Origin of the sequence: Vibrio satsumensis (assembly GCF_050337435.1) — a bacterium.
GTDB classification, from domain to species: Bacteria; Pseudomonadota; Gammaproteobacteria; order Enterobacterales; family Vibrionaceae; genus Vibrio; species Vibrio satsumensis.
The window spans coordinates 1-57,671 of sequence record NZ_JAKJSX010000011.1 but is presented as its reverse complement, the minus strand read 5'-3'; the positions used below and the strand labels follow the sequence as shown (position 1 = coordinate 57,671).

Genomic DNA, 57,671 nt, shown 5'->3' with positions numbered 1-57,671 from the left:
GAGAATCGCGCCTTTAATCACATCAAGGCCAGTTTTCAGACCACCATCGACTTGTAGACGGATCTTATGACGAAGCCCGTTAGCAACCAATGCTTGCTGGGTTTCCGCGAGCCCTAGCTCCCAAGGACAGCCAGCGTATTTCACCGAAGTCAGTGGGCTTGCCGCGGTACCGCCGTCGTAACCTGAAATGGTGATCAGATCCGCATAGGCTTTTGCCACACCTGTTGCAATCGTGCCGACACCCGGTTCGGATACTAACTTCACTGAAACTAAGGCTTTAGGATTCACTTGTTTAAGGTCGAAAATCAGCTGTGCCAAATCTTCGATGGAATAGATATCGTGATGTGGAGGAGGGGAAATCAGCGTGACCCCTTGAACAGAGTATCTCAGTTTGGCGATTTCTGCCGTGACTTTATGACCTGGCAGCTGACCACCTTCACCGGGTTTCGCACCTTGCGCGACCTTGATTTGCAGAACATCTGCATTGGTTAAGTAATGCGGTGTTACGCCAAATCGACCAGACGCAATCTGCTTGATGCGCGAGTTGCGGTCAGTCCCAAAGCGTCGTGGGTCTTCACCACCTTCACCAGAGTTGGAGTAGCCTCCTAATCGGTTCATCGCCATAGCCAGTGCTTCATGAGCTTCTGGGCTCAAAGCTCCAATCGACATCGCAGCCGAGTCAAAGCGCTTAAACAGATCGCTACTTGGCTCTACTTGCTCAAGTGTTAGTGGTTTATCGGCTTTTTTCAGGCTCATTAAGTCACGTAACATTGCCGCAGGGCGAGCATTTACCTGTTTAGCAAAAGATAGGTAATCCGAAGTTTCGCCAGTTTTAACTGCGGTTTGCAGTGTGCCAACTACATCTGGGTTGTAGGCGTGATATTCACCGCCATGGACGTATTTCAGTAAACCGCCGTGTTCGATCGGTTTGCGCTTAGTCCACGCTTTACGAGATAAGTTATAGATATCTTGTTGGAAATCGCTAAAGCTTGCGCCTTGGATTCGTGTGGTAACTCCGCGGAAACAGAGCTTAACAACATCGGAATGTAGGCCAACGGCTTCGAAAAGTTGCGAACAACGATATGAAGCAATCGTAGAAATACCCATCTTCGACATGATCTTATACAGACCTTTGTTGATGCCGTTTTGGTAGTTCTGCATCGCGGTACGATAGTCTTTATCTAAAGAACCATCATCCAACATTTTACCTAACGCTTCATAAGCAAGGTATGGATAAACCGCGGTCGCACCGAAGCCAAGTAGAACTGCGAACTGATGTGGGTCACGAGCAGTGGCTGTCTCAACCACGATGTTGGCATCACAACGCAGGTTAGTATCAGCAAGCCTTGTTTGAACCGCGCCAACCACCATGGCTGCAGGGATCGGTAGTTTGCCTTTTTCTAAACCTTTGTCCGATAGCACAACTAAAACCGCACCCTCACGGACTTCTTGTTCCGCGCTATCACATACCGCTTTGATCGCTTGTTCGAGATCTTGATGATTCGGGTCGTAGTGCATGCTGAGAATGACATGACGGTAATGTTTCTGACTTAACTGCAGAAGCTGTTGCATGTCTGAGTAAAGCAGTACTGGTGAATCAAACGTCACACGATAGGCGTGACCGTCTGTTTCACAGAACACGTTCATCTCTTTACCGATACTGGTCGCCAAAGACATCACGTGTTTTTCACGCAATGGATCAATCGGAGGGTTGGTGACCTGTGCAAACTTCTGACGGAAGTAATCAGTAACCAGACGCTCTTTTGAAGAGAGAACAGCCATCGGAGTATCATCGCCCATTGAGCCTACTGCTTCTTGCCCCATATCACCAAGTACACGCAGTACTTGGTCGGACTCCTCGTTGCTCATCGCAAACTGTTTTTGGTAGGTCTTGAGCGTGTCATCGTCAAAGCTACGCTTACCAACTTGGTCATCTTGCAACGCAGAAAATGGCGTTAATTTGTGAACATTCTTTTCCATCCACTCTTTATATGGGTGGCGGCTTTTGAGGTCATTATCGATTTCATTAGATTGCCACAGTTTGCCGCGGCGAGTATCTATCACCAGTAACTCACCTGGACCAACACGACCTTTTTCTGCAACTTCATCCGGTGCGTAGTTCCAGATACCGACCTCAGATGCCAGTGTGATTAGATTGTCTTTGGTAATCACATAACGCGCTGGTCGCAGGCCATTTCTATCAAGGTTACATGCGGCGTAACGACCATCAGAAAGTACGATGCCAGCAGGGCCATCCCACGGTTCCATGTGCTTGGAGTTGAAGTCGTAAAAGGCACGCAGATCTGGGTCCATGTCTGGGTGATTTTGCCAAGCGGGCGGCACAAGCATGCGCATCGCTCGGAACACATCCATACCACCGGCAAGGAACAGGTCGAGCATGTTATCTAGGCTTGATGAATCTGAGCCTGTCTCATTCACAAAGGGTGCAGCCGTTTGTAAGTCGGGCAGCAACGGTGAAGAGAATTTATAGGCACGAGCCTTGGCCCATTGGCGGTTACCTTCGATGGTATTGATCTCACCATTGTGCGCCAAATAGCGGAATGGTTGAGCCAGTGGCCAGCGTGGTTGTGTGTTAGTTGAGAAACGCTGGTGGAACAGACATATTGCCGATTCCATACGTAAGTCTGCAAGATCGAGGTAAAATCGCGGAAGATCGGCGGGCATACACAGACCTTTGTAGACCATTACCTGTGTTGAAAGGCTACAAATATAGAAATCTTTGTCTTCGGTGATCTGCTTTTCAATTCTGCGACGAGCAATGTATAGGCGGCGTTCGATATCACGCTCACGCCAACCGGCAGGAGCAGAGATAAACACTTGCTGAATATTAGGAACCGAGTCTTTTGCGATTGGACCCAAAACGTCGGTGTTAGTCGGCACGACACGCCAACCTGCAACGGTGAGTGTCTCTTGAGCGAGCTCTTTATTGACGATGTCTTGCGCGGATTGCGCTTTGATTGGGTCTTGGCTGAAGAAAATCATGCCGACAGCGTATTGCTTGCCGAGGTTGAAGTTATTCTCTTCTGCGATAATTCTGAGGTACGAGTCTGGCTTCTGTAGTAATAAGCCACAGCCATCTCCGGTTTTACCATCCGCAGCGATACCACCACGGTGTGTCATGCGATCTAGGGCTGAAATAGCAGTTCTTACCAACTTATGACTAGGTTGGCCTTCCATTTGCGCTATTAAACCAAATCCACAGTTGTCTTTTTCAAGACTAGGATCATATAGAGCCATTGCAATTCTCCCTTTTGCTTCTCTGTCATCCAGACAGTAAATGACTAACTATTCATGTACTTGTTGTTTTTTATAAACTGATAGTTTGCTTTAGCCAGTTAAAACGTTATTGGTTGTGTTAACAAAACCGATTGATTTTATTTTCATCAGCTTTACAACGTATAGCTAATTGTGTTTAAGGTCAAGTTCATGGTTAATTATCATGCATAAACGCGATTAGCCACTTAATAATCTAAAATAGTCGATGGATATCAATGAGATATGCAAGGTGAATGTTAATGATATTTAACATATACAACAGGGTGTTTTTGAAAACGCCGAAGGCCAGATAGAAAAAAGGCTAGCATCGAGTGCTAGCCAAATATAAAAGTTAGGAAGGGTGTTGCTTTTCCTCTAGGCTAACGTCATTGACGCTAGCCCGAGAAATATTATGCGGAAAGCATGAGTGAATCAGCTTTCGCTTCTAAGTTTGAGTTACCCATTAAGAAGTCATCAATAGCAATTGCACATTCACGACCTTCATTAATACAACGTACCACTAGAGACTGACCTGTACGCATATCACCAGCAGCGAAAACGCCTTTCTGGTTAGTTGCGTAACCTTCAGAAGCGACGTTACCGCGCTCGTCCAGTTTAATGTCTAGTTGAGCTAGCACACCTGTTGGCTCTGGGTGTAAGAAACCCATCGCTAGGAATGCCATATCACAAGGGATAACACGTTCAGTGTTCGCCACTTCATCAAAGCTTGGGCGCTCACCAGGTTTCGCATCTTGCCAAACGATGTCAGCAATACGTAGACCAGTTACTTGACCTTGCTCGTTACCGATGAACTCTTTGGTTAAGATGTTCCAGTGACGTTCACAACCTTCTTCGTGAGAAGTTGTTGTTTTCATGATCATTGGGTATTGAGGCCAAGGCATATTTGCAGGGCGCTTCTCAGGTGGGATCGGCATGATCTCTACCTGAGTAATGCTTGCTGCTTTATGACGATTTGATGTGCCCACACAGTCAGAACCCGTATCACCACCACCGATAACCACAATGTGCTTATCTTGAGCGTGAATCTCTTCTGTTTTTAGGTCTAAGTCGTTGGCACGACGGTTGTTTTGACCAAGGAATTCCATCGCAAAATGAACGCCTTTTAGCTCACGACCAGGAATTGGTAGGTCACGAGGAACCGTAGAACCACCCGTTAGCAGTACCACATCAAACTCTTGGCGTAGTTGTTGAGCGTTAACATCAACACCGATGTGCTGGTTCACTTTAAACTCAACGCCCGCTTCAGCCATTAGATTGATCTTACGATCGATCACGTCCATACCCAGTTTGAAATCTGGGATACCGAAACGCAGTAGGCCGCCAACTTTCTCGTCACGTTCAAATACAGTTACTGAGTGACCAGCACTGTTTAGTTGCTCAGCAGCGGCTAGGCCAGCAGGACCTGAACCGATAACAGCTACTGTTTTACCTGTGCGAGAACGAGGTGTTTTAGGTTTTGCGTACCCTTCACGGTACGCAGTTTCTACAATTGTTTTCTCGATATTACAGATAGTGATTGGGTCTTGGTTGATCCCCAGTACACAAGCACTCTCACAAGGAGAAGGGCACACACGGCCTGTAAATTCAGGGAAGTTATTGGTTGAGCTTAGGATGTTCCAAGCCTCTTCCCAGCTGTCACGGTAAACCGCGTCATTGAATTCTGGGATGATGTTACCAATCGGACAACCGCTGTGACAGAAAGGTACGCCACAATCCATACAACGAGATGCTTGAGTATTGATCTTGTCACCAAACTCTTCGTTAAGTACGAACTCTTTGTTGTCTTCGATACGAACTGACGGGTCGAGCTTCTTTGGAAGCTCACGACCGTGTTCTAAAAATCCAGTAGGCTTACCCATTATACTGCCTCCACTTCTTCCGTTTGTGCTTGTTGTGCTTCAGCTTTACGCTTCTCAAGAACTGCTTTGTAGTCGCGTGGCATTACTTTAATTAGTGATGCAACACTTGCTTCAAAGTTGTCTAGGAAAGACTGAGCAACTTCACTTCCTGTGAATTCAACGTGCTTGGTTAGCATATCTAGTAGAAGATCTTTATCTTCTTGTTCAATTGGATCTAGGTCTACAAGTTCAGAGTTAAGCTTGGTTTCGAAGTCGCCCGCTTTATCCCAAACATAAGCGACACCGCCACTCATACCCGCAGCAAAGTTACGACCTGTTGAACCAAGGATAATAGCAACACCGCCAGTCATGTATTCACAACCGTGGTCACCAACGCCCTCAACAACAACCTTCGCACCTGAGTTACGAACACAGAAACGTTCACCAGCCATACCGCGAATGAAAGATTCACCTGAGGTTGCGCCGTAGAAACATACGTTACCAACCACGATGTTATCTTCAGCAACGATAGAAGATTTCGCATCTGGGTACAGCACCAAAGTACCGCCAGACAGACCTTTACCCCAGTAATCGTTCGCGTCGCCTTCTACTTCGAACTTAACGCCTTTCGCAAGGAACGCACCGAAAGATTGACCAGCACTACCGTGGAACTTAACGTTCATTGGTTGTGGTAAACCTTGGTCTTTGTAAACCTTCGAGATTTCGTTCGACAGCATGGTACCTGCAGAGCGGTCTGTGTTGATGATAGGGAAGGTTGCATTTACGGCTTCACCTTTCTCAAGTGCAGGAATCGCAGCTTGAATCAACTTACGGTCGAGAACATCTTCTAGGTTGTGGTTTTGTTGTGTCTGGTTGTAGATACCATCTTCTTCACGAGCCTGCTCAATGTGCAGTACAGGTGTTAGATCTAGGTTCTTGTACTTCCAGTGGCCGATGTCGTCACGAACTTTAAGTTTGTGCGATTGCCCCACCATCTCATCGATAGAGCGGAAGCCAAGTTCAGCCATTACTTCACGTAGGCCTTCAGCCATGTATTGGAAGAAAGTCACTACGTCTTCTACGCGGCCGTCGAAACGCTCACGTAGAGTCTTATTCTGTGTTGCGATACCAACAGGACATGTATTCTTGTGACACTTACGCATCATGATGCAGCCTTCAACAACCAATGCTGCTGTTGCTACGCCCCATTCTTCTGCACCAAGTAGTGTTGCTACTGCAAGGTCACGTGGTGTTTTCATCTGACCATCAGACTGAACAACGATACGGTTACGTAGGCCGTTTTTCAGTAGTGTTTGGTGCGTTTCTGCTAAACCCAGTTCCCAAGGCAGACCAGTGTGACGGATAGAAGACATCGGAGATGCACCCGTACCACCATCAAAACCTGCGATAAGTACTACGTCAGCTTTTGCTTTTGCTACACCCGACGCAATCGTACCTACGCCTGCTTCCGATACTAGCTTCACGTTTACACGGCCGTTACGGTTCGCGTTTTTCAGATCGTAGATTAGCTGAGCCAAATCTTCGATTGAGTAGATATCGTGGTGTGGCGGTGGCGAGATAAGACCTACGCCCGGAGTCGAGTGACGCGTCGCGCCGATCCAGTCATCAACCTTATCACCAGGTAGTTGACCACCCTCACCAGGTTTCGCACCTTGAGCCATCTTGATTTGCAGCTCATCAGCGTTAGATAGGTAGTAAGACGTTACACCAAAGCGACCAGAAGCCACCTGTTTGATTGCTGATCGTTCCCAGTCACCGTTTTCTTTACGTTCGAAACGTGCTGGGTCTTCACCACCTTCACCTGAGTTTGATTTCGCGCCAATGCGGTTCATCGCAACAGCGAGTGTTGAGTGAGCCTCATGCGAGATTGAACCAAAGCTCATTGCGCCAGTAGCGAAACGCTTAAGGATGTTCTCGATTGGTTCTACTTCTTCTAGAGGAATAGAGCCTGCAGGGTTCTTGATGAAATCAAGTTGGCTACGTAGCGTTGCTGCGTTGTCGCCTTGGTCATCGACTGCTTTTGCGTACTTCTTGAACTGGCCGTAATCTTTGTTACGCGTCGACTCTTGAAGTAGAGAAATCGTTTCTGGGTTGAATAAGTGTTTCTCACCACGTTGTTTCCACTGGTAAACACCACCAACATCAAGGATTTGAGCTGGGATTTCACGAGCTGGGTAACCAACACGGTGACGAACAAGCACTTCACGTGCGATATCGTCGATCGTTAGACCTTGGATACGAGAAACAGTACCAGTGAAGTATTTTTCAACCACTGATTTGCTTACACCAAGTGCTTCAAAGATTTGTGCACCGTGGTAAGACTGCAGCGTAGAGATCCCCATCTTAGAGAAGATCTTCAGTAGACCGCCGTTGACACCTTTACGGTAGTTATCGAAGAACTCACGTGGGTGTACGTTTGGATCTAGCTTCTTAGTACGTTGCAGTTCAACAATCGTTTCAATCACTAGGTATGGGTTAACTGCGTTCGCACCGTAACCGATAAGCGTTGCAAAGTGGTGTGTTTCACGAGCATCACCCGTTTCAACAACGATGTCACACTTAGCACGTAGGCCTTTACGGATTAGGTGGTGGTGAACCGCGCCAACTGCCAGCATTGCTGGAATAGCAGCGTGGTTAGAGTTAACCGCACGGTCTGTTAGTAGGATGATAGAGTAGCCATCAATCACGGCGTCTTCTGCGTATTGGCAGATACGCTTAAGTGCGCGCTCTAACTTACCTTGGTCGCCGTTTGCTTGGAATACGATATCTAGCGTCTTCGCTTGAAGGTGCTCGTTATCGATTGCACGCAGCTTTTCTAGCTCAGAGTTAGAAAGTACTGGAGACTCAAGCTCTACCTTTTGACAGTGCTCAGGTGTTTCAGCAAGTAGGTTCTGATCTTTACCTAGGTAAGTGTTTAGAGACATAACCATACGCTCACGAATCGGGTCGATCGGTGGGTTAGTTACTTGTGCAAACAGCTGCTTGAAGTAGTTTGAAAGGTGCTGCGATTGGTGAGAAAGAATCGCTAGCGGCCAGTCAGCCCCCATTGCAGAAAGCGGCTCATAGCCTGTTTTCGCAAGAGGTAGAATAATTTCGTTCACTTCTTCAGAACTCACGCCAAACGATTGCTGTTTGTGGAGAAGTTTCTCTGGAGAAGGTTGGCTAAATTCGTTGCTCGCATCTGGTAGCTTTTTCAAGCTCAGAAGGTTCTCTTCAACCCACTTTTCGTAAGGTTGTGCTTTAGCAATGCTGTCTTTCACTTCTTCATCAGAAATGATGCGGCCTTGCTCAAGGTCAGCAACAAAAATACGACCTGGCTGTAGACGACCACGGTACTCAACGTTTTCAGGTGCGATCTCAACAACACCAGACTCAGACGCCATTACTAGGAAGTCGTCTTTTGTCACTGTGTAGCGAGAAGGACGCAGACCGTTACGGTCAAGTGTTGCACCTACTTGAACACCATCGGTGAAACATACAGATGCTGGGCCATCCCATGGTTCCATAACGTTCGCGTGGTACTGGTAGAACGCGCGACGAGTTGGATCCATGTTTTTGTTTTCTTGCCATGCTTCCGGGATCATCATCATCAACGCGTGTGGCAGAGTACGACCTGAAAGAACAAGTAGCTCAAGCGCCATATCGAAGTTTGATGAATCCGAACTACCTTCCTGACAGATAGGCAGTAGCATGTCGATTTCAGCTTGTGTAAACAGATCCGATTCAAGGATCGCTTCACGTGCTTTCATCCAGTTCAGGTTGCCGCGAACCGTATTGATTTCGCCATTATGCGCGATGTAACGGAAAGGCTGAGCTAGACGCCAACGTGGGAATGTATTGGTAGAGAAGCGAGAGTGTACCAGTGCTAGAGCTGTCACCATGGTTGGATTTTGCAGGTCTAGGAAGTACTGAGGAACTTGTTCAGTTGTTAGCTGACCTTTGTACACCAATGTCTTGTAAGACATAGAGTTGATGTAGAAGTCATCACCGATATTTGAAACGCTTTCTAGGCATACACGAACTGTGTAGTTACGTAGAACATACAGTTTACGCTCAAGCTCTTCTGGTGTGATACCAGGGCCGCCAGAAATAAATACGTGTTCAAATTGAGGTTCAGTGCTTAGTGGGTCAGCACCAATCATTGAATTGTCAGTTGGAAGTTCTCGGTAACCGATAACTTCTAACTCAAGGCGTTGTGCATTGCGTTCTAGAATGTCACGACACTGTGCACGTTTGTGTTCATCTTTAGGGAAAAGTACAACACCAACACCATATTTTTCAAAAGATGGCAGCTTAATTCCAAGCTTTACGGCTTCTTCTAGTAAGAATTCGTGCGGCTTCTGTAGCAGGATACCTGCACCATCACCAGAACACGGATCGCAGCCTTGGCCGCCACGGTGTTCCATACGTGCAAGCATATCGAGTGCTTGAGTTACTACATCATGAGATTTGCGATTCTTTAGATGCGCAACAAAACCGATACCACAAGCGTCATGCTCCAATTCAGGAGTATACAGACCCTGTGAGTTCTGCTCTTGATCTACCATAGATACATCCTTCCAGTTAAATCTAGGCGCAACTTCTTTGTATAAAGTCAGCCTTGTCCTTTTATATTTATGGGTCTAAACCTGCCTATGCTGGCGGTTTGAATCCTTTCCGTATCTCGCAGGAAAAGTATTGCGAGAAAAACAATCCTTAGTGATATCCGTTTATTTTTAACCACAAACTAGTGGTTTATATAGGTGGGATATGGATATCACCGACTTATTAGCAAGTTTTAGTTGTAAGTAAATACTCAAAAATAGCCAATATGTGTAAGTATCCTACAATTTTGTTTAGGCGAATTGCAATGAAAGTTGAACCATGTAGACCATTTTTTTCGTTTTATTTTGAATTTAATGTCTAACAAATGTGCAACATTAGGTAAATAGAGCAGATTTTTTGCATGTTTATTGATATTTGTTAGGTTGCTCGCAAAAAGCCTTGAGTAAACTAATTGGTCGAATTTTGCAGGGATGTAATTTTTTTTCAAAAAAAGACTGATATTCATTCTTATTTACTTGAGTGCTTTGAAAATATGCAATTACATGAGTTAGTTAATACTATCGGCCAAGATCTTCAACGCCGTTATGGCGAGAAAGTCCACAAGCTGACGCTTCACGGTGGTTTCAGCTGCCCAAACCGAGACGGGACAATTGGCCGTGGAGGTTGCACGTTTTGTAACGTGGCTTCCTTTGCTGATGAACAAACTCAAATTCAAAGTATTGCTGACCAGCTAAAAGATCGTGCGGGTGAGATTGCTCGTGCCAAGAAGTATTTGGCTTACTTTCAGGCGTACACCAGCACTTATGCTGAGGTGCAAGTGCTCAAGAATATGTATGAAGAGGCGCTAAAAGCACCCGGTGCAGAGATCGTTGGTCTTTGTGTTGGCACGCGACCAGACTGTGTGCCTGATGCGGTGTTGGATCTGTTAGCGGACTACGTTAAACAAGGCTATGAGATTTGGCTCGAGCTTGGCCTGCAAACCGCCAATGATAAAACCCTCAAGCGAATTAACCGCGGCCACGATTTTGCAGTGTATGAAACGATCACCCAACGCGCACGCGCTTTAGGTATCAAGGTGTGTACTCATCTGATTGTTGGCCTACCAAAAGAAACCAAAGCGGATAACCTTGAAACCTTAGACAAGGTATTAGCCGTTGGCACCGATGGTATTAAGCTGCACGGCCTTCATATAGTAGAGGGCAGCACCATGGCTAAGGCGTGGAAGGCAGGAAAGCTAGAAGCCCCAAGCCTTGAAGAGTACATCGATATCGCGAGTGATATCATTCAACGCACGCCTGCGGACGTGGTTTATCACCGTGTTTCTTCAGCGGCGAGACGCCCAACGTTACTTTCTCCTTTATGGTGTGAGAACCGATGGTTAGCGATGACTGAAATAGGCCGTTCGCTCGATAAAACCGGTGCTCAAGGCATCAAAACTGGCTCTGCATTCGAGTACACGTTGCCTGTTTTAAACGCAGCCAATTAATAGAAATGGGTGACTGTAGGTAACAGCAGATAAAACCAACAAATAGTGGTAACATTTCCCTCACAGATTTTATGGTATAGATTGAGAGTAAATGGAACTGGTAATGACTTGGTTGTGGGACAGGGCGTATGGCTACGGTATTTATATCGTTGTTGTATTGCTGATTGCTCTCATCTGCTGGCATCTCTATTCTCGTTATCAGTCGCATATCGAAACGCTTCTACTTGCTACCCCGTCGCCACTCTACTTTGTTGATGTTCGAAGTGGCGAAATACTCTATGCCAATCGCCAAGCCATGCAGTTGCTTGGTATCCGCCAAATCGGTGTTAATTTTCGCTTTCCTACTGTGGAAAGTGAGAACAGCTTTCGTCACTACTTAACCAATCACATTAACTCTCGAGCCTTCGAGCAGGTCTCCCTGTGGGCGCTTTCTGAATTTGAGTCGTTCAAGATCAACTTGGTCGGTCGTAAGATCCATTTTAGAAATAAGCAGGCTTGGATGATTCACGCCTCACCTTATAAAAACACTAACGAAGAACTGTCCCAAGAAGTTCGAGAACTGAATGTTGCTCGTACCGCGTTGGATTCTTTGTCTGAGCTGATCTACGTGAAAGATAAAAAGGGTGAGTTGGTCGCGAGTAATCGCTCGTTTAAAAAATTTTGGCACGGTCGCCCGGAAGAGGGCACCTTGAGTGTTTCTGGTGGTGCATTAAAAGGCCGTGTTAGTGAGCGTTCGTGGACAACCGATCAGGACGGCAAAGGGTGTTTGCTCGAAACTTATCAAAGTGTATTGCTCTCGCAAGATGGAGAAACCATCGGCACGCTCTCTATTAGTCATGATGTGACCGATTGGCATGACATGCAGCAGAAATTGCGTGGCGAAATGGAGAAGCGTAAAGATACCGAAGTGGCACTTGCGCAACGTGACACCATATTGCAAAACATCTTGGAAGCGAGCCCAGACTCGATTGGTATCTTCAACGAAAACATGGTTTATCAAGCGTGTAATAAACCGTTTGTGGCGGCGCTTGGTATCTCTGCGGTCAGTGACCTAGTGGGTAAGCGCCTGCAAGATGTGGTGCCGAATAGTATGTATATGCGTATCTCAGACACAGATCATCAAGTGCTTCATCATGGTAAATCACTGCGCTACATCGATAAGGTGGTGTCTAGTGATGGTGAATACACTTGGTATGATGTGGTGAAATCACCGTTTAGAGATCCAGCCTCAAGCACCAATGGCGTGCTGATCATGGCGCGTGATATCACTGAGCGTTACCTTGCGGAGCAAAAACTTGAAGAAGCGAACCTTGAGCTTGAGCGCCTCAGCTTTATGGACAGTTTGACTCAGGTGTCTAACCGACGCCGTTTTGATGAGCAGCTGTCGACACTGTGGCATTACCATGTGCGTGAGAAGCTGCCATTGACGATTATGCTGTGTGATATCGACTTCTTTAAAGGCTATAACGACTATTACGGACACCAGCAAGGTGATGATGCGTTGATTCAAGTCTCTCAGGCGTTTAAAAAGGTACTCAATCGCTCGTCAGATTGTGTGGCTCGTTACGGTGGTGAAGAGTTCGGCTTTATTCTGCCAAATACGACGGCTGATGGTGCGCAGCTGGTGGCGGAGCGCATTCATAGTGAAGTCGTTAAACTGGGGCTAATACACGAGAAGTCGGCAGTCTCCGAATTCATCACGGTGAGCATCGGTATCATCTCTTACATTCCGACACCTGACGATGAGATGGAATCTGCGGTTGCCTTGGCTGATAGCGCGCTGTACCAAGCAAAATCGGACGGACGAAACCGTTCAATTGTGCATCCATCGTCGATTCGCTAAACAAACCTATCACTGACTCAACCAGTATTTACTCGGGTTATCTGTTTTAAACAATATAACCCTAGCTCTCTTGCTGCATGTGATGTAGCTAGCTTACCTCCTATCTTCAAACAGGGTAGAATGTTGCTAGTCTTATCGCATGGAGCGCTAAATGAAACCCATGAAAAATCTCGCCCAGTATTACGTGGATCTACTCGTAAAACTGGGGATTGTCCGCTTTTCTATCTTACTCGCCCTAGCGCTTGTTGCCCTCGCTGTTGTTGTGCAAGTCGGCATAACCCTCGCACTCAAGGGTAATGTTGATGATATCGACATTGTCCGTTCAGTTTTCTTCGGTTTAGTGATCACACCTTGGGCGGTTTACTTCCTGTCAGTGGTGGTTGATCAGCTGGAAGAGTCTCGTCAAAGATTGGCGAAGTTAGTCTCTAAGCTTGGTGACATGCGTGAGCGAGACCAAGAGCTGAATAATAAGTTACAGCTCAATATCGAGAAGCTGAATCAAGAAATCGAAGAGCGTGAAAAAGCTGAAGAAGCACGCGCTGAAGCGATGCACGATCTCGAAAATGAAGTCTTTCAACGTGAGCGAACTCAGCTTGAACTGGCAGAGCGAACGGCACTATTGCGCTCGTTTATCGATGCTTCTCCTGACCTTATTTACTACCGTAATGAAGATGGTGTGTTTTCTGGTTGTAACCGAGCGGTGGAAGAGCTCACCGGAAAAACAGAAAAAGAACTGGTTGGCTTAACGCCTTGGGATGTCTACAGCAAAGAGGTTGCCCAGCAAGTTGTTGAAACCGACAAGAGAGTATTTGCCGACAACCAAGCGCTGACCTATGACCAGTGGCTTGAATACCCTGACGGACGTAAGAGTTACTTCGAACTGCGTAAAGTGCCTTTCTACAGTAAAGATGGCCGTCACTTGGGCTTAGTGGGTTTTGGTCGAGATATTACCGAGCGTAAAGAGCACCAAGAGTCGCTAGAGAAAGCCAGTCGCGATAAGACCACCTTTATCTCAACCATTAGTCATGAGCTAAGAACACCGCTTAACGGCATCATTGGTCTGAGCCGAATGTTGCTCGATAGCCAACTGACCACTGAACAGCGCAAGCAGATGCAAACCATCAAGGTGAGCGCAGTGACACTGGGTAATATCTTTAACGATATTATCGATATGGATAAGTTCGACCGTCGTAAGCTTGAGCTATTCCCAACCCCAATCAACTTTGAAGATTTCGTTGTTGAGATTGAAAGTATCTCTGCATTGATGGCCGAACAAAAAGGATTGAGATTCGATCTAGAACGATTGTCTGATCTTCCTGCTGCCGTTGAAGTGGATGGTACTCGTCTTAGACAGGTTCTGTGGAACCTTGTAAGTAACGCGATGAAGTTCACCAAAGATGGTGGTGTAGTGATGACAGTCAGCGCCGACATTGATGGCGACTTTGCTAACATCACGATGGAAGTAGAAGACACCGGGATTGGTATCCCTGAAAGTGAAATCGAGAAAATCTTCGCGATGTACTATCAGGTGAAATCGGGAACGGACAATCTACACGCCGTTGGTACCGGTATTGGTCTTGCTGTATCTCAACAACTGATCAATATGATGGATGGCCACATTGAAGTGACCAGTGAAGAGGGTTTTGGTAGTACCTTTACGGTTTCGATTCGTGTGCCTGTTAATCACGATACTCAAGCATTGATTAAGACACCAAGAAAGCAATCAAATCTAAAGATCTTTATGGTCGAAGACATTGAGCTCAATATTACGGTGGCTCGTTCTCTACTTGAAAGCTTAGGCCATGAAGTGACAGTAGTGATGACGGGTAAAGAGGCGCAAATAGCTTTCAACCCTGAAGACTATGACTTGGTATTACTGGACATCCAACTGCCAGATATGACAGGTTTCGACATTGCCCAATACTACCGCGAGAAATACAGCCAGCTGCCGCCTTTGGTTGCATTAACGGCGAACGTATTGAATAACAAGCAAGAGTACTTCCAGAAAGGCATGGACGAAGCGATCAGTAAACCATTGTCGGTTCGTGCAATCCAAGATGTCATCAGCGAGCTGATCGAAGATGCGCCAGAGGTAATTGAGACAGTAGCGGGTACGGAGAAGGTTGAGAGCATTGATAAAGTCGACGTGAGTAAGCCTGTTCTTTCACCGGTTGATACCACTTTACTTGATATTGATATGCTAGAGTCTTATGTTGATATTGTTGGGCCGAAACCGGTTTTGGATAGTATCGTGATGTTTGAAGATATGATGCCGGAGTATATGGAAATATTGAACTCCAACATGGTCGCGAAAGATCAAGCCAGTATCGTTTCTGAGGCGCATAAGATTAAAGGTGCAGCAGGCTCCATTGGCTTAAAGCGCATACAGCAAGTTGCTCAGAAAGCTCAATCTCCAGATATGCCTGCGTGGTGGGAGAACATTTCAGATTGGGTTGATGAAATAAATAACGAATACCAAAACGATATTGAAGTTTTAAAAAGTTGGTTAAATCAAAGGTAGAAGAATAATGAAGAAATTAGCATTCGCCGCATGCGTTGTGGCATTAGCCGGCTGTTCTGCACCACAAGTAGAATGGCAGCAAGATAACCAAGTTGAAGTCTCTACATCTACAGTCACAATGAAAAGTAATCTTTGGCACAACAAGATGCCAACGATTGGAGAAGCTCAAGATAAGACACTACACGGTTCTATCTACCTAGAGTCAGACTCACAGCTACCAGCAACACTTGCGGTGGAGAGCGTGACCGTTAAGCAAGGTGCAGATACCTTGCTAGTAACGGCTGACGACCTTGATCTAAGAACACATAGCGAGACTCAGTGGGAAGTGGCGTTTGTATGGCAGTTAGAGTTCGATAGCGAAAAGCCTGTTGATGTTGCGGTTGAGCTGAGAGACGGTGAAACTGTGAAGTGGCTGGTGGAGAAAGACGTTAAGGTTGATACGGTTTACTAAAGCCTTATCAATTAAGAAGAATAAAAAAGGGAGAATGCGTTGGCATTCTCCCTTTTTAATAACTATTGATTGCGCTTCTACTGTTAAAAACACCGAGTGTTAAACGACCAGAAACGCCAATCGAATTAGTCTTCTAGGTCACCACAGAAGCGGTAGCCTTCACCGTGAATCGTTGCAATGATTTCTGGCGTACCAGAAACAGATTCAAAGTGCTTACGAATACGACGGATTGTTACGTCTACAGTACGATCGTGTGGCTTAAGCTCACGGCCAGTCATCTTCTTAAGAAGGTCTGCACGTGTTTGGATCTTACCTGGGTTCTCACAGAAGTGAAGTAGAGCACGGAACTCTGAACGAGGTAGCTTGTAGCCTTCGCCATCTGGGCTAACCAGAGAGCGGCTGTTGATATCTAGTACCCAACCGTTGAACTCGTACTTCTCAACGCTGCGCTTTTCTTCTTGAACAGAGCTTGTGCTCATTGAACGGTTCAGAAGGTTGCGTGCACGGATAGTCAGTTCACGAGGGTTGAAAGGCTTAGTGATGTAGTCATCAGCGCCGATCTCTAGGCCAAGGATCTTATCAACTTCATTATCACGACCAGTTAAGAACATAAGCGCTACGTTTGCTTGCTCACGTAGTTCACGCGCAAGTAGTAGACCATTCTTACCTGGAAGGTTGATGTCCATAATTACAAGGTTAACTTGGTTGTCAGATAGCACTTGGTGCATCTCTTCACCGTCGCTAGCCTCAAAAACAGCATATCCCTCTGCTTCAAAAATACTCTTTAGAGTGTTACGAGTTACTTGCTCATCTTCAACGATAAGAATCTGCGGGGTTTGCATTTGGCGGTACCTAAATTTGTGACGAAACTGTGCTAATAGAATAAATTCTAGGCAAAAACATAACATACAGGTAATGTATTTTTGATGATAACTTAAAGTTTTCAAAAAAACACTTACTTCCAGCTATCTGCCTTCCTTGAAGTATTGCCCAATAACGTAGATCCAGTACGCCTTTCAATCATTCTTTTAGTGATTGCAGAGGATTCTATAATGTTAACAGCATGCTAACAACGCGAGAATGTTAATTCCATTCAGTTTGTTGATTTACATCAATTGCCGTATCGCAACAAACTTTAATAGTATGGCTACAACTTAACCAATGTTATGGTGACTATTTAGTACCAAAACAAGAATGATTATTCGAGATGCTTCGGACATCTCGGATGCTAAAGACCGGATTATTAACCAAGGAAGCTGAAAGCTTTCCTAAGAGTCTAGTAGATAAATATGCTCAATCAACTTTTATTGAGTAATAAATTGAGCATAGAACAATGAAAACAAAGGATTAATTTTAATAACATATAAAAGCATAGAGGCTCACCTGACTTAACAGGTAGCGCCTTACTCACGGAGGATATATGCACGATATAACACCTGACTTGTGTGATGAGTTTGAAAGCAAAGTCACCCTACTGAATATGCCATTACAGAACTTCGGTCAACGTGGTGCGTTCTTTGGAAAAATTGTAACAGTTCGTTGTTATCACGATAATTCCAAGGTTCGCGAGGTTTTAGAGACAGACGGCTGTGGCAAAGTGCTTGTTGTTGATGGGAATGGTTCATGCCAAAAGGCGCTGCTTGGTGATCAACTCGCGATTCTCGCAATAGAAAATGGCTGGGAAGGCGTGATTGTAAACGGTGCTGTGCGTGATGTTGGCATGATGTCGCAAATGGATCTTGGTGTTCAGGCATTGGGTGCATCGCCATTCAAGACGGAGAAGCGCGGCGTAGGCCAAGTGAATGTCACGCTATCTATACACAATCAACTGATTCAGCCTGGGGATTACATTTATGCCGATTGGAATGGTGTGTTAATTTCATCTGAGCTATTGCTTGAATCATAACTGGTACGTAACTAATAAAAGAGGCTGAATACGTAACATATTCATCGCTATCAAGTTAATTGGATTAGAAGCGAAATCCTAATCCCACTTCAACACCTTGCTGCCACTCTTCATAATCAAGAGTGGCATGCAAATCTAAATTGTCGGTCAGCTGTACTCGGCTAGAAACTTCTGCGGCCACCGATTTCTCATTGTCTTCGGTTTCATCTTTATAGGTGTGTAGAGAACTGTTGAAAGAGACTCTTTCTGAGAACTGATAACTGACACCACTCAAGAATCCGCTTTCCTGTTTCAGTGCAGCACTATTGATACGTGTACCGACATAAAGATCCACATCCGAAAACAAACTATATGAATAGCCACTGTCTATTTTCCAAGTATCGAAGCTTTCATTCGATGCGTTTTGGGTGGAGATAAAAAATTTATGAGAAGAGCGATCGATTTGACCGGGAAGCAGAGGCAAACTATTTAGAAGAGGTAAACTGTTCGCTGAACAAACAACAGGCATAGCCAAGGCTATAAGAATAAGTAATCTCTTCACTTCCCACTCCTGATGTCATTATTATTGTTTTTCGAACGTTATCGTTCAATTAAAGCACAGAATTTGTACGCTCGCCGCACAATCGATATAGCATTTTGTTATTAGAATATGCAATTAGCTACTTATATTTGCTCGGTGAGTGAATTCAGTATCTTAATTGAAGGTTAATACAGGGTGTTTTATCCCTAAAATGATGGTTTGCTCTGAAAAATGGTGCGAATGTAAAAAAAACGCAACTTTTCATTGACGTCTAGTGGTAAAAATTGATACACGTAGAGTAAAGCACAAGCAGAGAATTTGATATGCAGCACGTAAGCCACCTAGTAATGACCACAACCATTATTATTACCGACATTAACATTGTTGGGGCAGGCTGCTAAGTAACGGATTTTAAAAAAAAGGCCTGTATCCAACAAGATACAGGCCTTTTTTTGTACCATTTTTATGACTTATGGAGAAAGGGATGCGCGTTTTAAAGTTTGGAGGTTCATCATTAGCTGATGCAGATCGTTTTTTACGAGCGGCGGATATCATCGCTAATAATGCCCAGCAAGAAGAGCTAGCCGTTGTACTATCGGCTCCAGGAAAAACAACCAATAAGTTGGTCGCTGTTATTGAAGCTGCACTGAAAAATGGTGAAGCAGACGCACAGATTACAGAGATCGAATCTTCATTCGCTGCGCTGTTTGCAGAGATTAAAGCGGTTGTACCTTCGATTGATGGTACTGCGTTCCAAGAGCAGGTTGATACCTCTCTTGCTCAGCTAAAGCAGTTCGTGAACGGCATCAACCTACTTGGTATGTGCCCGAACCACGTCAATGCTCGCATCATCAGTAAAGGTGAGCGAATCTCTATCCAGTTAATGAAAGCGGTACTTGAAGCAAAAGGCCAACCAGCAAGCCTGATTGACCCAGTTCAATACCTATACGCTAAAGGTGATCACCTTGAAGCTATGGTTGATGTGGATGTGTCTACTCAGAACTTCCGTCAATCGCCACTTCCACAAGGTCACGTTAACATCATGCCGGGCTTCACTGCCGGTAATGATAAAGGCGAATTGGTCACTCTTGGCCGTAATGGCTCTGACTACTCAGCAGCAGTGCTAGCTGCATGTCTGCGTGCTGATTGCTGTGAAATCTGGACAGATGTAGACGGCGTTTACAACTGTGACCCACGTTTAGTCGATGATGCTCGTCTTCTTAAGTCATTAAGCTACCAAGAAGCGATGGAGCTTTCTTACTTCGGTGCTTCGGTTCTACACCCGAAGACTATCGCACCTATCGCGCAATTCCATATTCCTTGTCTGATCAAAAATAGCTTTAATCCACAGGGTGCGGGTACTTTGATTGGTCAAGACACTGGCGAAGATAACCTAGCAATCAAAGGTATTACTACGCTAAGTGACCTAACAATGGTTAACGTATCAGGCCCTGGTATGAAAGGCATGGTAGGCATGGCAAGCCGCGTATTCGGCGCGATGTCTTCGGCTGGCGTTTCTATTGTCCTTATTACTCAATCTTCTTCTGAGTACAGCATCAGCTTCTGTATTGAATCGGCTGACAAAGTGAAAGCGAAACAAGTGTTGTCAGACGCGTTTGAACTTGAACTTAAAGATGGCCTACTAGAGCCCGTTGAGTTCATGGACGACGTAGCGATTGTAACGCTGGTGGGTGACGGTATGCGTACTTCACGCGGTGTCGCTTCTCAGTTCTTCTCTTCTTTAGCTGAAGTGAACGTGAACATCGTTGCGATTGCTCAAGGTTCTTCAGAGCGTGCTATCTCTGCGGTTATCCCTGAAGACAAGATTTCTGAAGCTATCAAGGCGTGTCACGAGAACCTATTCAACTCTAAGCACTTCCTTGACGTATTCGTTGTGGGTGTTGGCGGTGTTGGTGGCGAGCTTGTTGACCAGATCCAACGTCAACAAGGCAAACTGGCTGAAAAAGGCATCGTGATTCGCGTATGTGGTTTAGCAAACAGCAAAGGTTTGTTGCTAGACAGTGAAGGCTTGCCTCTAGAGCAGTGGCGCGATCGCATGTCGAGCGCGACAGAAGAATTCAGCCTTGCGCGTTTAGCGGCTCTGGTTCAACGTAACCATATTATCAACCCAGTATTGGTTGACTGTACGTCTAGTGAAGATATTGCTGCGCAGTACGCTGATTTCCTAGCGGCTGGTTTCCACGTGGTAACACCAAACAAGAAAGCAAACACAGCAAGCATGGCATACTACCATCAGCTGCGTGAAGTTGCGCGTAACTCACGTCGTAAGCTGATGTACGAAACAACCGTAGGTGCAGGTCTACCGGTAATCGAAAACCTTCAGAACCTTATCTCTGCAGGTGATGAGCTTGAGAAGTTCAACGGCATTCTTTCTGGTTCACTGTCTTACATCTTCGGTAAGCTTGATGAGGGTATGACACTCAGCCAAGCAACCAACATTGCTAAAGACAACGGCTTCACTGAACCGGATCCACGTGATGACTTATCAGGCATGGATGTGGCGCGTAAGCTACTTATCCTAGCTCGTGAAGCAGGCATGGCACTTGAACTTGAAGATGTTGAAGTAGACCAAGCACTACCACCAGGTTTTGACGATTCAGGTACGGTTGAAGAGTTCATGGCTCGCTTGCCAGAAGCAGATGCTTACTTCCAAGAGCAGTCAGCTATCGCAGCAGAAGAAGGCAAAGTACTTCGTTATGTTGGTGAGATTGCTGATGGTAAATGTAAGGTTCGTATCGCAGCTGTTGATGGCGACGACCCAATGTTCAAGATTAAAGATGGCGAGAACGCGCTGGCATTCTACAGCCGTTACTACCAACCAATCCCGCTAGTACTTCGTGGCTACGGTGCCGGTACTGAAGTAACAGCAGCAGGCGTATTCTCTGATGTGATGCGTACTCTTGGTTGGAAATTAGGAGTTTAGGAATGAGTTCAAGTGATATGGATGTTGTCGTTTATGCTCCTGCATCAATCGGTAATGTCAGTGTAGGGTTTGATGTGCTGGGGGCCGCTGTGTCTCCAGTGGATGGCACACTGCTGGGTGACCGAGTTATGGTTAAAGCCGGTGATGAACCATTCTCACTTAAAACAGCAGGCAGCTTTGTATCTAAGCTGCCAACTGAAGCCAAAGAAAACATCGTCTACGACTGCTGGGTGGTGTTCTCTAGAGAGCTTGATAAAAAAGGCGTAGCGCTAAAGCCTTTGGAAATGACACTCGAAAAGAACATGCCTATTGGTTCTGGTTTAGGTTCAAGTGCATGCTCAATCGTAGCGGCACTTGATGCGCTAAACCGTTTTCACGGTCAACCACTGAATGAAACGGAACTGCTTGCTCTGATGGGCGAAATGGAAGGTAAGATTTCAGGCGGTATCCATTATGATAACGTTGCACCATGTTATCTTGGTGGTGTGCAGTTAATGCTTGAAGAGCTAGGCATCATTAGCCAAGAAGTCCCATGTTTTGATGATTGGTACTGGGTGATGGCTTATCCGGGCATTAAGGTTTCAACGGCAGAAGCGAGAGAGATCCTACCATCTCAGTACCGTCGTCAGGATATCATTGCTCATGGTCGCCACTTAGCGGGCTTTATCCACGCGTGTCATTCAGGTCAACCTGAACTGGCGGCGAAGATGATCAAAGACGTGATCGCTGAACCATATCGTGAGAAACTGCTTCCAGGGTTTGCTGACGCTCGTAAATACGCGCTGTCGGCAGGTGCATTGGCTACTGGTATTTCTGGTAGTGGCCCAACTCTATTTAGCATTTGCAAAGAACAAGATGTCGCCGAGCGTGTTGCACGCTGGTTAGAACAAAATTACGTACAAAATGAAGAAGGATTCGTTCACGTTTGTCGCCTAGATAAGCAAGGTTCGATCGTTACAGGAAGTGAGTTATGAAGCTGTACAACATCAAAGAAAATGACGAGCAAGTCTCTTTTGGCCAAGCCGTTCGTCAAGGCTTAGGTCGTAATCAAGGTCTATTTTTTCCATCTGAGCTGCCAAAGTTTGATGATATCGATGCGCTGCTAGCAGAGGACTTTGTCCCTCGTAGCTCAAAGATTCTGTCAGCATTAATTGGCGATGAACTACCAAAAGAACAGATCGACCAAATGGTGGATGCAGCGTTCCAATTCCCTGCTCCAATCAACCAAGTAAAAGATGGCGTTTACGCGCTTGAGCTTTTCCACGGTCCAACACTGGCGTTTAAAGATTTCGGCGGCCGCTTTATGGCTCAGTCTTTAGCAGCCGTTTCAGATGGTGGTCAAATCACTATCTTAACAGCAACATCAGGTGATACTGGTGCGGCGGTTGCGCATGCTTTCTACGGCATGGAAGACATCAATGTCGTGATTCTTTACCCGAAAGGCAAGATCAGCCCATTGCAAGAGAAGCTTTTCTGTACGCTGGGTAAGAACATTCACACTGTCGCTATTGATGGTGACTTTGATGCGTGTCAGGCTCTGGTTAAAGACTCATTTGATGACGCTGAACTGCGTAAAGAGATTGGTCTTAACTCGGCAAACTCTATTAACATCAGTCGTCTAATGGCTCAGATCTGTTACTACTTTGAAGCGGCTTCTCAGCTGACTAAAGAGCAGCGTGAAAACCTCGTTATCTCTGTACCAAGTGGTAACTTTGGTAACCTAACGGCTGGTCTATTGGCTAAAGCACTCGGTTTACCTGTTAAGCGTTTCATCGCAGCAACCAATGAAAATGACACGGTTCCTCGCTACCTAGAAACAGGTCAATGGGATCCAAAACCGACCGTTGCGACAACATCGAACGCGATGGACGTAAGCCAACCAAATAACTGGCCTCGTATTGAAGAGCTTTGCCAACTGAAAGGTTGGGGCTTAGATACATTAGGCAAAGGTAAAGTATCTGACGAGCAGAGCGCTGAGTCAGTACGTGACCTAAAAGCACAAGGTTACCTATGTGAACCACATGGTGCTATCGCTTACCGTCTATTAGATGAACAGTTGCAAGAGGGTGAAACAGGCTTGTTCTTATGTACAGCTCACCCAGCTAAGTTCAAAGAAGTGGTCGACGATATCCTAGGTTCAGATATTGAATTACCAGGCCCGCTAGCAAAACATGCTGCGATGGAGCTATTGTCTGAAGATTTAGATAACGATTTTGAAGCGCTAAAAGCAGTACTTCGTCGTGTTCAACCTGCGTAATCTGTTATAGATAAAAGCAATAGAATTTAGACCATAACAAGAAAGGTGAATGAGCGATCATTCACCTTTTTTATTGCCCGATAGCTTATAAAGTTAACTTTATTTAGGTCATCTCTTAAGGTTAAATGGTTTATCTGGTTAACAGATTTAATCCAAGCTCAACGGAAAGGGATAGTATGAATTTTTTGATTTTCCTTGGCTCTGTACGTGAGAGTACACCGCCAAGACCTGCTCGGTTAGGGATGAGAGTCAGTAAGGCGTGTGCAAAACTACTTACGGATAAACACTCTGAGCATACGGTTGAGATCATCGACCCACTGGATTACGACTTTGGCGAGGTGTTTAAACCTGAATTTTCTTACCATCGCTCCAAAGTACCTGCACACCTTGCTGAGTTAGCGGAGAAGATTGCCAAAGCTGATGGCTACGTGATGGTAAGCCCGGAATACAATCATTCAATGAGCCCGGCGTTGGCCAATATTCTTAATCATTTTGGTAGCTCGCTATTTTCGTATAAGCCGAGTGCGATTGTGACGTATTCTGCGGGGCAGTGGGGCGGGGCAAGAGCGTCGGTTTCGATGCGCACCTTCTTATCTGAACTCGGTTGTTTACCGGTTTCTGCGATGATTCATCTACCTAAAGCGCAAGAAGTCTTTGATGAAGAGGGGGGCGTTGTCCAAGAGTCAGAGCAAGCTCAATGGGATGAGTACATGAACCGAACCTTTCATCAGTTGATGTGGTGGGCACAAGGTGCAGCGATACAGAGAGATAAAGTGGATCCAACGACGTTAGCAAAAGCTTTCACTAAAGATCCTTCTCAACGAAATGCGCCATAGCCAGTCTATAGGTAATTATTAGCAGTATAAAAACGAAAAAAGCTTGGCCATTTCTGACCAAGCTTTTTAAATCTTTAACACTCTAGTTTCTGAGATTATAGAGACTCAGTGAACGTACGTGCGATAACGTCACGTTGCTGTTCAGTTGTTAGAGAGTTGAAACGTACAGCGTAACCCGATACACGGATTGTTAGCTGTGGGTAGTTCTCTGGGTGAGCAACTGCATCTTCTAGCGTTTCACGTTTAAGAACGTTAACGTTTAGGTGTTGACCACCTTCGATGCGTGGTGCTGCTTCGATTGCAACTTCACGGCTTTCGTACTCGCCTAGGTCTGCAGCTGAGATAACTTGGTCAGCTTCGAAACCTGCAGTAGCAACAACACAACGAGCTTCATTCTTCTCGCTATCTAGTAGCCAGATTGAGTTTAGTAGGTCATCGTTTGCTGCTTTAGTAATTTGAATACCTTGGATCATAACTATCTCCTAGTCCACTGAATGTGGTTTGATTATGGTGTTAACTTTCGATTTTTATTGAGCTGGGTAATATATACCTAATACCCGTGAGGTTATCATTGATTTAAGTCAAAAAACAACCAAAAACCATATTTTTACAAAGGTAATTATATTGAGGCAAATCAATAAAACCTTTGAAAACAAAGTAATTACAAAATATTTTAAAGTATAAAAAATATTTAACAGTCATATTTGTTGTAAATTTACTACATTTGTTGTGTTTTTATTGACCTGCAACCGATACGACCCTTTATTTATTAAGCATTCTGAAAGTGTAAAGTGATTTAATGACAAACAATAATTCATCCTCAAAACCGGAAACAAATATGAAGTTTATTGGCGCTCATGTGTCGGCTGCTGGTGGTGTCGATCAGGCGCCTATGCGTGCTCGTGAGATTGGCGCTAATGCGTTCGCACTGTTTACCAAAAACCAGAGACAATGGGCTGCAAAACCATTGGAAGCTAAAACAATCAGCGCCTTTAAGGCCAATTGCAAAATGTTAGGTTTTAGCGCTGAACACATTCTTCCTCATGACTCCTACCTTATTAACTTAGGAGCACCAGAAGAAGAGAAGCTAGAGAAATCACGTGCGGCTTTTATTGATGAAATGGAGCGTTGTAATCAACTTGGCTTAACGCTTTTGAATTTTCATCCTGGGAGTCATTTAAAGAAAATCTCAGAAAGCGAATGCTTGGCAAAGATCGCTGAATCGATCAATCTCGCTCATCAAGCGGTTCCTGATGTGATCGCGGTGATCGAGAATACGTCAGGGCAGGGCACTAACCTTGGTTGGAAGTTTGAGCACCTAGCAGAGATTATCGATCAGGTAGAAGATAAGTCACGTGTTGGTGTGTGCTTAGACACTTGCCATACCTTTACTGCTGGTTACGACCTACGTACAAAAGCGGCGTGTGAGCATACTTTTGCAGAGTTCGACCGCATTGTGGGTATGCACTATCTAAGAGCAATGCACATCAATGATTCAAAAGCTGAGTTCGCGAGTCGAGTCGATCGACACCATTCTTTAGGAAAAGGCGAAATTGGCTGGGACTGTTTTGAGTATATTGCTTCGGATTCTCGCTTTAATGGTATCCCTCTCATCTTAGAAACCATTGATTCGACGATCTGGAAAGAGGAAATTCAACAACTTAGAATGTTTCATCGCTCAGCAATGGAAGTGAGTGAAGAAGCGTAATATATAGAGGAAAAAATAATTTTCTTCTACTCCTAAAATTGGCATCTTTCTTTCATAGTGTTTAGTTGAATATGTAGTTCACTGTAACAATAGAGGAGGGTGCCATTATGTATTCTATAACTTATACCCCAAGTGCTTCTTCAACAGTCCATGCTGCAGCGCGTCTGCCAGCACCGAACCGTCACATCCATAGTCATGGTCACCATCGTACTCCCCAGAAGAGTGGCTAACCGAGATAAACTTAAATTGAACCCATTAATATGATTCATCAACAAGCGAACCCTGCACATCATGTTTATTGATAGCTGTATGAGGTATAACTAGAGCCTTATTTAGGACAGTTAGCCGATACCGCTATTTTTTTGTCTGGCGAAAGCCCCTAGAAACCTTGATGATTGGGAAGTAAAACGATGAGCACACCAAAGACTTGGGAATCCATTATTAATGATGAACGTGACAAAGAGTACTTTGAGAGTATCCTCGCGTTTGTTGAACAGCAACGTAATAGTGGGAAAACAGTCTACCCGCCACAAGATCAGGTATTCAGTGCCTTTGACATGACGCCTTTTGAATCTGTACGAGTGGTTATCTTAGGGCAAGATCCTTATCACGGTGCTAACCAAGCTCATGGCTTAGCATTCTCAGTGCTTCCTGGCGTGAAAATCCCACCTTCTCTACGCAATATGTACAAAGAGCTTGCTCAAGATATAGAGGGCTTTGAGATTCCTAGTCATGGTTATCTCGATTCTTGGGCATCGCAAGGGGTGTTGATGTTGAACACGGTCCTTACAGTAGAAGAAGCAAAAGCACACTCACATGCGAAGTGTGGCTGGGAAATCTTTACCGACGCCGTCATTGCTGAGCTCAATCAGCGCTCTGAACCTATCATCTTCTTATTATGGGGTGCACACGCCCAGAAGAAAGGACAAGCGATCGATGTAGGTAAGCACCATGTGTTGATTGCGCCTCATCCATCGCCATTATCCGCCCGTCGTGGCTTTTTTGGTTGTCAGCATTTCTCAACAACTAACAAGTTACTTTCTTATATGGATCAACAACCTATTGACTGGCGTTTACCAACAGAAGTGTAGGTTGGTGATTTTCTGAGCAGAGTCAAATCATAAATGAGCATCTTCGTATACACTTATAAACAGTAGGTGTAATGGAGTGCAATACTATGATGATTGAAAGGATAAGACGAGAGCATGGCTATATGGCTCGTTTGCTCGCGATACTCAACAATAAGTTAGAGCTTCTAAAACAAGAGCGAGAAATAAACTATAGCTTGATCGCTGAGGTGGTTGATTACCTGATGAATCATTCCGAGAAGGTCCATCACCCAAAAGAAGACGTTATTTATCGCTACTACCTTAAACAGTATGGCGGTGACCAAGTGATTGAAGACTTGGAGTTAGAGCATCAATTGCTTTCTGAGAAAACGGCGGACTTTTTAGGAGTGGTCGATATGATCCTTCAAGATGCGGTGGTTCCTCAGCAAGTCTTTATTGAACAGCTTGAAGCCTTTGTTAAAGCTCAACGAAAGCACATGGAATATGAAGAGAAGCATGTGTTACCAATGATTGTTGAGGCGTTCACGGTGAAAGATTGGCAAGAAGTTGAATCTCAATGGCTTCAACCGGAAGATGACCCTGTCTTTGGAGAGACCATTGCTGATCAGTATCGTCAACTCGCAGCCCGTGTTCGACAAAATGAACAAGAGTGCGTTTAGTGAGTCGGCAGTTGCCTCTATAGTAGAGGGGCTTTCTCTGATAACAGGGATTTCAAATCGACTCACAGGGAGAAATGTCACCTCATCAACTAAAAAAGGCACCTAAATAGGTGCCTAAATAGGTGCCTTTTGCTATCTGATTTCTTATCGTGCTGATTAAAGCTTTATATCGTCTAGGCTAAAATCGAGTCCTAGATTCATTTCTCTCAGCTCTTTTTCAAGCTGTCTACGATCGTTGATGGCTTCGATTTCACGCCACTTACGCTTGAGTGGTTTTGAGCGTGATTTTTGAGTTACACGAGGCATTTCTAGTTCTGATACTTCATCGAATTGAAAGCTATCCATAAGCCATATCTCCTTCCGTGGGACTAGTTCTTACGAACCAATAAATATCATATTTAGGTTTACAATAACTTTGATTTGTTTCTCATTTGTTTCAAATCTATGAAGCTTTTGTTCTGTTTTCTCATGCATGCTCACACATTGTGAGAATTTTTATGTGCAAAAAATAAGCAAACAAACCTAAGTAAACGATTAAATTGGGGGTTATTGAATGTTAATTCATTGTGCGAATGGAATAGCGTTTTGATCACAATGCATTGAAGTGTATATGGTGCCGTGCGGTATAGGGATATCATTGGCCTAGAAAAAAACGAATATCTTCACTATACCTTGTAAAACCTAGGCTGACGTCATTTTTATAGGATGATGTTCCTGTTGGGGCGGTGCCATGGCTGTTGTTGATATTATGTCCCGATAATGTGACTTTTATTGAGCTGCATTGTTGAATGTTGTGTTAACAAAAGGTGTGTTATTAGTGAAATGTCATTTTAATATAAGTGTATTTGCATATTGATTTTTAGGCCGTCTCGCTGCATTATCCGCCCGTCAAAAAATACACTGATACGTAAAATGGATGCATGAAGCGACATTTACAGTCTCAATCGCCGCAAGAATATAACAAGAGTGCCGACACAACATTGACAGAGGCATAGGCGATTAAGAGGAAGGCTAGGAAGCATGATCGGTGCTTAAACTCAATTACGAGGTTCACGTGACAGACTTAATCAATTTGATGAACGATCTCCTTTGGGGATCTATCTTAGTTTACTTACTGGTTGGTGTGGGTATCTACTTCACTGTACGACTAGGCTTCATTCAATTCCGCCATTTCGGCCACATGTTCTCTGTTCTAAAGAACAGCCGTAAAGCAGACAGTGCTGGTATCTCTTCTTTCCAAGCTCTTTGTACTAGTCTCGCTGCTCGTGTAGGTACGGGTAACATGGCCGGTGTTGCTGTAGCACTAACCGCTGGTGGCCCGGGTGCTATCTTCTGGATGTGGCTAATCGCAATGCTAGGTATGGCAACATCGTTTGCTGAAAGCACACTGGCTCAGCTATACAAAACGCGTGATAACGACGGTAACTACCGCGGCGGCCCTGCATACTACATGGAGAAAGGCCTAGGCATGCGTTGGATGGGGGTTCTATTCTCTATCTTCCTAATCATTGCATTTGGTCTTGTATTCAACGCGGTTCAAGCAAACGCGATTGCAAGCGCAATGAACACAGCATTTGACCTTGAGCGTAGCTACGTTGGTGTTGGCATCGTAATTATCTCTGCATTCGTTATCTTCGGTGGTATCCGTAAGATTGCTCGTACTGCAGAAATCATCGTTCCAATCATGGCATTGGCTTACCTAGCGATCGCTATGTACGTGATGTTTGCGAACATTGAGAAAGTGCCTGAAGTATTGGCTCTTATCTTCAAGAGTGCATTCGGTTTGCAAGAAGCAGCTGCGGGTGGCCTAGGTTACGCAATCGCACAAGCGATGATTAACGGCATCAAACGTGGTTTGTTCTCGAACGAAGCGGGTATGGGTTCTGCGCCAAACGCAGCAGCTTCTGCTACGCCTTACCCACCGCACCCAGCATCACAAGGTTACGTGCAAATGCTAGGCGTGTTCATGGATACCATTGTTATCTGTTCAGCAACAGTCGCAATCATCCTGATGTCTGGTGAGTATGTACCACACGGTGAAGTAACGGGTATCGAACTAACGCAACGTGCGCTAACAGCACAAGTGGGCGAATGGGGCGGCATCTTTGTAGCGGTAGCGATTTTCTTCTTCGCTTTCACTTCAATCATTGCAAACTACTCGTACGCTGAAACGAACCTTATCTTCCTTGAGCACAACAACAAGAAAGGCCTAGTACTGTTCCGTATCGTTGTTCTGGGTATGGTTATGTTCGGTTCTCTAGCGACACTGCCAACGGTATGGGCACTGGCTGACGTATCAATGGGCCTAATGGCGATTGTTAACTTGGTGGCGATTATCCTGCTATCAGGAATCGTGATTAAGCTAGCGAAAGACTACAACCGCCAACTAGACGCGGGTAAAGTACCAACATTCGATTCGAATGACTTCCCAGAGCTTAAGTCTCAGCTGGAAGACGGTATTTGGGACAACAACAAGAAGTAATCTTGTTGGGGCGATAAACGGCTCATCCTAAAGTGATTAGAAAGGCTAAGGTTTCGACCTTAGCCTTTTTCTTTGCCTGTCATTTGTCTCATTCTGTCTATCGAAGCTCATTCTCCCTATCGAAACAATAGGAAGAGTCATAAAGACAAGTTGATGTTTTTTCTATACTCTAGCAGCATCCAGTTAGATAACCGATTAGGGTAAAGTTATGTTAGTTGTCGTTTCTCCAGCCAAAACACTTGATTACGAATCACCATTAGCGACGGAACGCTTTAGTCAACCTGAGTTTGTTGAACACTCTGCTGAGTTGATTGAAGAGTGCCGTAAGCTGACGCCAGTCGATATTTCTGCACTGATGAAAGTCAGCGATAAAATCGCAGGGTTGAACGTAGCGCGCTTTGAGCAGTGGAGCGAGACCTTTACCCAAGACAACGCACGCCAAGCAATCCTAGCCTTTAAGGGCGATGTATACACTGGCCTAGACGCTGAAACGCTATCGGATGAAGATTTTGACTACGCACAAAACCACCTGCGCATGCTTTCTGGCCTGTATGGTTTGCTTAAGCCGTTAGATTTGATGCAGCCATATCGCCTAGAGATGGGTACACGCTTAGCGAATGCTCGTGGTACTAACTTGTACCAGTTCTGGGGTAACATCATCACAGACAAGCTAAATGAAGCGTTGAATGCTCAAGGTGACAATGTGTTGATCAACCTAGCATCGAACGAATACTTTAAAGCCGTGAAGCCGAAGAACTTGGATGGCCAAGTGATTACCCCAGTATTTAAAGACTGTAAGAATGGCCAGTACAAGGTAATCAGTTTCTACGCCAAGAAAGCGCGTGGCATGATGGCTCGTTACATTATCGAGAACAAGATTGACTCGGTTGAAGCGCTGACCCAGTTTGATACGGCGGGTTACTACTTCGTTGAAGAAGAGTCGAACGCGAAAGAGTTGGTCTTCAAGCGCGAAGAGCAAAACTAGACGTTACTGATTAAAGGGATTCACGCTTATATAGCGAGATACCCACTAGATAGAGAAAAGCCCCATGCAGCGAACTGCATGGGGCTTTTTATTGAATCGTTGAAAGCGTTAGATTACTTGTTTTTAACCGCTTTCTTTTTCTTAGCGATTTTCTTCTTCTTAGCGATTTTCTGTTTCGCTACCGCTTTCTTATCTTCTTTCTTCGGCTTCTTCTTCTTCGTCACGGCCGCTTTCTTGTGCGTTGGGCGCATGCCTTCGATGAAGCGTTCTTTGATTGGTTCGTCTGTGTAACGAGCCACACGCTCAATCATTAGTTGATCGTGCGCTTCAATGATAGAAACCGCGTTACCTTTCTTACCAGCACGAGCCGTACGGCCGATACGGTGTAGGTATACATCAGCAGTACGTGGCATGTCGTAGTTGATTACGTGGCTTACGTCTGGAAGGTCGATACCACGAGCCGCAACGTCAGTCGCTAGCAATACGTTTACTGAACCGTCACGGAAACGAGCAATCGCGTTGTTACGACGATCTTGAGGCATCTCACCTTGGATCCATGCACATGGGATTTGCGCGCTTTCTAGTTGAGCACGAAGATCACCTAGGCGATCACGAGTCTTCAAGAACACGATGCTGCGCTCAGCTTGTTCTGTGATGATGTGCTTTAGGATGTTTAGCTTATGCTCTGCTGTGTCTGCACGGTGGTACCACTGAGTGATCTTCTTACGCTCACGAAGTGATGATTTCGCATCGATCTCCGCTGGGTTTTTCAGTAGATCTTCAGTGAAGCCTTCAACACCTTTACCTTCTAGCGTTGCTGAGAAAAGTAAAGTTTGCTTACGCCAGCGACACTCTGCAGACAGTCGGTCAACAACAGGACCAAAGCCCATGTCTAACATGCGGTCTGCTTCGTCTAAGATCAGCCATTCGATAGCACGACAGTCAAAGCGCTCAGCTTCGATGTATTCCATCAGGCGGCCTGGAGTCGCTACTACGATGTCTTGCGTTGTGCCAAGGATGTCAGCGTGCTCTTGGTACATCACACCACCTGTGATGGTGAAGATGTTTAGCGCAGTGTATTTCGCAAGCTCACGAGCTTGGTCAGTGATCTGCATTGCCAGTTCACGAGTTGGCGTCAGGATAAGCATACGAGCAGGGCCCGCTTTCTTGCGTGGGAAATCCTGTAGGTACTGCAGTGCTGGCAGTACGAATGATGCTGTTTTACCAGTACCTGTTGGCGCAGAAGCCAAAACGTCTCTTCCATCTAACGCTTGTGGGATTGCTTCAGCTTGTATCTGTGTTGGACGTTCATAGCCCATTTCGTCAATTGCTTTAAGCAGCTCTTGGTTTAGATCGAGTTCTGCAAAGGTTCTGATCACTGTTGTTTCTCCACAAGCAATAAATGTTTCTGCCTCAAAAAGCAGACGATAAAAAAGAGTAGTCGGACATTATAGAAGCATTAGTGATTAGGATCACATGGTATTTGCTACATCTTGAGATAAAAATCTTTAGTGAGCGCAATAAATGCTTCGCTATAACCATCTTGCTGGTGAATTGTAAGCGATTCGCGCTGCAAATCTTGCTCGCAAGCAGGATCTTTAGATAACTCAAATAGAATTCGGCTAGCTGGCTTTTTATCTGTTGTTTTCACATCAAGGCGTTTTGCTAGATACCAACCACATTGCTCGGCAAACTTGATAAAACCTTCCCCTTCAGGCGTCGGTAGGATGAAACTGGCAGTCGCGAATTCAGTGGTTAGCTCAAAACAACGCTGGGCAAGCGCTAGGTGATCCAAGCTGTCGGAGTGTCTGGCGGTGGCTCTTTGGCTTTGCTGCGCCTGTTCTCCAGAGTTGAAGTAGGGCGGGTTACAGATGATCGCATCAAACCTTTGTGGAAAGTCGGCCGTTAACACGCTGTCGTGATGAAGGGAGATACGATCTTGCCAAGGCGACTGATCAATATTGACTGTGGCAGCATCAATGGCGTGTTGATCAATATCTATCGCGGAGATTGAAGCATCCTCAAAACGCTGCGCTGCCATTAAGGCCAGCAGACCTGTTCCTGTTCCAATATCGAGTACACATGATCTTTGTGGCAGGCTTACCCATGCGCCAAGTAATACGCCATCAGTACTGACTGGCATACCGCTTTGCCCGCCGTAAATTGAGAAATGCTTAAAATTGAAGCTTTTAGTTTGCACTGTTTTGTCTTTCATTAATGTTCTGAGTATCGAGATATTTTAAGTGATTAGCTCTAATGTTAACCACTTGTATGAATCAATGTTCTGCTTGGGAAACTATTGTTGTGAATTATAGTTAGTTTATAATTGTGGCTATTTTTCAATAGCTAGTGGAATTCACTGCTTTTTGTTCTCATATGCAAATTTATATGGTGTTTTTGTGTGGTGACTTGCAGCTAGCCAGTTGTTTCGTCATTATGCGCGACTATTTTATAGATTGATTGGCAGCTTTGAGCTGTAACATTCATGTAAGCACAACATAAATTCATAAATATAATTAAGGATTATCTGTGAAACAGAGTCTAAAACTAACAGATATAATGGCATTGGGCTTTATGCTTTTTGCGTTTTTCTTGGGTGCGGGTAATATCATCTTCCCACCTCTAGCTGGTCAATTGGCTGGTGATCACTTCCTTCCAGCTATGTCTGGTTTTCTGCTGACTGCCGTTGGTCTGCCGTTAATCACTATCGTCGCGGTCGCAGTGGCTGGTGGCTCTTGGGGTCACTTAACTAAAGATCTTCCTAAGAAAGCAGCAACCATCATGGCTGTACTGATCTTTATCATTATCGGTCCTGCATTTGCTGCACCACGTACCGGCCTTGTTGCCTATGAGATGGCGGTGAAACCGTTCTTCATCGATGCCTCTCAAGCTCACCTAACTCTCTTTTCGATTGCATTTTTTGTAGTAGCGATGTTTTTCTCTTGGTCGCAAGGTAAGCTTATTGACGTCATTGGCAAGGTACTAACACCAGCACTGTTTGTTGGTTTGGTTGTACTGGCGATTGCTGTATTCGTTAATCCTCAAGGCGATATTCTTGCGGCTCACGGTGAGTACATTACTCAGCCACTGACCAAAGGTTTCCTGGAAGGTTACAACACCATGGATACTTTTGCTGCTTTGATGTTTGGTATGCTGATTGTTGATGCGATTCGTAGCAAGGGCATTACTGACCGTGCAGCGACAACTAAGTACCTAATTAGCGCGGGTTGTATTGCCGCAACGGGTCTAGCGTTTGTTTACATCTCTCTATTCTTCCTGGGTGCAACAAGTGCAACAGTAGCAGCCGGCGCGGACAATGGCGGTGCTATCTTAAGCCTTTACGTTCAATCGTTGTTTGGTCCTTCTGGTCAGCTAGTACTCTCTGTGATCGTACTGTTGGCGTGTCTAACGACGGCGATTGGTCTTGTGTCAGCATGTTCTGATTACTTCAGCTCACTAACGCCTCTGTCTTACAAGACTTGGGTAATCATCAATGGTGTAGCTTGTGCAACTGTTGCGAACGTTGGCCTTTCTCAATTGATTTCTCTGTCTGTACCAGTACTGTTTGCACTGTACCCAGTCGCTATCGCTTTAGTAGCACTGACGTTCTTGCGTAGCCGTTTCCCTAATCCAAAAGCGGCTTACCGCGTGGTGGTATTAGTGTCACTGCTGTTTGCTCTTATTGATGGTGCTAAAGTAGCGGGTGTAGACGTGTCTGCACTTAAGATGCTGCCACTGTTTGAGATTGGTATGGGTTGGTTGCTTCCAACGACTGCTTCAATCATCTGTATGTTCTTTGTTGGGAAATCAACAGAACAAGAGATGGCTGAAGAGACTGTTTAATCTTCCGTTGAGATTAGATTGTCCTTCGAGATGAAATAGAAAAGGCCTCATTACTTCGCAGTAATGAGGCCTTTTTGTATTCTGTGGTCTTTTTATATTCAGCTACTTAGCTGGGGGCACTTCTGTTTGGTTATAGTTTTTCGCTGTACTCAACCAGTACTTGTTCAACCCAGCTTGCGATACGGTCGTCGCTAAGCTCGTATTGTGAATCTTCATCAAGCGCCAAACCAACAAATTGAGATTTGTCTTCCGTTAACGCTTTAGACGCTTCGAATTCGTAGCTGTCATCGTTTGGCCAGAAGCCAACGAACTCTGCTCCTGCGGTTTTCAGTTCATCATGCAATAGACCCATCGCATCTAGGAACCATTCGCCGTAGCCTTCTTGGTCACCCAAACCAAACAGAGCCACAACCTTGCCCTTCATTGGCGTGGTTGCGATGTCTTCCCACAGTTCATTCCAATCTTCTTGGATTTCACCGAAGTCCCAAGTCGAGATGCCCAGCAATAAAAGGTCGTAGTCCGCCATCAATGAAAGAGGGGTTTCTTTCACGTTATGGATATCAACTAGGTCTTCACCAATAATGCCGCGAATTTTCTCTGCTGCCATTTCTGTGTAGCAGGTGGTTGAGCCGTAAAATAATCCAATTTTCATAGCAAACGTTCGATTTTAATTTCAGATGGCGAATTCTAACCATAAATCGACTTCGATTGCAGCGATTATCCGCTCAAGTCGTAATTTTTATGGCATTCATATTTGCTCTGGCATACTCTCAAAACAGTTTCCAATATTGTGAGTAACACTATGCAGTCGCCTCAAGGGCAGAGCGCAGACCACGGTCTCGTTGAGCAGTTTTTAGATGCTATGTGGATGGAGCGAGGATTATCGGAGAATACGCTTGTCTCGTACCGTACCGATTTGTCCAAATTATTAGCGTGGATGGAAAAGAACAATTACCGCCTCGACTTCATTAGCCTTTCAGGTTTACAGGATTATCAAGGTTGGTTAGCCGACGCTGATTTTAAACAGACTTCTCGTGCTCGTATGTTGTCTGCCATTCGTCGTTTGTTCCAATATTTACATCGCGAGAAAGTAAGAGCCGACGATCCTAGTGCGCTGTTGATCAGCCCGAAACTGCCGAAACGCTTACCGAAAGATTTAAGTGAAGAGCAAGTGGATTCGCTGCTTGAAGCGCCAGATCCAAACGACCCCATTGAGCTTCGCGATAAAGCGATGCTTGAGTTACTCTATGCAACTGGACTTCGTGTGACTGAGCTCGTTAGCCTGACCATGGAAAACATCAGCCTAAGGCAAGGTGTGGTGCGTGTGATCGGTAAAGGTGGCAAAGAGCGCTTGGTACCAATGGGGGAAAATGCGGTCGATTGGATAGAGACATTTATCGAGCAAGGTCGCCCACAATTGTTGGGTGATAATAGTTCAGATGTGGTTTTTCCGAGTAAACGAGCGAAGCAAATGACCCGTCAAACGTTCTGGTATCGTATCAAGCATTATTCGGTGATAGCGGGTATCGACACGGAATTATTGTCGCCACACGTATTAAGGCATGCTTTTGCAACGCATTTACTGAACTATGGCGCAGATCTCAGGGTCGTACAGATGTTACTTGGGCATAGTGACTTATCGACAACCCAAATTTATACTCACGTGGCGACTGAAAGGCTGAAGCAAATTCACGCACAGCATCACCCACGTGCTTAAATCCATTTATTTTTAAGGTGAACTTAATGAGCGTATTACGCCGTCTTCCTCTATTAGCGCTTCCTCTCATGATTACTGCATGTAATGCATCAGAAGCGAAAGTAGAAACAACATCAACAGCCGTAGAAGCTGCTCCAGCTCAAGCTATTGATACTGCAGCGTTAACTAAGCGTTTTGAAAAAATCGGCATTAAGGTCGATAAGATTGTTCCTTCGGATATCGATGGTCTTTTAGAAGTTCAAACCAACAGCGGCATTATCTTTTCTTCTCCAGAGGGCGACCATTTTCTAGCCGGTACACTTTACTCTTTGGATGACAACGGCAAGTTCAGTGATGTTTTGGCTGAGCGTCAAGCTCCGTTGAATGCAGAAAAAGTAGCAGCAATGTCGGATACAGTTATCGAATATAAAGCAGATAACGAAAAGTATGTTGTGACGGTATTTACTGACATTACGTGTGGCTACTGTGTTCGTCTGCACAGCCAAATGCAGGGCTACAACGATCTGGGTATTACCGTTCGTTACATGGCTTACCCACGCCAAGGTGCGACAGGGCAAGTTGCCGATCAAATGGCGGCAATCTGGGCGGCTGATGATCCAAAAACAGCGATGCACGACGCCAAAGTCAACCGTCAAATGCCAGCGTCTGGCAAAGACCTAGCAGAACAGAAGCAGATCATCGCTAAACAATACCAACTAGGCCGTGAGCTTGGTATCAATGGTACGCCAGCTATCGTATTAGAAAGTGGTGAGTTGGTGAGTGGTTACTTACCGCCAGCACAACTGCTTCAGCGTTTAGAGCAATAATCTCGTTTTCTGTATTGCCAATTTATCCCCATGTTTTTGATTTAAGGAGTGGCCTGATTGATATTGGGCCCATTTTTATATGATAGAGATCCAACGCCGTCCTGAGGTCGACATTTCAGTTTTACCTGCTCACTTACCTGACTTGTTAAAGCGCATCTATGTGAGTCGTGGTATCGACAATGCTGACCAACTAGAGACTGCTGCGAAAGGCTTGCACTCTTATCAGAAACTGGGCGGTATTGATGCTGCAGTTGAGTTGTTGTTCAGCGCGATTCAGCATCAAAAACGTATCATCATTGTTGGTGACTTTGATGCTGATGGCGCGACCAGTTCAGCCTTGTCAGTGCTTGCTTTGCGTATGCTGGGTAGCTCTAACGTCGATTATCTGGTACCAAACCGTTTTGAAGATGGTTATGGTTTGAGCCCTGAGGTTGTCGAACAGGCAATCGAGCTTGGCGCTGAAGTGATCATGACGGTTGATAACGGTGTATCTTCGATTGAAGGTGTGCGTTTTGCCAAAGAGAAAGGACTAGAAGTCCTGGTTACCGATCACCACTTGCCGGGTAATGAACTGCCAATGGTTGATGCGATGGTGAACCCGAACCTTGAGAGCTGCGCTTTTCCTTCAAAAGCTCTAGCGGGTGTAGGAGTTGCGTTCTATCTGATGATGGCGCTGTGTGTTCACATGCGTAAGTTGAACTGGTTTGCTCAACACGGCATGACAGAACCTAAGTTGATGGAACTGATTGACCTTGTGGCGTTGGGTACTGTTGCCGATGTTGTTCCGCTCGATGAGAATAACCGAATCTTGGTTCATCAAGGGTTACAACGTATTCGAGCGGGTAAAGCTCGTCCGGGCATTCAAGCCTTGATCGAAATTGCTAAGCGAGACGCTAAGCGTTTGGTGGCGTCTGATTTTGGCTTTGCTCTTGGTCCTCGTATCAATGCAGCTGGTCGACTGGATGACATGTCTTTTGGTGTTGAGCTGCTAATGAGTAACAACATCCATGCTGCGCGTCGTATGGCGAGTGAGTTGGATGGATTGAACCAAACTCGTAAAGAGATCGAAGAGGGCATGAAGCAAGAAGCGATGGCTTTTTGTGAGCGCCTTGAGTTTGGTAAAGACGACCTGCCTTCTGGTTTAGCCCTGTTCCAACGTGATTGGCACCAAGGTGTGATTGGTATCTTGGCTTCGCGTATCAAAGACAAATACCACCGCCCAGTGATTGCGTTTGCAGATGGCGGCGAAGGTAGTATTAAAGGCTCTTGTCGTTCGATTCCGGGTTTGCACATGCGTGATGCTTTAGACCGAATTGACACTCAAAACCCAGGCTTGATTCTTAAGTTTGGTGGCCACGCAATGGCGGCGGGTTTAACCATCATGGAAAAGGATTTTGAACGCTTCAGCAAGCTGTTCAATGATGTCGTGAAGAATGAGCTTGGAGAAACAGCACTGAAGGGCATTATTTTGTCTGATGGTGAGCTGTTACCTGAAGAGTTTTCGATGCACACCGCTGAAACGTTGCGTTCAGGTGGTCCTTGGGGACAAGCATTCCCTGAGCCCATCTTCGACGGTGAGTTTAAAGTGCTACATCAAAAACTGGTGGGTGAAAAGCACCTTAAGCTGATGCTCGAGCCGTTATACAAAGGCCACCCAACCAATGTGATGATTGATGGTATTGCCTTTAACGTGGATTTGCGTCGTTGGCCTGATGCGTCAGTGAAAACGGTTCACCTTGCATTTAAGCTCGATATCAACGAGTTTCGTGGTAACCAATCGTTGCAGTTGATGATTGATCACATTGAAGCTAAATAGCCAGCTCTCGGCTGAATAATGTTAATCATTTAGCGCTAAATTCAACAAGCTCTGTTCAAAAACAGGGCTTGTTTTCCTTTCTGCCCTTACAAATTTTAGGTGTTTTTTCTGCCTGTCAATTTTATATCCGATTAAGTTGTTGAATCTTGGTTCACCACTCTAAAAAATTCTGTATCTCCGTCACACTTTTGAGTACAATTCTTCGGTTAAATTCTACTCATAAATGATGAGCTAAAATGTTTGAAATCAATCCTATAAAAAACCGTCTGCAGGATGTGTCTGAACGCACAAATATCCTGAGGGGGTATCTTTGACTATGACGCTAAGAAAGAGCGTCTAGAAGAAGTAAACGCAGAATTAGAACAACCGGATGTATGGAACGAACCTGAGCGTGCACAAGCGTTGGGTAAAGAACGTTCTGCATTGGAAGCGGTAGTAGAAACAATCGACCAACTTGACCAAGGTGTTGAGGATGTTGAAGGTCTACTAGAGCTTGCGGTTGAAGAAGAAGATCAAGAGACGTTTGACGAAATTGAACCGGAACTGGCTGAGCTAGAAGCTAAGCTAGAAAAACTGGAATTCCGTCGTATGTTTGCTGGCGATCACGACGCATCAGATTGCTACATCGATTTACAGTCAGGCTCGGGCGGTACAGAAGCTCAAGACTGGACTTCAATGATGTTGCGCATGTACTTACGTTGGGCAGATTCGAAAGGCTTCAAAACTGAAGTTATCGAAGTGTCTGATGGCGATGTTGCTGGCCTTAAAGGCGCAACGGTACGTATTTCTGGTGAGTACGCATATGGTTGGTTGCGCACAGAGACCGGTGTTCACCGTCTGGTTCGCAAGTCACCATTTGATTCAAGTGGCCGTCGTCATACTTCATTTGCATCTGCGTTTATCTACCCAGAGATTGATGACAACATTACGATCGACATTAATCCTTCTGACTTACGTATTGACGTATACCGTGCCTCAGGCGCTGGTGGTCAGCACGTAAACACCACGGAATCGGCGGTACGTATTACTCACGTTCCAACCAACACAGTGGTTCAATGTCAGAATGACCGTTCGCAGCATAAGAACAAAGATCAAGCGATGAAGCAGCTACGTGCTAAGCTTTTTGAACTTGAGATTCAAAAACAAAATGCTGAAAAACAAGCGAGCGAAGAAACGAAATCAGACATCGGTTGGGGCAGTCAAATCCGCTCTTACGTACTGGATGATTCTCGTATCAAAGATTTACGCACCGGCATCGAAAACCGTAATACTCAAGCGGTTCTTGACGGTGACTTAGACAAGTTTATTGAAGCTAGCCTGAAATCAGGTCTGTAAGCTTTACCAACTATTAAGCTTTACCAATAATATTGGTAAAAATGCCTATATTTGCAAAAATATAGCTGTCCAAATTTTAAAAGCAAGGTACATCTCTAATGACTGATGCTGTTCAAAACGAAAACGCACAAGAAGCTTCTTCACCTGAAGAGAACAAACTAATCGCTGAGCGCCGCAGCAAGCTGGATCACATCCGCCAAAACTGCAAAGCTAACGGTCACCCAAATGACTTCCGTCGTGAGCACCTAGCTGGCGATCTTCAAGCGGAATTCGGTGAGAAGACTAAGGAAGAGCTAGAAGAGCTCAACCACATCGTTGCGATCGCTGGTCGTGTTATGGCGAAGCGTGGTCCATTCCTTGCGATTCAAGAAACTTCTGGTCGTATCCAAGCATACGCAGCGAAAGACGTACAAAAAGTACTGAAAGAGAAGTACCAAGGCCTAGATATCGGTGACATCATCGGTGTTAAAGGTGCGCTTCACAAATCAGGTAAAGGTGACCTTTACGTGAACATGGAAGAGTTTGAATTGCTGACTAAAGCACTTCGCCCTCTACCAGAGAAGTTCCACGGTCTAACTGACCAAGAGATGCGTTACCGTCAGCGTTACGTTGACCTAATCGTGAACGAAGATTCTCGCAATGCATTCATCGTGCGTTCTAAGCTTGTATCTTCAATCCGTAACTTCATGAGCTCAAAAGGCTACCTAGAAGTTGAAACGCCAATGATGCACGTGATCCCGGGTGGTGCGACTGCACGTCCATTCATCACTCACCACAACGCACTAGACATCGACATGTACCTACGTGTTGCACCTGAGCTTTACCTTAAGCGTCTAGTGGTTGGTGGTTTTGACCGTGTATTCGAGATCAACCGTAACTTCCGTAACGAAGGTTTGTCTCCACGTCACAACCCAGAATTCACAATGATGGAATTCTACCAAGCGTACTCTGACTACAAAGACCTTATGGATCTGACTGAAGAGATGTTAAGCACGGCAGCAATGGACGTTCTTGGTTCTACTTCTATGCCTTACGGTGATGAAACAGTTGAGTTCGGTGGCACTTACGCTCGTATGAGCATGTTCGATGCAATCAAACACTACAACCCTGAGCACGCAGAGATTCAAGCGCTAACAGAGGCAGATCTGCAAGACCGTGAGAAGATGGTAGCTATCGCTAAATCTGTACACGTAGACGTAGAAACGTTCTGGACATGTGGTCAGCTTCTTGAAGAGATCTTTGGTGAAACGGCTGAGCCTCAGCTAATTCAACCAACGTTCATCACTGGCTACCCTGCGGACATCTCTCCTCTAGCTCGCCGTAGCGATGACAACCCGTTCTTCACAGACCGTTTTGAATTCTTCATCGGTGGCCGTGAAGTAGCGAACGGCTTCTCTGAGCTTAACGATGCACAAGACCAAGACGAGCGTTTTAAAGCGCAAGTTAACGCGAAAGACGCAGGCGATGACGAAGCAATGTACTACGATGCAGACTACATCACAGCTCTTGAGCACGGCCTACCGCCAACAGCGGGTCAAGGTATCGGTATCGACCGTCTAGCAATGCTATTTACAAACACGCACACAATCCGTGACGTGATCTTGTTCCCGGCAATGCGTCCACAAGCGTAATTCTTGCTTAAGGGTCGTAGCAGCCCACAAAATTAAAAAGCCACCTTCGGGTGGCTTTTTCTGTTTTTGGGCTTCAAAACCTAGTCTGTACCGCACTCTTGATTCGAAAAATCGTTATTTCTGACATAGTCTTACTATTGAGACATAAAATCTAAGATAGTCTCACTACTATACGTCTCTGCGCTGAATACGATCTCGTGGCATTTTGTCGAACGATGAAGCATTGACTCGTATTAGCCTGATTTAAATAAAAATAGAATAAGGAAGAAGGATGGGAACTCAATTTAAGATGGATTCCTTACCAGGTTCTCTTATCGTCGTTAGTGGTGCGTACGAACCCTGGTTATCAGTGTTAGAACAAGTGGGTTGGCAGTGTACCCAGTGTGCAGATTTACGAAAAGCCGATGCCTTGATTGCTGATATCGGCCCATGTATTGGTATTGTCGATCTTAGTCATGATGAGTTCAGTCTCAATGGTATTGCTAACCTTGTGAGCAATAACAAGCAGGTGAGATGGCTCGCCTTTATCCGTGAATCTCAATTAAGCTCTGATACGATCTGCCAGTTTATCGTTAACTTCTGTATCGACTTTTTCACGGCACCAATACCAGATGCTCAGTTGTTAAGTACCATTGGTCACCAACTGGGTATGCTTAAGCTTGAGCAGAAGGTATGGCCAAACTACGGCATCAATAACAACATGGGCCTACTAGGTGATTCTGTAGCTGTGAAGCGCCTGAGAGACCAAGTGAAGCGTATTGGCCCGACAGATGTAAGTATCTTAATTTATGGCGAGAGTGGGGCAGGTAAAGAGACGATTGCACGTTCTATTCATCAAAACTCGTCACGAGCTCAGAAACCATTTTTAACGGTTAACTGCCGTGCCTTATCTGAAATGAGAATAGAGGCTGAGGTGTTTGGTATTTCAGCACAGCCAGCTACAACACCTTGTATGTTGGAAGAAGCTGACGGCGGAACCATCTTACTCAATGATGTTTTAGCAATGCCGCGCAATCAACAATTGAACCTGTTGCGCTTTTTGCAAGAAGGTAAGATTGAAACCGCGAATGGGCCTAAATCTGTCGATGTACGTATTCTGGCTGCTAATTCCTCTGATATAGAGAAGGCGTTGATCGAAGGTGACTTCAATGAAGAGCTCTACCACTACATCAATGTTCTGCGTATTCATGTCCCTAGCCTGAAAGAACGTGTGAGTGATATTTCAGTACTTGCGAATCATTTCCTTCGTGAGTACTCGAAAGAGTTTAATGCTCAGGCTAAGAGCTTTTCAGACGATGCCATTCGTTCGATGAATCGCTATCACTGGCCAGGCAACGTCCGTGAGCTGATGAATCAGATTAAGCGTGTTGTGTTGATGTCTGATGCCGTGATCATTGAGGATCACCAACTCGATTTACCAAAACAGAATGATGAACGCCGTAGCTTGAAAAGCATTCGTGAGCGTTCAGAGCGCGATGCATTGCTGATTGTATTGGAGTCCTATGGTGGACAGGTTTCGTTGGCGGCCAAGGAGCTTGGAGTATCACGAGCAACTATGTACCGTTTGCTGAATAAACACAGCCTTATTTCTGAGGGTGTTGTGTAGAATTCTCTGCTAAGTCATTCAGTCTGTTAGTGTAAATTTAAGAGCCACGCATCATGCGTGGCTTTTTTGTTGCTAATCTATGCGTTTATGTTCGAACAATCGAGAGATGAACTCTCAGTGACTAAGAGAGATATGCTGTGATTTTATATAATTATAGTGAATATCTTATATATAAATGAATATGCAACTGATATTTTAGGTGAATGCGTTGTTTTGAAAATGTTAACCAATTATCGGTTGAATAATATACTCACTTGGTTAGACTTTAACCGTGAAAGCAGCGACTTAACAAAGACTAGTCTGCTTTTACTACCCATTTCTTTTTGGATTTTTTAGTTAGTTTGGAGGCGCAAATGAAACATTTCGATTTTATACAGCATATTTGCGCTTCGTTTGATCCGTGTTCTGACATGGTGACTGTTATGTCACAAACATCAGCCATGGCCGATCGAAACACCCAAGATAAACCTAACTAATAGATCCGTATCCTTATTTGGCTGCGGAAAAATAGCAGCTAAATGAGAAGCCCTCATACTATCTAACACGCTATTTTTCCTCAGTTTATTCAACAACTGGAGAGTTATTATGCGTCACTCAGTATATTTAAAATTAGCAACAGTCCTTATCCGTGCAGACCTTCGTCGTGAAGAGCGTGAATGGCAACGAAAAGTCCGTCGTAGTTCATATGATCTACCATGGAACAATACTCACTTATTAAGAGATATTGGTCTTGAAGCTGACGGTCGACCTATTGGTTTTTCTGAGCCAGAAGTCGTCACTATTGAACGTCGAGTACGTCACCTTCGTCGTGTTCTAAGTGCTCGAATACCGACGTAATCTGTGGGGTTGATAGCACCTTTCAACCCCTTAGATAAGTCACAGGGATAGTTATGGCGTCGAAAGTGTAAGCTTTTGAACTAGAACTGACCAAAAAAGAGAAGCTTTTGTTTCTCTTTTTTGGTTTTTTAATCGAGAAAAATCAACACGCCCTAGTAAAGAAATAGAGTTCTACTAAGCTTTAGAGAGCAAGGGAGGCTGGCTATGCAAAAGCATCAATTAGACATGTGGTTACATGGAGAGCACAAAGACTCTTATCAAACACCCAAAGTGTACGTTATTGGTTGTTCTGATATCTCAGAGTATCTATTGGCGGTGGAGTATAAACACAAGCTAGAACCGGTAAAGCAAGATGGCGAGCCGCTTCACTTTGGATCCTTGGATCAAGTGAAAGAGGAGTTACTCCGGCTCGGCTTTGAAAAGGCCTACCTTCGCTTGCACAACGCGTATGACGAGTTTGGTAATGAACCAAGCCAAAGCTACTGCGACATTGAACTGGCGCTCAAACCTCATTAGAACTCGTTTTTTAGTACCGACGGTTTATAACATATTGATCATCAGATCTTTGAGGCGTGTTAAAACGACCTATGCGTAATGTGTTGTCAGCAATTTGTGGGTGAATTGAGTTCGTAGATAGAAACCACGTGGTTTAGTTTTGATTGGTTTTCCACTTGCACCGTAAGCTTCTGTTAACACTCGACTGTTGGCGGCTTTTGGACGTAAATGCAGTGCTTCACCGTGTCTTGCTGTTATCTGCTCAACATTGCCTAAAACAATCAACTCCATCAGCTCTTCCCAATCTCTTTTCAAGAGTTCGTCTTCAGCTTGGCTAGGCGTCCATAATAAAGGGGAGCCTACATGCCTCTCAGCTAGCGGGATCTCTCTTTCCCCCTCGACAGGGATCCACAACACTTTAGATAACTTGTTTCGAACGTGGCTGGTTTCCCAAGTTATGCCTTGCACGCCCATCAAAGGCGCAACACACACAAAGGTGGTTTCGAGTGGCTTGCCAGAGTAGCCAATCGGAATGCTTTTTAGCTCGATCCCGAGCTTGGCAAAATCTTGTTCTGGCTTGCTGCCTGCAGGTGCACCCAAGTGCCACTCCAATAGCTGCCCAACCCAGCCTTTATCACGCTTAAGGTCATTTGGCATCACCATCTCGGCTTCATCAGCAAGCTCTTTAAAGGTCATTCCGGCGATAGCATATGCGCGCTCTAACAGCTCTTGTTGTGTTTGTGGTTCTGGTTTCATAATAAAAGGCATGATCAAAAAAACGATTTTATCAGAAGTTATCACCAAATGACGACTGGTTAAGAAATGATCTCCTTGCGATGAAGGGATCAAAATCAGGGTTATCCACAGGACATAAAGGTAATTAATTGAAATATTAATTTAGTGGATAAATAAACAGGGGTTTATGGTGGATAAAATGCTTGCCAAATGGGGTTCAAAATGAATCTTTCACTTGGTAGTGTGGATAAACATCGGAGTGGTTGATCTTTAACCATGTCAGATTTCTGAAAGATCTTTTACATTGCTAATGTTTTTTAAAACCAAAATAATATTTTAATTGATTGATTTATATGAAAATAAAATGAATTTAATTGATTTGTCGTTTTTGGTGTTGATGAATCTATGGATTAAAAAAAACGATTGCGGGTAATTCTTCACATAGTTATTCACAGAAAAGGTGAATAAATGTGGTCTATGTCTCACTATTGTGTGGGTAACTAGAACTTGAGCAAAACTTATCCATATTCCTAGTTATTATTCATAAATATAGCGCTTATCACGTCACTAAGTTTGCTCCGATTGGGGATATGTGGAAAAATCAGAGTAATTAAAAATTTAGATAGAGGTTGGCCAGTGATAGATGGCGATGGTTACCGATTAAATGTTGGTATTGTAATCTGTAACAACCATGGTCAGGTCTTCTGGGCTAAACGATACGGGCAACATTCATGGCAATTCCCTCAAGGGGGAATAGATGAAGGTGAGACTCCGGAACAAGCAATGTACCGCGAGTTGTATGAAGAGGTTGGCCTTACCAAAAAGGATGTAAAGATCGTCGCGACAAGTCGTCATTGGTTACGCTACAAGCTACCCAAACGACTGGTTCGGTGGGATTCTAAACCTGTCTGTATTGGACAAAAACAGAAGTGGTTCCTTTTGCGCTTAGATTGCGATGAATCGCATATCAATATGCAGCGTGGAAGTACACCTGAGTTTGATGGTTGGCGTTGGGTGAGTTACTGGTACCCAGTTCGACAAGTTGTTTCTTTCAAGCGAGATGTGTACCGTCGAGCGATGAAAGAGTTCGCATCTTTAGCAATGCCGTTTAAAGAGCGAAAAATAAAAGGAAAGCGCAAATTGCGTAGAGGTTAAGCATGCTCAGTCAACTAAGGGAAATAGTTGAACACGTATCAAGAGTTGAAGATGTGTCGACGGCTCTTGATATTTTGGTTAAAGAGACATGCAGTGCGATGCAGACGGAATGTTGCACCGTGTATTTGGCAAATAATGATATGCAGCGCCTTGAGTTGATGGCAACTCAAGGCCTGATCTTCAAAGGTAATAGCATTCACATTGGTTTTGACGAAGGTCTGGTTGGCCTTGTTAAAAGAAGTGCTGAACCTATCAACCTTGCACAAGCGTCCGCTCACCCTGCTTATAAGTTTTTTCCAGAGCTTGGAGAAAACGTCTATCACTCTTTTCTCGGAACTCCGATTATCCACCGCAAGCAAGTGCTTGGTGTATTGGTTATTCAACAGAAGACCCCTCGTTTATTCAGTGAGATGGAAGAATCTTTCCTTGTCACGCTCTCAGCACAACTTGCCGTTATTGTGGCGCACGCCCAAACTCAAGGTCATTGGCTGTTAGAGCAACAGAAACTACCTGCGACTAAAGGTATTGCAGCTTCATCGGGTGTGGCGATTGGTGATTTGTGGTGGGACAATACTCAGCCTGAACTCACCGATGTTTATCCTGCTTCGACGCTCAATGTAGAGAGAGAGCATGAGCTGTTGGCGGTAGCGGTTGAAAACGCCCTCAATGACTTTAAGCGCATGCGAAAGCGCTTAGATAGCGAAATCAATAAAGATGCGTTGGCGATCTTTGACCTGTTTACTCACTTACTCAACGATCCTATGTTGCGTAAGGATCTGAAGAGTCAAATTCAGAAGGGCGATAAAGCCGATTGGGCATTAAGACAGGTTGTTGAGAGCTATTCGAATCGCTTTGCTCGTATGTCAGATGTGTATCTTCGTGAGAGAGCGCAAGACATCCGAGAGCTCGGACAAAGGCTGCTCTATTTCCTCCATAACTCTGAACATGAACTCCGCACCTTAGATAAGCCGATTATTCTAGTGGTTCGTGAGTTAACCGCTTCGGTATTAGCGTCTATTCCCAAAGAAAAGCTCTTGGCGGTTATTTCTTTGGAAGGGGCGGCGAACTCGCACGCAGCGATTTTATCTCGAGCGCTTGGCATACCTTCAGTCATGGGGGTAAATCTCAACCTAGCTCAAGCTAATGGTAAGCGAGCGATTGTTGATGGGTATAGCGGTGAGATCTTTATTGAGCCGACTAAAAGCCTGCTCAAAGAGTATCGAGGGCTGATTCTGGAAGAAAGTGAGCTCTCCTCTATGGTTAATCGCGAGCTGTACCTTCCGGCAAAAACCCAAGACGACAAGCAAGTCGAGATCCTGCTTAATGCGGGCTTGAGTGCAGACACTAACATCGCTATCAACCAAGGCGTTGATGGAGTAGGGCTGTATCGAACTGAAATCTCTTTCTTGTTGCAGCAAAGATTCCCGTCAGAGGATGAACAATTCAAGCAGTATCGTTCTGTGCTGGCAAGTTACCCAGAGAAACAAGTGGTGATGCGTACACTCGATATCGGTGGTGATAAGGCCTTACCTTATTTTCCTATCGAAGAGGACAATCCATTCCTTGGTTGGCGTGGTATTCGTTTTACGCTCGATCATCCTGACATCTTTATTATTCAGTTACGTGCCATGCTACGTGCGAGTTGTGAAAGCCATAATTTGAGTATTTTGCTGCCGATGATCTCAGGTGCTCAGGAATTGGATGACGCGCTACAGCTGATTGAACAAGCGTATGACGAAGTGCATGAGCTTGATAACCGAGTGCGTATGCCTCGCGTTGGTATCATGATTGAAGTGCCGTCCATGCTGTACATATTGCCGTTGATTGCGCATAAGGTCGACTTCGTTTCAGTCGGTACTAACGACTTAACCCAATATTTATTAGCGGTTGATCGGAACAATTCACGAGTATCCGATGTCTATGAATCAATGCACCCTGCGGTGATCATGGCATTAAAACAAATTCATGATACTTGTAAGCAATATCAATTACCTGTGTGTATTTGTGGCGAGTTAGCCGGTGACCCGATGGGCGCGCTGCTATTGATTGGATTGGGGTATGAGACGTTAAGTATGAATACCTCGAATGTCGCAAGAACCAAATATTTGATTCGTCAATCGAACTTGGCTGAATTACAGGATTTGGCAAATAAGGCACTTTCAAAACCGTATGGTAGTGACATCTATAGTATGATGCTGAACTATTTCGAAGAGCGTGAGTTTACAGGCTTCATTCGAGCAGGTAAAAAATAGGATTTAACGTGTCATATGAACTGATAGGTTTGCTAGCAGGCCTTGGTGCTATTGTTGGTGTTTTAGCTGGCTTGCTAGGCATTGGTGGTGGTTTGCTGGTGGTTCCTGCCTTACTGTTTTTGCTTCCTAAAGCGGGTATCCCTCAAGAGTTTGCAATGCAAATGGCATTGGCTACTTCGCTATCAACCATCATTGTTACGTCGGGATCGTCTGCGATTAACCATTTAAAGTTGGGTAACGTAGAGATGTTTGTCGTTAAGTGGTTAATGCCAGGTGTCGTTATAGGTGGCTTCCTCGGTTCTTTCGTGGCCGATGTGATTCCAGCTCAATACCTACCAAAAGTCTTTGGTGTGATTGTATTGGTATTGGCGTTGCAAATGTTGTTGTCGATTCGCTCTAAGAGCCAAAAGTCGATGCCGGGTTCAGCTAAAACCGTGTTGTGTGGTGGTGGGATTGGTTTGGTATCAAGCTTAGCGGGTATTGGCGGTGGGTCTTTATCGGTACCTTTCCTTAACCATCACGGTGTGGAAATGCGTAAAGCCGTCGGCTCATCTTCGGTATGCGGTTGTGTTATCGCGATTTCGGGAATGCTAGGGTTCATTTGGCATGGATCTTCTGTCGATGATCTTCCTACGTATAGCTTAGGTTACGTTTATCTGCCGGCTTTGATCGCGATATCTTGTACCTCAGTTTTGACCACTCGAGTAGGTGCGAAACTGGCCACTCAATTGCCAACCCCTGTGCTGAAGAAATTCTTTGCGGTATTTTTAATGTTTATAGCAGCCACAATGCTGCTGTAGTGTCTTTTTCTGTTAGCCATTGAGCTAACCGTTAATCAATTTAGATAGAGAGCCAAGTATGTCTCAGGGTTTTATCGAATTCCCAAATATCGATCCTGTTCTTATTGAACTAGGACCAATCTCAGTTCGTTGGTACGGCCTAATGTACCTTGTCGGTTTTATGTTTGCTCTTTGGCTAGCAAATCGCCGAGCTGATCAACCGGGCAGCGGTTGGACTCGTGAGCAAGTGTCTGACTTATTGTTCGCTGGCTTTCTAGGTGTGGTGCTGGGTGGTCGTATTGGCTACGTACTGTTCTACAACTTTGACCTTTTCTTAGCGGATCCACTTTACCTATTTAAGGTATGGACTGGCGGTATGTCTTTCCACGGTGGCTTGCTGGGTGTTATCACCGCAATGTTCTGGTATGCGAAAAAGAATGGTCGCACCTTCTTCGGCGTTGCAGACATGATTGCACCACTCGTCCCATTTGGTTTAGGCATGGGCCGTCTAGGTAACTTCATGAACAGTGAGCTATGGGGCCGTGTTACGGATGTGCCATGGGCAATCGTATTCCCTAATGGTGGTCCACTTCCTCGTCACCCATCTCAGCTTTATGAAATGGCACTTGAAGGGATTGTGCTGTTCTTTATCTTGAACTGGTTTATTAAAAAGCCTCGTCCTCTTGGTTCTGTATCAGGGTTATTCCTTGCAGGATATGGTACATTCCGCTTCTTAGTAGAATACGTACGTGAACCAGATGCTCATTTAGGCTTGTTCGGCGGGTTTATCTCTATGGGACAAATCCTATCACTGCCAATGGTTATCGTCGGTGCGCTGATGATGGTATGGGCATACAAGCGCGGTCACTACAAAGACGAATTGCCACAACAAACGAAGTAAGGAATTGGTGTGAAACAGTATTTAGATCTCTGTCAGCGTATCGTTGATAACGGTACTTGGATTGAAAATGAACGCACGGGCAAGCGCTGCCTAACTGTGATCAATGCTGACCTTGAATATGATGTTGGTAACAACCAGTTCCCACTTGTCACTACACGTAAGAGCTTTTGGAAAGCGGCAGTTGCTGAACTGCTTGGCTACATTCGCGGTTACGACAACGCTGAAGATTTTCGCAAACTAGGTACAAAAACTTGGGACGCAAACTCTAACTTGAACGAAGCATGGCTGAACAATCCTTACCGCAAGGGTGAAGATGACATGGGCCGTGTTTATGGCGTTCAAGGCCGAGCATGGGCAAAGCCTGATGGTGGTCATATCGACCAACTGAAGAAGATTGTAGATGACCTGACGAATGGTATCGATGACCGTGGTGAGATCCTAAACTTCTACAACCCAGGCGAGTTCCACATGGGCTGCTTGCGTCCGTGTATGTACAGCCACCATTTCTCTCTACTTGGTGACACGCTGTACCTAAACAGTACTCAGCGCTCTTGTGATGTACCACTAGGCCTGAACTTCAACATGGTTCAAGTGTACGTGTTCCTAGCGATCATGGCACAAATCACCGGTAAAAAAGCAGGTGTTGCTTACCACAAGCTAGTTAATGCTCATATCTATGAAGATCAACTGGCGCCAATGCGTGATATTCAGCTGAAGCGTGAGCCTTTAGCGGGCCCTACGTTCCACATCAACCCTGAGATTAAGTCTCTTGAGGATTTAGAAACTTGGGTAACGATGGATGACTTCTGGGTTGAAGGTTACGAGTGCCACGAAGCGATTAAGTACCCATTCTCGGTTTAATTGAATCTGTTTTGTTTGATTGAAAGGCTGCCACTGTGCAGCCTTTTTTATTTGTGATGCTTGGCTTGCTTACCATTTATATAACCAATAACCTTGTGGGGTCTTTTCTAACTACAGAACTGCTATGACTCGCTCGCATTGCTTTGTATTGCAACATGACTTCCCTATTTCATTTTACCCTGATAAGAATCAGTTGGTGATTGATGATGAGGCGATTCATCTAGAGCCATTGCAAGCTAAATTGCTGAGCTATTTCATTGAGAATCGTGGGCGAGTGGTGAGTACGCAGCAGATTGCCGCGGATGTGTGGCAAAGAACTCAAGTGTCTGACAACTTGGTCAGACAGGTCATCAGCTTACTGCGCAGTCAGCTTCAGGATAAGTCACGCCCATATCAGATTATTCAGACCATTCCTAAGCAAGGTTACCTGTTCGATGTTGAGGTGACTCAGCCGAGCATCGAACCAACTCCCGTCGAGGACGTCTCTCAGCTTGAACCTAAGGCCCTTGTCGCTAAGTCGAAAAAGAAAACCATCGCCCTGATTACAACAGCGGTATTCTCTGTTGGCTTAATAGCTACCTGGGCGTGGCAACTCGATGTCCCAACTAATGACACCACTGTTATTTCTGCTAATCAAAATGATGTAATTCCTGTTTATATCCATGATATAACACTCGATTCTACGAACGATTATGAGATGTCGGAGAGTGTGTATAACTATCTTTTCTATGGGCTGAACTCAGCTAAAAACCTATCGGGTTACCACTTTTCTCAGCTATCTAAACAAGGTAAGCAATCACTGGCCAACAATGGTATCGAACTCAAAGGTTGGCTCAAGCAAAAGGGTGGAGAGTATGTACTGAGCGTGCTTGTACAAAACAACCGCCAGCCCAATCAAAGTCAGAAAGTGGAAAAGCGCTTCAGCCAAGGTAATTTCTTCGATGCCATTGGGGATGTGATTCTCGAGATCAAAGCCATTATTGCTCCTATGAGCTCAGAATACGGCGTGGCAAGTCATCGAGTGACCTCTATTGATAATTACGAGGATTGGAGTGTTATTTCTGAGGGGATATCACTGTTTTACCAAGGCAAAGGTGGTCAGCCATTTGAAAACATAGCGGTTCAGTTGGATATGATTCAACAGCAAGGGCGAGATAATTATTTGGTCAATGCTTTACTGTCGTATTCCGAGTCTTTGGCCTATTTGCAAAACAGTGAGCAAGAAGATCGCGAACGTGCTCTACAACTGGCAAAGCAAGCCTTTGAGATGAACCCACGTTGTGATATTGCCAATCTGACCCTAGGGCTTGCATTGTTAATTAACCAACATGCCAATCAAGCTTTTCCTTACCTTTCTTATGCAGCTGAAAGTACGCCGAGCCCAATCAGCTTCTATCTACTGAGTGTTGCTGACAAGCTTTCGGATAATCCAAAAGGCTCGCAATACAACTATCAGCGCTACACCGAAGTGAAAAAAGAGCATGACGGTCAACTCTTTGATCTTATTGAATCTTTATAAAAAACAAACCTTTCCTAAATGCCTAATATCCCTTCTAAGTGAAGGTGTGAGTGAGCGCTGATAGTTCCGGTATTCCCGCAAGGTTTCCCTGTGCCGACAGGCTTCTTAACATGTTTGATTATTGTTTGGACTCAGGCTCGATTGCCTTGCATCAAGCGTAAAAACACCGAATTCCACATACTGGTCACCAAATAATTCACTATTTGGGGTACATACATGTTGAAGAAGTTTGCTTTTCAGATCATACCGATTCAGATCTTTTTATTCGTCTTTTGGTTCAAAAATGGCTTTATCGATAAAGTGATGGGCGTACTACTTGGCTTCATTTCGCCGGATACCGCATATGCGGGAGACACCTGGGCTGGTTGGAAAGGCTATATTGTAGGCACTTGGGATAAGAGCCAAGTCGGTCATGCTTTACTTAGCCCAACGTTCGACTTTATGTTTCCGATTCTGATTGCGTTGCAATGTGTTCCATTTTTACTGGTTATTCGCTCTGTATTTGCAGGTGAGTTCATGGTCGGGAAAGACCGTCCGTGGTTACTTTATGCTGCATTTTCTTCTTTGTTTGTGACTGCTTGTATGGCTTTCACTCAAACCATCACTGGCGCAAGCGATGGACAGTATCTATGGCAATTTATCGGTTTTGGCATGGTTGCGATCATGTACCTGCGTAATGAGCAGGGTAAGTAGGGTAGCTAGATACGAGTGCACGAGATGCGAGATACGAAGATCTAAGAATAGAAACGAGTAAATGAGATTAGGAATACGAAAAACATACCTAGGTTTGAGTCGGCGATATACCAAGTACGACTATCACAGTTCGTGTTTTTCGTTACTCGCTTACCCGTATCTCTAATCTGCTTCTGGCCCTTCGCTACTCGCATCCGCTGTGCGGAAAAGAAAAAGCCCGCAACCTAGGTTGCGGGCTTTGCTATAAGCGATGTTTGTTTTGCTATTAAGCAGTCAGAGCTAACACTGTACCAGGCAGTACAAGGAATACCGCAACAAGGTAGCCTGCTACTACAGATTTGTTCTTCACAGCCATATCCGAAATCATGTCAGCCGCTTTAACTGGAAGTTCACGTAGGAACGGGATTCCGAAGATGAATACCGTTGCCATGATGTTGAACACCAAGTGTACTAGAGCAATTTGTAGTGCGAATACTGCGAACTCACCAGATACTGCTGTTGCTGCAAGTAGAGCGGTAATACATGTACCGATGTTTGCTCCCAGAGTGAATGGGTAAACGTCACGTACTTTAAGAACACCTGAACCTACTAGCGGAACCATCAAGCTTGTTGTCGTAGAAGAAGACTGAACAAGGATAGTAACGATAGAGCCAGAAGCGATACCGTGGATAGGGCCACGACCGATTGCGTTCTTTAGAATCTCACGAGCACGACCAACCATTAGGCTCTTCATTAGCTTACCCATTACTGTGATGGCTACGAAGATAGTCGCAATACCTAGAACGATAAGCATGATGCCGCCAACAGTGTCGCCAAATGTTGATAGAGGCTCTTTAATCGCACTGACTACTGGCTTAGTGATTGGCTTGATGAAGTTAAGACCCCCCATGCTCATATCACCTGTTGCTAGCATTGGTGATACTAACCAGTGAGAAATCTTCTCTAGAATACCAAACGCCATCTCTAGTGGTAGGAAGATAGCCACAGCTAATAGGTTAAAGAAGTCGTGAATTGTCGCACTTGCGAATGCACGCTTGAACTCTTCTTTACAACGAACGTGACCAAGGCTAACTAGCGTATTGGTTACCGTAGTACCAATGTTCGCACCCATGATCATTGGGATTGCTAGCTCAACAGGTAAACCACCTGCCACAAGGCCAACGATAATTGAAGTAACTGTACTAGATGACTGAATCAGCGCTGTTGCTACTAAACCAATCATTAAGCCTGCAACTGGGTGTGAAGCAAATTCAAAAAGAACCTTTGCTTGCTCGCCTGTTGCCCATTTGAAGCCTGTACCAACCATTGAAACTGAAAGTAATAGTAGGTAAAGCATGAATGCCAAGTTAGCCCAGCGTAGCCAACGAGTAGTGCTCGAGATAGGCGCTGCTGCAGTAGTAGCTTGGTTCATAATGTATTCTCCATTGGACCGTTTAAGTCTGTGTTTGGTCTGTTTGTTTAATCTGAGCGTGATGTTAGAGAACAAATATTTCAGTAATATTACATTTTGGTTTAGGTTGGTTTTTTTTGTGATGATTTACTGTTTAAATATTTTGACAGTAAATATTGCCATTTTAACTAATTGTTTTTGTTGAATTTTATTTGGTTTGTAACTTGGTGATGTAGATCTTAAAAGTTGGAGAAAAATTGAAAATATTCACTGAAATATTACATTATGAAATCAGACACTTCGTAAAAATAGGTAGTAATACTTAGTTAGGTTTGGTTTTTCCGAGTTTATTGAGTGGCGGTGTCATATTTGATATAAAAGGCTATCTACTCTTTTATTACGGCACATCTATGTCGCACCTCAACTATAACCATCTGTATTACTTCTGGATGGTTTGCAAGCAAGGCTCAGTTACTAAAGCTGCAGAAGCCCTATTCTTAACACCACAAACGGTAACGGGGCAGATAAAAGCCTTAGAAGAGCGCATGGATGGCAAGTTGACCAAGCGTAATGGCCGCAGTGTTGAGCCTACAGAGCTTGGACAGCTGGTCTTTAAATATGCCGATCGTATGTTTGGCCTGAGTTACGAGATGCTGGATATCGTGAATTACAGCCAGCACTCCAATATTTTGTTTGATGTTGGCGTTGCAGATGCACTCTCTAAAAGGCTCGTCAGTAAGATACTGATGTCGACCATTCCCCCTGATAACAGCATTCATTTACGCTGTTTTGAATCGACCCATGAAATGTTACTTGAGCAACTTTCACAACATAAACTCGATATGATCTTGTCTGACTGTCCGGTGGACTCTAGTCAAAGCCCGGGTCTGTTTAGTAAAAAATTGGGTGAGAGTGGAATGAGCTTTTTTAGTTCAGGTCAGGTTGAAGGTGTTAACTTCCCCGCAGTATTAGAACAAAGAAAGCTTTTGATCCCAGGAAGCCGAACTTCGATGGGACGTAAAGTACTGCAATGGTTCGATAGACAAGGACTTAAACCTGATATTTTGGGAGAGTTTGATGACGCGGCATTGATGAAGGCTTTTGCTCGTTATCACGATGACGCAATATTTTTAGCGCCGACGCTTTATATGTCTGAAGTTGAGGAAGATACGTCACTGCAATTATTGTGTGGTATTGAAGAGTTAAAGGAGGAGTACTATGTCATATTTGCTGAGAGGATGATCCAACATCCAGCAGTAAAAAACGTATGCGACGCAGATTTTAGCAAATTGTTCGAGTGAGGCGGTTTGTTAATGAATTGATATCGATTATCATAACGCCACCATATGCCGGAAATACTGATAGCCCGTAGTTGGCGTAAAGGTTGTAGGGAGCCAAACTATGAACTTAAAAGAGATGGAGAAGAACTCAGCGCAAGCTGTGATTCTACTCAAAGCCATGGCCAACGAGCGTCGCTTACAGATCTTGTGCCTATTACATGGTACTGAGCTGTCGGTTGGGGAGTTGTGTGGCAAGTTGGAACTGAGTCAGTCTGCTTTATCTCAACATCTTGCTTGGTTGAGAAGAGATGGTTTGGTCGAAACTCGCAAAGAAGCTCAAACCGTGTATTACACATTGAGCAGCGAAGAAGTCAAAGCGATGATTAATCTACTGCATGGTATTTACTGTAAGTAGCTAATTGCTGGTGGGAGGGGGATTTCTTATCAGCGATGGAATGACACAAGGAAGTGTCAGTATTTCATGTCGAACGTTAAAATCTATCCATCTATCCATCTATCCATCTATCCATCTATCTATCTATCTATCTATCTATCTATCTATCTATCTATCTATCTATCTATCTATCTATCTATCTATCTATCTATCTATCTATCTATCTATCTATCTATCTATCTATCTATCTATCTATC

Annotated in this window: 45 protein-coding genes, 1 pseudogene and 1 other annotated feature (1 of these 47 running past the window's edge); of the genes and pseudogenes, 33 read left to right on the top strand and 13 right to left on the bottom strand. The window is 44.8% G+C overall.

Translation table 11 applies throughout. From position 1 onward, the window contains the following. The 3 genes from gltB (L4C44_RS15200) to gltB (L4C44_RS15190) all read right to left on the bottom strand — a co-directional run. A protein-coding gene (gene gltB, locus L4C44_RS15200; RefSeq protein WP_428805325.1) for a glutamate synthase large subunit crosses the window boundary here: on the bottom strand, positions 1 to 3,258 show its 5' portion. 1,206 nt of this gene lie to the left of the window's left edge; the window shows 3,258 of its 4,464 coding nt (coding positions 1-3,258); its start codon is at positions 3,256 to 3,258; the stop codon falls past the left edge of the window. Positions 3,259 to 3,686: 428 nt separating this feature from the next. Continuing rightward, entirely contained in the window at positions 3,687 to 5,156 is a 1,470-nt protein-coding gene (locus L4C44_RS15195) for a glutamate synthase subunit beta (protein WP_017630242.1), read from the bottom strand. After that, positions 5,156 to 9,703 carry a glutamate synthase large subunit gene (gene gltB, locus L4C44_RS15190; protein WP_428805324.1) on the bottom strand — a complete coding sequence of 1,516 codons (4,548 nt, stop codon included), beginning with the start codon at positions 9,701 to 9,703 and terminating at the stop codon, positions 5,156 to 5,158. The genes L4C44_RS15195 and gltB (L4C44_RS15190) overlap by 1 nt, the downstream gene beginning before the upstream one ends. A gap of 530 nt (positions 9,704 to 10,233) precedes the next feature. Here gltB (L4C44_RS15190) and mnmL point away from each other — a divergent pair. The 4 genes from mnmL to L4C44_RS15170 all read left to right on the top strand — a co-directional run bounded on the left by mnmL (position 10,234) and on the right by L4C44_RS15170 (position 16,002). After that, the gene (mnmL, locus tag L4C44_RS15185; RefSeq protein WP_428805323.1) at positions 10,234 to 11,187 is read left to right on the top strand and encodes a tRNA modification radical SAM protein MnmL/YtqA; all 954 of its coding nucleotides are present in this window, start codon (positions 10,234 to 10,236) and stop codon (positions 11,185 to 11,187) included. 91 nt (positions 11,188 to 11,278) lie between these two features. Further along, positions 11,279 to 13,030, top strand: coding sequence for a sensor domain-containing diguanylate cyclase (locus tag L4C44_RS15180; RefSeq protein ID WP_428805322.1), 1,752 nt, complete (start codon positions 11,279 to 11,281; stop codon positions 13,028 to 13,030). A 151-nt stretch (positions 13,031 to 13,181) separates the two neighbouring features. Next, on the top strand, positions 13,182 to 15,551 hold the full coding sequence (arcB, locus tag L4C44_RS15175) for an aerobic respiration two-component sensor histidine kinase ArcB (RefSeq protein ID WP_428805321.1): 2,370 nt from the start codon (positions 13,182 to 13,184) through the stop codon (positions 15,549 to 15,551). A gap of 7 nt (positions 15,552 to 15,558) precedes the next feature. Next, positions 15,559 to 16,002, top strand: a complete 444-nt coding sequence (locus tag L4C44_RS15170) for a hypothetical protein (protein ID WP_428805320.1) — start codon at positions 15,559 to 15,561, stop codon at positions 16,000 to 16,002. A gap of 125 nt (positions 16,003 to 16,127) precedes the next feature. On the opposite strand, the gene arcA is transcribed toward L4C44_RS15170, so the two are convergent. Together arcA and L4C44_RS15160 are read right to left on the bottom strand one after the other, a co-directional pair. Continuing rightward, complete coding sequence (gene arcA / locus L4C44_RS15165; RefSeq protein WP_004741534.1) at positions 16,128 to 16,844, bottom strand: two-component system response regulator ArcA; 717 nt, start codon at positions 16,842 to 16,844, stop codon at positions 16,128 to 16,130. Between the two features lie 429 nt (positions 16,845 to 17,273). After that, positions 17,274 to 17,375 (bottom strand): annotated as a pseudogene (locus L4C44_RS15160) (ribonuclease activity regulator protein RraA); the annotation flags it as partial. Positions 17,376 to 17,422: 47 nt separating this feature from the next. On the opposite strand from L4C44_RS15160, the gene L4C44_RS15155 reads away from it, so the two are divergent. Continuing rightward, a complete protein-coding gene (locus tag L4C44_RS15155; protein ID WP_060983054.1) occupies positions 17,423 to 17,908 on the top strand; it encodes a putative 4-hydroxy-4-methyl-2-oxoglutarate aldolase in 486 nt (161 codons plus the stop codon). A 64-nt stretch (positions 17,909 to 17,972) separates the two neighbouring features. Here L4C44_RS15155 and L4C44_RS15150 read toward each other — a convergent pair whose 3' ends face one another. Beyond that, the gene (locus L4C44_RS15150; RefSeq protein WP_146490544.1) at positions 17,973 to 18,449 is read right to left on the bottom strand and encodes a ribonuclease regulator; all 477 of its coding nucleotides are present in this window, start codon (positions 18,447 to 18,449) and stop codon (positions 17,973 to 17,975) included. 315 nt (positions 18,450 to 18,764) lie between these two features. Beyond that, positions 18,765 to 18,883: a sequence feature (Thr leader region), on the top strand. Positions 18,884 to 18,912: 29 nt separating this feature from the next. On the opposite strand from L4C44_RS15150, the gene thrA reads away from it, so the two are divergent. From thrA to L4C44_RS15130, 4 genes are all read left to right on the top strand, one after another. Next, entirely contained in the window at positions 18,913 to 21,372 is a 2,460-nt protein-coding gene (thrA, locus tag L4C44_RS15145; RefSeq protein WP_285955157.1) for a bifunctional aspartate kinase/homoserine dehydrogenase I, read from the top strand. Positions 21,373 to 21,389: 17 nt separating this feature from the next. Beyond that, positions 21,390 to 22,346, top strand: coding sequence for a homoserine kinase (gene thrB / locus L4C44_RS15140; protein ID WP_048615050.1), 957 nt, complete (start codon positions 21,390 to 21,392; stop codon positions 22,344 to 22,346). Continuing rightward, positions 22,343 to 23,629, top strand: coding sequence for a threonine synthase (thrC, locus tag L4C44_RS15135; protein WP_428805319.1), 1,287 nt, complete (start codon positions 22,343 to 22,345; stop codon positions 23,627 to 23,629). The genes thrB and thrC overlap by 4 nt, the downstream gene beginning before the upstream one ends. A gap of 176 nt (positions 23,630 to 23,805) precedes the next feature. Beyond that, complete coding sequence (locus L4C44_RS15130) at positions 23,806 to 24,465, top strand: NADPH-dependent FMN reductase (protein WP_428805318.1); 660 nt, start codon at positions 23,806 to 23,808, stop codon at positions 24,463 to 24,465. A 95-nt stretch (positions 24,466 to 24,560) separates the two neighbouring features. Here L4C44_RS15130 and grcA read toward each other — a convergent pair whose 3' ends face one another. Next, entirely contained in the window at positions 24,561 to 24,938 is a 378-nt protein-coding gene (grcA, locus tag L4C44_RS15125) for an autonomous glycyl radical cofactor GrcA (RefSeq protein WP_017059315.1), read from the bottom strand. A gap of 326 nt (positions 24,939 to 25,264) precedes the next feature. Between grcA and nfo the strand changes: the two genes are divergently transcribed. From nfo to L4C44_RS15105, 4 genes are all read left to right on the top strand, one after another. Continuing rightward, on the top strand, positions 25,265 to 26,173 hold the full coding sequence (gene nfo / locus L4C44_RS15120; protein WP_146490547.1) for a deoxyribonuclease IV: 909 nt from the start codon (positions 25,265 to 25,267) through the stop codon (positions 26,171 to 26,173). Positions 26,174 to 26,280: 107 nt separating this feature from the next. Further along, entirely contained in the window at positions 26,281 to 26,403 is a 123-nt protein-coding gene (locus L4C44_RS15115; protein ID WP_261383420.1) for a hypothetical protein, read from the top strand. 180 nt (positions 26,404 to 26,583) lie between these two features. After that, entirely contained in the window at positions 26,584 to 27,264 is a 681-nt protein-coding gene (gene ung, locus L4C44_RS15110) for a uracil-DNA glycosylase (protein ID WP_146490548.1), read from the top strand. Between the two features lie 86 nt (positions 27,265 to 27,350). Then, on the top strand, positions 27,351 to 27,902 hold the full coding sequence (locus L4C44_RS15105; RefSeq protein ID WP_285955159.1) for a hemerythrin domain-containing protein: 552 nt from the start codon (positions 27,351 to 27,353) through the stop codon (positions 27,900 to 27,902). 156 nt (positions 27,903 to 28,058) lie between these two features. Here L4C44_RS15105 and L4C44_RS15100 read toward each other — a convergent pair whose 3' ends face one another. Further along, the gene (locus L4C44_RS15100; protein WP_017059319.1) at positions 28,059 to 28,247 is read right to left on the bottom strand and encodes a DUF3545 family protein; all 189 of its coding nucleotides are present in this window, start codon (positions 28,245 to 28,247) and stop codon (positions 28,059 to 28,061) included. A 709-nt stretch (positions 28,248 to 28,956) separates the two neighbouring features. Here L4C44_RS15100 and L4C44_RS15095 point away from each other — a divergent pair. Both L4C44_RS15095 and yaaA read left to right on the top strand, forming a co-directional pair. After that, the gene (locus L4C44_RS15095; RefSeq protein ID WP_146490578.1) at positions 28,957 to 30,384 is read left to right on the top strand and encodes an alanine/glycine:cation symporter family protein; all 1,428 of its coding nucleotides are present in this window, start codon (positions 28,957 to 28,959) and stop codon (positions 30,382 to 30,384) included. A 208-nt stretch (positions 30,385 to 30,592) separates the two neighbouring features. Next, positions 30,593 to 31,369 (top strand): peroxide stress protein YaaA, encoded by a 777-nt coding sequence (gene yaaA / locus L4C44_RS15090; protein ID WP_048606773.1) that lies wholly within the window; start codon positions 30,593 to 30,595, stop codon positions 31,367 to 31,369. A 113-nt stretch (positions 31,370 to 31,482) separates the two neighbouring features. Here the strand turns inward: yaaA and srmB are convergent, their stop codons facing one another. Both srmB and L4C44_RS15080 read right to left on the bottom strand, forming a co-directional pair. Further along, entirely contained in the window at positions 31,483 to 32,748 is a 1,266-nt protein-coding gene (srmB, locus tag L4C44_RS15085; protein ID WP_017630226.1) for an ATP-dependent RNA helicase SrmB, read from the bottom strand. Positions 32,749 to 32,855: 107 nt separating this feature from the next. Continuing rightward, a complete protein-coding gene (locus L4C44_RS15080) occupies positions 32,856 to 33,584 on the bottom strand; it encodes a tRNA1(Val) (adenine(37)-N6)-methyltransferase (protein WP_146490550.1) in 729 nt (242 codons plus the stop codon). Between the two features lie 314 nt (positions 33,585 to 33,898). Here L4C44_RS15080 and brnQ point away from each other — a divergent pair, with 314 nt between their 5' ends. Continuing rightward, a complete protein-coding gene (gene brnQ, locus L4C44_RS15075) occupies positions 33,899 to 35,212 on the top strand; it encodes a branched-chain amino acid transport system II carrier protein (RefSeq protein WP_327784224.1) in 1,314 nt (437 codons plus the stop codon). A 130-nt stretch (positions 35,213 to 35,342) separates the two neighbouring features. Here brnQ and fldB read toward each other — a convergent pair whose 3' ends face one another. Beyond that, positions 35,343 to 35,864 (bottom strand): flavodoxin FldB, encoded by a 522-nt coding sequence (gene fldB / locus L4C44_RS15070; RefSeq protein WP_048606779.1) that lies wholly within the window; start codon positions 35,862 to 35,864, stop codon positions 35,343 to 35,345. Positions 35,865 to 36,014: 150 nt separating this feature from the next. Between fldB and xerD the strand changes: the two genes are divergently transcribed. The 8 genes from xerD (at position 36,015) to L4C44_RS15030 (ending at position 45,476) form a co-directional block, all read left to right on the top strand. After that, a complete protein-coding gene (gene xerD / locus L4C44_RS15065; protein ID WP_428805317.1) occupies positions 36,015 to 36,929 on the top strand; it encodes a site-specific tyrosine recombinase XerD in 915 nt (304 codons plus the stop codon). A 26-nt stretch (positions 36,930 to 36,955) separates the two neighbouring features. Then, positions 36,956 to 37,735: a thioredoxin fold domain-containing protein gene (locus L4C44_RS15060; RefSeq protein WP_428805316.1), complete on the top strand. Its 780-nt coding sequence runs from the start codon at positions 36,956 to 36,958 to the stop codon at positions 37,733 to 37,735. A 79-nt stretch (positions 37,736 to 37,814) separates the two neighbouring features. Beyond that, the gene (gene recJ, locus L4C44_RS15055; RefSeq protein WP_428805315.1) at positions 37,815 to 39,551 is read left to right on the top strand and encodes a single-stranded-DNA-specific exonuclease RecJ; all 1,737 of its coding nucleotides are present in this window, start codon (positions 37,815 to 37,817) and stop codon (positions 39,549 to 39,551) included. 236 nt (positions 39,552 to 39,787) lie between these two features. Further along, a protein-coding gene (gene prfB / locus L4C44_RS15050; protein WP_102550771.1) for a peptide chain release factor 2 occupies positions 39,788 to 40,886 on the top strand; the annotation gives its coding sequence in 2 pieces (ribosomal slippage) (positions 39,788 to 39,862 and positions 39,864 to 40,886; 1,098 coding nt in all). A 98-nt stretch (positions 40,887 to 40,984) separates the two neighbouring features. After that, positions 40,985 to 42,517 carry a lysine--tRNA ligase gene (gene lysS / locus L4C44_RS15045; protein WP_060983067.1) on the top strand — a complete coding sequence of 511 codons (1,533 nt, stop codon included), beginning with the start codon at positions 40,985 to 40,987 and terminating at the stop codon, positions 42,515 to 42,517. Between the two features lie 271 nt (positions 42,518 to 42,788). Then, positions 42,789 to 44,123 carry a cyclic-di-GMP-binding transcriptional regulator VpsR gene (gene vpsR / locus L4C44_RS15040; protein ID WP_428805314.1) on the top strand — a complete coding sequence of 445 codons (1,335 nt, stop codon included), beginning with the start codon at positions 42,789 to 42,791 and terminating at the stop codon, positions 44,121 to 44,123. Between the two features lie 585 nt (positions 44,124 to 44,708). Next, positions 44,709 to 44,960, top strand: coding sequence for a hypothetical protein (locus L4C44_RS15035; RefSeq protein WP_004735015.1), 252 nt, complete (start codon positions 44,709 to 44,711; stop codon positions 44,958 to 44,960). A gap of 204 nt (positions 44,961 to 45,164) precedes the next feature. Further along, complete coding sequence (locus L4C44_RS15030) at positions 45,165 to 45,476, top strand: DUF6482 family protein (RefSeq protein ID WP_004735016.1); 312 nt, start codon at positions 45,165 to 45,167, stop codon at positions 45,474 to 45,476. Positions 45,477 to 45,545: 69 nt separating this feature from the next. On the opposite strand, the gene mutH is transcribed toward L4C44_RS15030, so the two are convergent. After that, positions 45,546 to 46,211, bottom strand: coding sequence for a DNA mismatch repair endonuclease MutH (mutH, locus tag L4C44_RS15025; RefSeq protein ID WP_048606845.1), 666 nt, complete (start codon positions 46,209 to 46,211; stop codon positions 45,546 to 45,548). A 615-nt stretch (positions 46,212 to 46,826) separates the two neighbouring features. Between mutH and rppH the strand changes: the two genes are divergently transcribed. The 7 genes from rppH (at position 46,827) to L4C44_RS14990 (ending at position 54,350) form a co-directional block, all read left to right on the top strand. Next, positions 46,827 to 47,345 (top strand): RNA pyrophosphohydrolase, encoded by a 519-nt coding sequence (gene rppH, locus L4C44_RS15020; RefSeq protein WP_017059335.1) that lies wholly within the window; start codon positions 46,827 to 46,829, stop codon positions 47,343 to 47,345. Positions 47,346 to 47,347: 2 nt separating this feature from the next. After that, a complete protein-coding gene (ptsP, locus tag L4C44_RS15015) occupies positions 47,348 to 49,597 on the top strand; it encodes a phosphoenolpyruvate--protein phosphotransferase (RefSeq protein WP_048615014.1) in 2,250 nt (749 codons plus the stop codon). 8 nt (positions 49,598 to 49,605) lie between these two features. Further along, a complete protein-coding gene (locus L4C44_RS15010; RefSeq protein ID WP_146490556.1) occupies positions 49,606 to 50,397 on the top strand; it encodes a sulfite exporter TauE/SafE family protein in 792 nt (263 codons plus the stop codon). 58 nt (positions 50,398 to 50,455) lie between these two features. Then, the gene (lgt, locus tag L4C44_RS15005) at positions 50,456 to 51,277 is read left to right on the top strand and encodes a prolipoprotein diacylglyceryl transferase (protein WP_428805313.1); all 822 of its coding nucleotides are present in this window, start codon (positions 50,456 to 50,458) and stop codon (positions 51,275 to 51,277) included. Positions 51,278 to 51,286: 9 nt separating this feature from the next. After that, positions 51,287 to 52,138, top strand: coding sequence for a thymidylate synthase (locus L4C44_RS15000; protein WP_102425317.1), 852 nt, complete (start codon positions 51,287 to 51,289; stop codon positions 52,136 to 52,138). Positions 52,139 to 52,262: 124 nt separating this feature from the next. Then, complete coding sequence (locus L4C44_RS14995) at positions 52,263 to 53,657, top strand: winged helix-turn-helix domain-containing protein (RefSeq protein ID WP_146490557.1); 1,395 nt, start codon at positions 52,263 to 52,265, stop codon at positions 53,655 to 53,657. A gap of 216 nt (positions 53,658 to 53,873) precedes the next feature. Then, positions 53,874 to 54,350 (top strand): hypothetical protein, encoded by a 477-nt coding sequence (locus L4C44_RS14990; protein ID WP_146490558.1) that lies wholly within the window; start codon positions 53,874 to 53,876, stop codon positions 54,348 to 54,350. Between the two features lie 265 nt (positions 54,351 to 54,615). Here the strand turns inward: L4C44_RS14990 and L4C44_RS14985 are convergent, their stop codons facing one another. Beyond that, positions 54,616 to 55,761 (bottom strand): Na/Pi symporter, encoded by a 1,146-nt coding sequence (locus tag L4C44_RS14985; protein ID WP_048662115.1) that lies wholly within the window; start codon positions 55,759 to 55,761, stop codon positions 54,616 to 54,618. A gap of 389 nt (positions 55,762 to 56,150) precedes the next feature. On the opposite strand from L4C44_RS14985, the gene nhaR reads away from it, so the two are divergent. Next, complete coding sequence (gene nhaR / locus L4C44_RS14980) at positions 56,151 to 57,041, top strand: transcriptional activator NhaR (RefSeq protein WP_146490559.1); 891 nt, start codon at positions 56,151 to 56,153, stop codon at positions 57,039 to 57,041. Between the two features lie 100 nt (positions 57,042 to 57,141). Beyond that, positions 57,142 to 57,435, top strand: coding sequence for an ArsR/SmtB family transcription factor (locus L4C44_RS14975; protein WP_004735028.1), 294 nt, complete (start codon positions 57,142 to 57,144; stop codon positions 57,433 to 57,435). The last annotated feature ends 236 nt before the right edge of the window (positions 57,436 to 57,671 follow it).

Coding starts and splice junctions, on each gene's coding strand:
- L4C44_RS15195 (WP_017630242.1), bottom strand. CDS start 5,156: ATGGGTAAGCCTACTGGATTTTTAGAACACGGTCGTGAGCTTCCAAAG.
- gltB (WP_428805324.1), bottom strand. CDS start 9,703: ATGGTAGATCAAGAGCAGAACTCACAGGGTCTGTATACTCCTGAATTG.
- mnmL (WP_428805323.1), top strand. CDS start 10,234: ATGCAATTACATGAGTTAGTTAATACTATCGGCCAAGATCTTCAACGC.
- L4C44_RS15180 (WP_428805322.1), top strand. CDS start 11,279: ATGGAACTGGTAATGACTTGGTTGTGGGACAGGGCGTATGGCTACGGT.
- arcB (WP_428805321.1), top strand. CDS start 13,182: ATGAAACCCATGAAAAATCTCGCCCAGTATTACGTGGATCTACTCGTA.
- L4C44_RS15170 (WP_428805320.1), top strand. CDS start 15,559: ATGAAGAAATTAGCATTCGCCGCATGCGTTGTGGCATTAGCCGGCTGT.
- arcA (WP_004741534.1), bottom strand. CDS start 16,844: ATGCAAACCCCGCAGATTCTTATCGTTGAAGATGAGCAAGTAACTCGT.
- L4C44_RS15155 (WP_060983054.1), top strand. CDS start 17,423: ATGCACGATATAACACCTGACTTGTGTGATGAGTTTGAAAGCAAAGTC.
- thrA (WP_285955157.1), top strand. CDS start 18,913: ATGCGCGTTTTAAAGTTTGGAGGTTCATCATTAGCTGATGCAGATCGT.
- thrB (WP_048615050.1), top strand. CDS start 21,390: ATGGATGTTGTCGTTTATGCTCCTGCATCAATCGGTAATGTCAGTGTA.
- thrC (WP_428805319.1), top strand. CDS start 22,343: ATGAAGCTGTACAACATCAAAGAAAATGACGAGCAAGTCTCTTTTGGC.
- L4C44_RS15130 (WP_428805318.1), top strand. CDS start 23,806: ATGAATTTTTTGATTTTCCTTGGCTCTGTACGTGAGAGTACACCGCCA.
- grcA (WP_017059315.1), bottom strand. CDS start 24,938: ATGATCCAAGGTATTCAAATTACTAAAGCAGCAAACGATGACCTACTA.
- nfo (WP_146490547.1), top strand. CDS start 25,265: ATGACAAACAATAATTCATCCTCAAAACCGGAAACAAATATGAAGTTT.
- L4C44_RS15115 (WP_261383420.1), top strand. CDS start 26,281: ATGTATTCTATAACTTATACCCCAAGTGCTTCTTCAACAGTCCATGCT.
- ung (WP_146490548.1), top strand. CDS start 26,584: ATGAGCACACCAAAGACTTGGGAATCCATTATTAATGATGAACGTGAC.
- L4C44_RS15105 (WP_285955159.1), top strand. CDS start 27,351: ATGATGATTGAAAGGATAAGACGAGAGCATGGCTATATGGCTCGTTTG.
- L4C44_RS15100 (WP_017059319.1), bottom strand. CDS start 28,247: ATGGATAGCTTTCAATTCGATGAAGTATCAGAACTAGAAATGCCTCGT.
- yaaA (WP_048606773.1), top strand. CDS start 30,593: ATGTTAGTTGTCGTTTCTCCAGCCAAAACACTTGATTACGAATCACCA.
- L4C44_RS15080 (WP_146490550.1), bottom strand. CDS start 33,584: ATGAAAGACAAAACAGTGCAAACTAAAAGCTTCAATTTTAAGCATTTC.
- fldB (WP_048606779.1), bottom strand. CDS start 35,864: ATGAAAATTGGATTATTTTACGGCTCAACCACCTGCTACACAGAAATG.
- xerD (WP_428805317.1), top strand. CDS start 36,015: ATGCAGTCGCCTCAAGGGCAGAGCGCAGACCACGGTCTCGTTGAGCAG.
- L4C44_RS15060 (WP_428805316.1), top strand. CDS start 36,956: ATGAGCGTATTACGCCGTCTTCCTCTATTAGCGCTTCCTCTCATGATT.
- recJ (WP_428805315.1), top strand. CDS start 37,815: ATGATAGAGATCCAACGCCGTCCTGAGGTCGACATTTCAGTTTTACCT.
- lysS (WP_060983067.1), top strand. CDS start 40,985: ATGACTGATGCTGTTCAAAACGAAAACGCACAAGAAGCTTCTTCACCT.
- vpsR (WP_428805314.1), top strand. CDS start 42,789: ATGGGAACTCAATTTAAGATGGATTCCTTACCAGGTTCTCTTATCGTC.
- L4C44_RS15035 (WP_004735015.1), top strand. CDS start 44,709: ATGCGTCACTCAGTATATTTAAAATTAGCAACAGTCCTTATCCGTGCA.
- L4C44_RS15030 (WP_004735016.1), top strand. CDS start 45,165: ATGCAAAAGCATCAATTAGACATGTGGTTACATGGAGAGCACAAAGAC.
- mutH (WP_048606845.1), bottom strand. CDS start 46,211: ATGAAACCAGAACCACAAACACAACAAGAGCTGTTAGAGCGCGCATAT.
- ptsP (WP_048615014.1), top strand. CDS start 47,348: ATGCTCAGTCAACTAAGGGAAATAGTTGAACACGTATCAAGAGTTGAA.
- lgt (WP_428805313.1), top strand. CDS start 50,456: ATGTCTCAGGGTTTTATCGAATTCCCAAATATCGATCCTGTTCTTATT.
- L4C44_RS14995 (WP_146490557.1), top strand. CDS start 52,263: ATGACTCGCTCGCATTGCTTTGTATTGCAACATGACTTCCCTATTTCA.
- L4C44_RS14990 (WP_146490558.1), top strand. CDS start 53,874: ATGTTGAAGAAGTTTGCTTTTCAGATCATACCGATTCAGATCTTTTTA.
- L4C44_RS14985 (WP_048662115.1), bottom strand. CDS start 55,761: ATGAACCAAGCTACTACTGCAGCAGCGCCTATCTCGAGCACTACTCGT.
- nhaR (WP_146490559.1), top strand. CDS start 56,151: ATGTCGCACCTCAACTATAACCATCTGTATTACTTCTGGATGGTTTGC.
- L4C44_RS14975 (WP_004735028.1), top strand. CDS start 57,142: ATGAACTTAAAAGAGATGGAGAAGAACTCAGCGCAAGCTGTGATTCTA.